Annotated in this window: 62 protein-coding genes (2 of these 62 only partly in view); 30 read left to right on the top strand and 32 right to left on the bottom strand. The window is 68.8% G+C overall.

The window, feature by feature from the left end:
• Positions 1 to 370 carry the 5' portion of a P1 family peptidase gene (locus ACSFBC_RS04490; protein WP_435509096.1) on the bottom strand. 668 nt of this gene lie to the left of the window's left edge, so 370 of the gene's 1,038 nt are visible here — the first part of the coding sequence; the start codon lies at positions 368 to 370; its stop codon lies beyond the left edge, outside the window.
• A 38-nt stretch (positions 371 to 408) separates the two neighbouring features.
• Between ACSFBC_RS04490 and ACSFBC_RS04485 the strand changes: the two genes are divergently transcribed.
• On the top strand, positions 409 to 1,707 hold the full coding sequence (locus tag ACSFBC_RS04485) for an NAD(P)/FAD-dependent oxidoreductase (RefSeq protein WP_435509095.1): 1,299 nt from the start codon (positions 409 to 411) through the stop codon (positions 1,705 to 1,707).
• 12 nt (positions 1,708 to 1,719) lie between these two features.
• Here ACSFBC_RS04485 and ACSFBC_RS04480 read toward each other — a convergent pair whose 3' ends face one another.
• The 7 genes from ACSFBC_RS04480 to ACSFBC_RS04450 all read right to left on the bottom strand — a co-directional run bounded on the left by ACSFBC_RS04480 (position 1,720) and on the right by ACSFBC_RS04450 (position 8,492).
• Positions 1,720 to 2,019, bottom strand: coding sequence for a copper-binding protein (locus tag ACSFBC_RS04480; RefSeq protein ID WP_435509094.1), 300 nt, complete (start codon positions 2,017 to 2,019; stop codon positions 1,720 to 1,722).
• Positions 2,020 to 2,039: 20 nt separating this feature from the next.
• Entirely contained in the window at positions 2,040 to 2,507 is a 468-nt protein-coding gene (locus tag ACSFBC_RS04475; RefSeq protein ID WP_435509093.1) for a DUF411 domain-containing protein, read from the bottom strand.
• Between the two features lie 29 nt (positions 2,508 to 2,536).
• The gene (locus ACSFBC_RS04470; protein ID WP_435509092.1) at positions 2,537 to 3,049 is read right to left on the bottom strand and encodes a cupredoxin domain-containing protein; all 513 of its coding nucleotides are present in this window, start codon (positions 3,047 to 3,049) and stop codon (positions 2,537 to 2,539) included.
• A gap of 25 nt (positions 3,050 to 3,074) precedes the next feature.
• Positions 3,075 to 4,451 (bottom strand): multicopper oxidase family protein, encoded by a 1,377-nt coding sequence (locus ACSFBC_RS04465; protein ID WP_435509091.1) that lies wholly within the window; start codon positions 4,449 to 4,451, stop codon positions 3,075 to 3,077.
• The gene (locus tag ACSFBC_RS04460) at positions 4,451 to 5,944 is read right to left on the bottom strand and encodes a TolC family protein (RefSeq protein ID WP_435509090.1); all 1,494 of its coding nucleotides are present in this window, start codon (positions 5,942 to 5,944) and stop codon (positions 4,451 to 4,453) included. The genes ACSFBC_RS04465 and ACSFBC_RS04460 overlap by 1 nt, the downstream gene beginning before the upstream one ends.
• Positions 5,945 to 6,022: 78 nt before the next feature.
• Positions 6,023 to 6,397 (bottom strand): DUF2946 family protein, encoded by a 375-nt coding sequence (locus ACSFBC_RS04455; RefSeq protein ID WP_435509089.1) that lies wholly within the window; start codon positions 6,395 to 6,397, stop codon positions 6,023 to 6,025.
• Positions 6,398 to 6,407: 10 nt separating this feature from the next.
• A complete protein-coding gene (locus ACSFBC_RS04450) occupies positions 6,408 to 8,492 on the bottom strand; it encodes a heavy metal translocating P-type ATPase (protein WP_435509088.1) in 2,085 nt (694 codons plus the stop codon).
• A 73-nt stretch (positions 8,493 to 8,565) separates the two neighbouring features.
• On the opposite strand from ACSFBC_RS04450, the gene ACSFBC_RS04445 reads away from it, so the two are divergent.
• Complete coding sequence (locus ACSFBC_RS04445) at positions 8,566 to 9,039, top strand: MerR family transcriptional regulator (protein ID WP_435509087.1); 474 nt, start codon at positions 8,566 to 8,568, stop codon at positions 9,037 to 9,039.
• On the opposite strand, the gene ACSFBC_RS04440 is transcribed toward ACSFBC_RS04445, so the two are convergent.
• The 11 genes from ACSFBC_RS04440 to ACSFBC_RS04390 form a co-directional block, all read right to left on the bottom strand.
• The gene (locus ACSFBC_RS04440; protein WP_435509086.1) at positions 9,036 to 10,010 is read right to left on the bottom strand and encodes a glycerophosphodiester phosphodiesterase; all 975 of its coding nucleotides are present in this window, start codon (positions 10,008 to 10,010) and stop codon (positions 9,036 to 9,038) included. The genes ACSFBC_RS04445 and ACSFBC_RS04440 overlap by 4 nt on opposite strands.
• Positions 10,007 to 10,591 carry a DUF1439 domain-containing protein gene (locus tag ACSFBC_RS04435; RefSeq protein ID WP_435509085.1) on the bottom strand — a complete coding sequence of 195 codons (585 nt, stop codon included), beginning with the start codon at positions 10,589 to 10,591 and terminating at the stop codon, positions 10,007 to 10,009. Before ACSFBC_RS04435 ends, ACSFBC_RS04440 begins: the two co-directional genes overlap by 4 nt.
• 55 nt (positions 10,592 to 10,646) lie before the next feature.
• Positions 10,647 to 11,621, bottom strand: coding sequence for a M14 family metallopeptidase (locus tag ACSFBC_RS04430; RefSeq protein ID WP_435509084.1), 975 nt, complete (start codon positions 11,619 to 11,621; stop codon positions 10,647 to 10,649).
• Positions 11,622 to 11,629: 8 nt separating this feature from the next.
• A complete protein-coding gene (locus tag ACSFBC_RS04425) occupies positions 11,630 to 12,610 on the bottom strand; it encodes a Bug family tripartite tricarboxylate transporter substrate binding protein (RefSeq protein WP_435509083.1) in 981 nt (326 codons plus the stop codon).
• A 113-nt stretch (positions 12,611 to 12,723) separates the two neighbouring features.
• On the bottom strand, positions 12,724 to 13,617 hold the full coding sequence (locus ACSFBC_RS04420; protein ID WP_435509082.1) for a LysR family transcriptional regulator: 894 nt from the start codon (positions 13,615 to 13,617) through the stop codon (positions 12,724 to 12,726).
• An 8-nt stretch (positions 13,618 to 13,625) separates the two neighbouring features.
• A complete protein-coding gene (locus tag ACSFBC_RS04415) occupies positions 13,626 to 14,114 on the bottom strand; it encodes a GNAT family N-acetyltransferase (RefSeq protein ID WP_435509081.1) in 489 nt (162 codons plus the stop codon).
• 216 nt (positions 14,115 to 14,330) lie between these two features.
• Complete coding sequence (locus ACSFBC_RS04410; protein ID WP_435509080.1) at positions 14,331 to 15,116, bottom strand: amino acid ABC transporter ATP-binding protein; 786 nt, start codon at positions 15,114 to 15,116, stop codon at positions 14,331 to 14,333.
• A complete protein-coding gene (locus ACSFBC_RS04405) occupies positions 15,100 to 15,753 on the bottom strand; it encodes an amino acid ABC transporter permease (protein ID WP_435509079.1) in 654 nt (217 codons plus the stop codon). Before ACSFBC_RS04405 ends, ACSFBC_RS04410 begins: the two co-directional genes overlap by 17 nt.
• 16 nt (positions 15,754 to 15,769) lie before the next feature.
• A complete protein-coding gene (locus ACSFBC_RS04400) occupies positions 15,770 to 16,426 on the bottom strand; it encodes an amino acid ABC transporter permease (protein WP_435509078.1) in 657 nt (218 codons plus the stop codon).
• A 149-nt stretch (positions 16,427 to 16,575) separates the two neighbouring features.
• Positions 16,576 to 17,388: a transporter substrate-binding domain-containing protein gene (locus ACSFBC_RS04395; RefSeq protein ID WP_435509077.1), complete on the bottom strand. Its 813-nt coding sequence runs from the start codon at positions 17,386 to 17,388 to the stop codon at positions 16,576 to 16,578.
• Positions 17,385 to 18,182 (bottom strand): GntR family transcriptional regulator, encoded by a 798-nt coding sequence (locus ACSFBC_RS04390; RefSeq protein ID WP_435509076.1) that lies wholly within the window; start codon positions 18,180 to 18,182, stop codon positions 17,385 to 17,387. The genes ACSFBC_RS04395 and ACSFBC_RS04390 overlap by 4 nt, the downstream gene beginning before the upstream one ends.
• A gap of 150 nt (positions 18,183 to 18,332) precedes the next feature.
• On the opposite strand from ACSFBC_RS04390, the gene ACSFBC_RS04385 reads away from it, so the two are divergent.
• Positions 18,333 to 20,129 carry a PAS-domain containing protein gene (locus ACSFBC_RS04385; protein WP_435509075.1) on the top strand — a complete coding sequence of 599 codons (1,797 nt, stop codon included), beginning with the start codon at positions 18,333 to 18,335 and terminating at the stop codon, positions 20,127 to 20,129.
• Here ACSFBC_RS04385 and ACSFBC_RS04380 read toward each other — a convergent pair.
• Positions 20,119 to 20,559, bottom strand: coding sequence for an OsmC family peroxiredoxin (locus tag ACSFBC_RS04380; RefSeq protein ID WP_435509074.1), 441 nt, complete (start codon positions 20,557 to 20,559; stop codon positions 20,119 to 20,121). The two genes, ACSFBC_RS04385 and ACSFBC_RS04380, sit on opposite strands and share 11 nt — an antisense overlap.
• A 203-nt stretch (positions 20,560 to 20,762) precedes the next feature.
• Between ACSFBC_RS04380 and ACSFBC_RS04375 the strand changes: the two genes are divergently transcribed.
• Positions 20,763 to 22,469, top strand: a complete 1,707-nt coding sequence (locus ACSFBC_RS04375; protein ID WP_435509073.1) for a long-chain fatty acid--CoA ligase — start codon at positions 20,763 to 20,765, stop codon at positions 22,467 to 22,469.
• A 24-nt stretch (positions 22,470 to 22,493) separates the two neighbouring features.
• Here the strand turns inward: ACSFBC_RS04375 and ACSFBC_RS04370 are convergent, their stop codons facing one another.
• Positions 22,494 to 23,831 (bottom strand): NAD(P)/FAD-dependent oxidoreductase, encoded by a 1,338-nt coding sequence (locus ACSFBC_RS04370; RefSeq protein ID WP_435509072.1) that lies wholly within the window; start codon positions 23,829 to 23,831, stop codon positions 22,494 to 22,496.
• 117 nt (positions 23,832 to 23,948) lie between these two features.
• Here ACSFBC_RS04370 and egtB point away from each other — a divergent pair, with 117 nt between their 5' ends.
• The 5 genes from egtB (at position 23,949) to ACSFBC_RS04345 (ending at position 28,508) form a co-directional block, all read left to right on the top strand.
• The gene (gene egtB / locus ACSFBC_RS04365; protein ID WP_435509071.1) at positions 23,949 to 25,199 is read left to right on the top strand and encodes an ergothioneine biosynthesis protein EgtB; all 1,251 of its coding nucleotides are present in this window, start codon (positions 23,949 to 23,951) and stop codon (positions 25,197 to 25,199) included.
• Positions 25,199 to 26,182, top strand: a complete 984-nt coding sequence (gene egtD / locus ACSFBC_RS04360; protein WP_435509070.1) for an L-histidine N(alpha)-methyltransferase — start codon at positions 25,199 to 25,201, stop codon at positions 26,180 to 26,182. The genes egtB and egtD overlap by 1 nt, the downstream gene beginning before the upstream one ends.
• Positions 26,183 to 26,893: 711 nt before the next feature.
• Positions 26,894 to 27,175, top strand: coding sequence for a DUF427 domain-containing protein (locus tag ACSFBC_RS04355; protein WP_435509069.1), 282 nt, complete (start codon positions 26,894 to 26,896; stop codon positions 27,173 to 27,175).
• 31 nt (positions 27,176 to 27,206) lie between these two features.
• Positions 27,207 to 27,950 (top strand): 2OG-Fe dioxygenase family protein, encoded by a 744-nt coding sequence (locus ACSFBC_RS04350; RefSeq protein WP_435509068.1) that lies wholly within the window; start codon positions 27,207 to 27,209, stop codon positions 27,948 to 27,950.
• A gap of 117 nt (positions 27,951 to 28,067) precedes the next feature.
• Positions 28,068 to 28,508: a universal stress protein gene (locus tag ACSFBC_RS04345; RefSeq protein WP_435509067.1), complete on the top strand. Its 441-nt coding sequence runs from the start codon at positions 28,068 to 28,070 to the stop codon at positions 28,506 to 28,508.
• 17 nt (positions 28,509 to 28,525) lie between these two features.
• Here the strand turns inward: ACSFBC_RS04345 and ACSFBC_RS04340 are convergent, their stop codons facing one another.
• A complete protein-coding gene (locus tag ACSFBC_RS04340) occupies positions 28,526 to 29,188 on the bottom strand; it encodes an RluA family pseudouridine synthase (RefSeq protein ID WP_435509066.1) in 663 nt (220 codons plus the stop codon).
• Positions 29,189 to 29,285: 97 nt separating this feature from the next.
• On the opposite strand from ACSFBC_RS04340, the gene ACSFBC_RS04335 reads away from it, so the two are divergent.
• From ACSFBC_RS04335 to ACSFBC_RS04325, 3 genes are all read left to right on the top strand, one after another.
• Positions 29,286 to 30,470, top strand: a complete 1,185-nt coding sequence (locus tag ACSFBC_RS04335; protein ID WP_435509263.1) for an MFS transporter — start codon at positions 29,286 to 29,288, stop codon at positions 30,468 to 30,470.
• Positions 30,471 to 30,575: 105 nt separating this feature from the next.
• Positions 30,576 to 31,247, top strand: a complete 672-nt coding sequence (locus tag ACSFBC_RS04330) for a hypothetical protein (protein WP_435509065.1) — start codon at positions 30,576 to 30,578, stop codon at positions 31,245 to 31,247.
• Positions 31,244 to 31,891 (top strand): RES family NAD+ phosphorylase, encoded by a 648-nt coding sequence (locus ACSFBC_RS04325; RefSeq protein ID WP_435509064.1) that lies wholly within the window; start codon positions 31,244 to 31,246, stop codon positions 31,889 to 31,891. Before ACSFBC_RS04330 ends, ACSFBC_RS04325 begins: the two co-directional genes overlap by 4 nt.
• Positions 31,892 to 31,904: 13 nt before the next feature.
• Here ACSFBC_RS04325 and ACSFBC_RS04320 read toward each other — a convergent pair whose 3' ends face one another.
• Genes ACSFBC_RS04320 through ACSFBC_RS04310 form a run of 3 tightly spaced genes read right to left on the bottom strand, consistent with a single transcriptional unit; the run spans position 31,905 to position 32,622 of the window.
• Positions 31,905 to 32,195 (bottom strand): 2Fe-2S iron-sulfur cluster-binding protein, encoded by a 291-nt coding sequence (locus ACSFBC_RS04320; RefSeq protein ID WP_435509063.1) that lies wholly within the window; start codon positions 32,193 to 32,195, stop codon positions 31,905 to 31,907.
• A 2-nt stretch (positions 32,196 to 32,197) separates the two neighbouring features.
• A complete protein-coding gene (locus tag ACSFBC_RS04315) occupies positions 32,198 to 32,476 on the bottom strand; it encodes a VF530 family protein (RefSeq protein WP_435509062.1) in 279 nt (92 codons plus the stop codon).
• Positions 32,473 to 32,622 carry a hypothetical protein gene (locus ACSFBC_RS04310; protein WP_219211758.1) on the bottom strand — a complete coding sequence of 50 codons (150 nt, stop codon included), beginning with the start codon at positions 32,620 to 32,622 and terminating at the stop codon, positions 32,473 to 32,475. Before ACSFBC_RS04310 ends, ACSFBC_RS04315 begins: the two co-directional genes overlap by 4 nt.
• 90 nt (positions 32,623 to 32,712) lie before the next feature.
• On the opposite strand from ACSFBC_RS04310, the gene ACSFBC_RS04305 reads away from it, so the two are divergent.
• Positions 32,713 to 33,228, top strand: coding sequence for a GNAT family N-acetyltransferase (locus tag ACSFBC_RS04305; RefSeq protein WP_435509061.1), 516 nt, complete (start codon positions 32,713 to 32,715; stop codon positions 33,226 to 33,228).
• A gap of 110 nt (positions 33,229 to 33,338) precedes the next feature.
• Entirely contained in the window at positions 33,339 to 34,241 is a 903-nt protein-coding gene (locus tag ACSFBC_RS04300; RefSeq protein WP_435509060.1) for a DUF808 domain-containing protein, read from the top strand.
• Here the strand turns inward: ACSFBC_RS04300 and ACSFBC_RS04295 are convergent.
• Positions 34,238 to 34,456 (bottom strand): hypothetical protein, encoded by a 219-nt coding sequence (locus tag ACSFBC_RS04295; RefSeq protein WP_435509059.1) that lies wholly within the window; start codon positions 34,454 to 34,456, stop codon positions 34,238 to 34,240. The two genes, ACSFBC_RS04300 and ACSFBC_RS04295, sit on opposite strands and share 4 nt — an antisense overlap.
• 59 nt (positions 34,457 to 34,515) lie before the next feature.
• On the opposite strand from ACSFBC_RS04295, the gene ACSFBC_RS04290 reads away from it, so the two are divergent.
• Complete coding sequence (locus ACSFBC_RS04290; protein WP_435509058.1) at positions 34,516 to 34,929, top strand: hypothetical protein; 414 nt, start codon at positions 34,516 to 34,518, stop codon at positions 34,927 to 34,929.
• A 3-nt stretch (positions 34,930 to 34,932) separates the two neighbouring features.
• On the opposite strand, the gene ACSFBC_RS04285 is transcribed toward ACSFBC_RS04290, so the two are convergent.
• Both ACSFBC_RS04285 and ACSFBC_RS04280 read right to left on the bottom strand, forming a co-directional pair.
• Positions 34,933 to 36,024, bottom strand: a complete 1,092-nt coding sequence (locus ACSFBC_RS04285) for a M14 family metallopeptidase (RefSeq protein WP_435509057.1) — start codon at positions 36,022 to 36,024, stop codon at positions 34,933 to 34,935.
• Positions 36,025 to 36,053: 29 nt separating this feature from the next.
• Positions 36,054 to 37,367 carry an MFS transporter gene (locus ACSFBC_RS04280; RefSeq protein WP_435509056.1) on the bottom strand — a complete coding sequence of 438 codons (1,314 nt, stop codon included), beginning with the start codon at positions 37,365 to 37,367 and terminating at the stop codon, positions 36,054 to 36,056.
• Positions 37,368 to 37,479: 112 nt separating this feature from the next.
• Between ACSFBC_RS04280 and ACSFBC_RS04275 the strand changes: the two genes are divergently transcribed.
• On the top strand, positions 37,480 to 38,397 hold the full coding sequence (locus tag ACSFBC_RS04275) for a LysR substrate-binding domain-containing protein (RefSeq protein ID WP_435509055.1): 918 nt from the start codon (positions 37,480 to 37,482) through the stop codon (positions 38,395 to 38,397).
• 42 nt (positions 38,398 to 38,439) lie between these two features.
• Here ACSFBC_RS04275 and ACSFBC_RS04270 read toward each other — a convergent pair whose 3' ends face one another.
• Positions 38,440 to 38,784: a hypothetical protein gene (locus ACSFBC_RS04270; RefSeq protein ID WP_435509054.1), complete on the bottom strand. Its 345-nt coding sequence runs from the start codon at positions 38,782 to 38,784 to the stop codon at positions 38,440 to 38,442.
• Positions 38,785 to 38,874: 90 nt separating this feature from the next.
• On the opposite strand from ACSFBC_RS04270, the gene ACSFBC_RS04265 reads away from it, so the two are divergent.
• The 5 genes from ACSFBC_RS04265 (at position 38,875) to ACSFBC_RS04245 (ending at position 43,742) form a co-directional block, all read left to right on the top strand.
• A complete protein-coding gene (locus tag ACSFBC_RS04265) occupies positions 38,875 to 39,537 on the top strand; it encodes an alpha/beta hydrolase (RefSeq protein ID WP_435509053.1) in 663 nt (220 codons plus the stop codon).
• Between the two features lie 119 nt (positions 39,538 to 39,656).
• Complete coding sequence (gene gshA / locus ACSFBC_RS04260; protein WP_435509052.1) at positions 39,657 to 41,213, top strand: glutamate--cysteine ligase; 1,557 nt, start codon at positions 39,657 to 39,659, stop codon at positions 41,211 to 41,213.
• A gap of 153 nt (positions 41,214 to 41,366) precedes the next feature.
• On the top strand, positions 41,367 to 41,735 hold the full coding sequence (locus tag ACSFBC_RS04255) for a response regulator (RefSeq protein WP_435509051.1): 369 nt from the start codon (positions 41,367 to 41,369) through the stop codon (positions 41,733 to 41,735).
• Between the two features lie 99 nt (positions 41,736 to 41,834).
• The gene (locus ACSFBC_RS04250; RefSeq protein ID WP_435509050.1) at positions 41,835 to 42,749 is read left to right on the top strand and encodes an SDR family NAD(P)-dependent oxidoreductase; all 915 of its coding nucleotides are present in this window, start codon (positions 41,835 to 41,837) and stop codon (positions 42,747 to 42,749) included.
• Positions 42,750 to 42,878: 129 nt separating this feature from the next.
• Positions 42,879 to 43,742: a D-amino acid aminotransferase gene (locus ACSFBC_RS04245; protein WP_435509049.1), complete on the top strand. Its 864-nt coding sequence runs from the start codon at positions 42,879 to 42,881 to the stop codon at positions 43,740 to 43,742.
• A 37-nt stretch (positions 43,743 to 43,779) separates the two neighbouring features.
• Here the strand turns inward: ACSFBC_RS04245 and ACSFBC_RS04240 are convergent, their stop codons facing one another.
• Positions 43,780 to 44,028: a hypothetical protein gene (locus tag ACSFBC_RS04240; protein WP_435509048.1), complete on the bottom strand. Its 249-nt coding sequence runs from the start codon at positions 44,026 to 44,028 to the stop codon at positions 43,780 to 43,782.
• A 178-nt stretch (positions 44,029 to 44,206) separates the two neighbouring features.
• Between ACSFBC_RS04240 and ACSFBC_RS04235 the strand changes: the two genes are divergently transcribed.
• Positions 44,207 to 44,392: a DUF3606 domain-containing protein gene (locus ACSFBC_RS04235; protein ID WP_435509047.1), complete on the top strand. Its 186-nt coding sequence runs from the start codon at positions 44,207 to 44,209 to the stop codon at positions 44,390 to 44,392.
• A 1-nt stretch (position 44,393) separates the two neighbouring features.
• Positions 44,394 to 44,663 carry a hypothetical protein gene (locus ACSFBC_RS04230; RefSeq protein WP_435509046.1) on the top strand — a complete coding sequence of 90 codons (270 nt, stop codon included), beginning with the start codon at positions 44,394 to 44,396 and terminating at the stop codon, positions 44,661 to 44,663.
• 30 nt (positions 44,664 to 44,693) lie between these two features.
• Here ACSFBC_RS04230 and ACSFBC_RS04225 read toward each other — a convergent pair whose 3' ends face one another.
• A complete protein-coding gene (locus ACSFBC_RS04225) occupies positions 44,694 to 45,122 on the bottom strand; it encodes a CBS domain-containing protein (RefSeq protein ID WP_435509045.1) in 429 nt (142 codons plus the stop codon).
• Positions 45,123 to 45,335: 213 nt separating this feature from the next.
• On the opposite strand from ACSFBC_RS04225, the gene ACSFBC_RS04220 reads away from it, so the two are divergent.
• From ACSFBC_RS04220 to ACSFBC_RS04195, 6 genes are all read left to right on the top strand, one after another.
• Complete coding sequence (locus ACSFBC_RS04220; RefSeq protein WP_435509044.1) at positions 45,336 to 45,755, top strand: PaaI family thioesterase; 420 nt, start codon at positions 45,336 to 45,338, stop codon at positions 45,753 to 45,755.
• 90 nt (positions 45,756 to 45,845) lie between these two features.
• The gene (ylqF, locus tag ACSFBC_RS04215) at positions 45,846 to 46,805 is read left to right on the top strand and encodes a ribosome biogenesis GTPase YlqF (protein ID WP_435509043.1); all 960 of its coding nucleotides are present in this window, start codon (positions 45,846 to 45,848) and stop codon (positions 46,803 to 46,805) included.
• A 159-nt stretch (positions 46,806 to 46,964) separates the two neighbouring features.
• Positions 46,965 to 48,191: an ABC transporter substrate-binding protein gene (locus tag ACSFBC_RS04210; protein WP_435509042.1), complete on the top strand. Its 1,227-nt coding sequence runs from the start codon at positions 46,965 to 46,967 to the stop codon at positions 48,189 to 48,191.
• A 109-nt stretch (positions 48,192 to 48,300) separates the two neighbouring features.
• Positions 48,301 to 49,176: a branched-chain amino acid ABC transporter permease gene (locus tag ACSFBC_RS04205; protein WP_183023303.1), complete on the top strand. Its 876-nt coding sequence runs from the start codon at positions 48,301 to 48,303 to the stop codon at positions 49,174 to 49,176.
• A 5-nt stretch (positions 49,177 to 49,181) separates the two neighbouring features.
• A complete protein-coding gene (locus ACSFBC_RS04200) occupies positions 49,182 to 51,149 on the top strand; it encodes a branched-chain amino acid ABC transporter ATP-binding protein/permease (protein WP_435509041.1) in 1,968 nt (655 codons plus the stop codon).
• Between the two features lie 11 nt (positions 51,150 to 51,160).
• Complete coding sequence (locus tag ACSFBC_RS04195; protein ID WP_435509040.1) at positions 51,161 to 51,883, top strand: ABC transporter ATP-binding protein; 723 nt, start codon at positions 51,161 to 51,163, stop codon at positions 51,881 to 51,883.
• A gap of 136 nt (positions 51,884 to 52,019) precedes the next feature.
• Here the strand turns inward: ACSFBC_RS04195 and ACSFBC_RS04190 are convergent, their stop codons facing one another.
• Positions 52,020 to 52,241, bottom strand: a complete 222-nt coding sequence (locus tag ACSFBC_RS04190; protein WP_435509039.1) for a hypothetical protein — start codon at positions 52,239 to 52,241, stop codon at positions 52,020 to 52,022.
• A 184-nt stretch (positions 52,242 to 52,425) separates the two neighbouring features.
• Here ACSFBC_RS04190 and ACSFBC_RS04185 point away from each other — a divergent pair, with 184 nt between their 5' ends.
• Positions 52,426 to 52,470, top strand: partial view of a M14 family metallopeptidase gene (locus ACSFBC_RS04185; RefSeq protein WP_435509038.1) — the start only. It continues 891 nt past the right edge of the window; 45 of the gene's 936 nt are visible here — the first part of the coding sequence; its start codon is at positions 52,426 to 52,428; its stop codon lies beyond the right edge, outside the window.

The following is a 52,470-nucleotide window of genomic DNA, read 5'->3' as shown; positions in this document are numbered from 1 at the left end:
CGCCCACAGGCAGGTCGAACAGCACGGCCGAGGGAATGATCGGCAGCGTGCCGAAGCGCACGTCCATGCCGATGTCGCGCTCTTCCATCCAGCGCATGGCACCGTCGGTGGCGGCCAGGCCCCACGCGCTGCCGCCGGCCAGCATCACGCCATGCACCTGCTGCACCAGATTGCCGGGCGAGAGCAGGTCGGTCTCGCGCGTGCCGGGCGCGGCGCCGCGCACGTCGACGCCACCGACCGCGCCCTCGCGCGTGAGGATGATCGTGCAACCGGTGGGCCGGCGCGGGTCGCTGAAATGGCCGACTTCGATGCCGGAGACGTCGGTGATCGAACCGGCCGAGGGAGGAAGAAAGGAGGAGGGTGCGGACATGGCGGCCGATTATGGGACCGTGCCTCTACGATAGGCCCATGACAGTTGAAGCAAATGGTGTCGCCTCGCACGGTGGCTCAAGGCGCCACGTGGTGGTGATCGGCGCGGGCGCGGTCGGCAGCGCCACCGCCATCGAGGCCCTGCGCGCGGGGCTGCGTGTGACCGTCGTTGAGCCCGAGGCGCCCGGCAGCCGGCATGCCGCGAGCTACGGCAATGCGGGCTGGTTGTCGTCCCACTCGGTGGTGCCGCCCGCATTGCCGGGCGCCTGGCGCAAGGTGCCGGGCTGGCTGGCCGATCCGCTGGGGCCGCTCGCGCTGCGCTGGCGCTACCTGCCACAGGCGCTGCCCTGGCTGCTGCGCTACCTGGCCTCGGGCTGGACCGAGGCGCGCGTGCAGCGCACGGCCGAGGCACTGCGAACCCTGCTCGTCGATGCGCCCGCGCTGCATGCGACGCTGGCGGCCGAGGCCGGCGTGCCGCAGCTGGTCGAGCAGCGCGGCCTGCTGCATGCCTACCGCTCGCGCGCGGAGTTCGAGGGCGATGCGCTGGGTTGGCGCGTGCGGTCGCGGGTCGGCGTGCGCTGGGAGGAGTGGTCCGCCGAGGAACTGCATCGCCGCGAACCGGACCTCGATGCGCGCTACACGCTCGGCATCTTCGTGCCCGAAGCCGGCCATTGCCGCGATCCGGGCGCCTACGTGGCCGCGCTGGCGCGGCACGCGGCCGCAAAGGGTGCGCGCCGCGTGGTGTCGCGCGCCACGGGTTTCCGCATCGAGGGCGGCCGCCTGCGCGCGGTGCACACCGAGGGCGGCGACATCGCCTGCGATGCGGCCGTGATCTGCGCGGGTGCGTATTCGCGCCCGCTGGCGGCGGCTGCGGGCTCGCCGGTGCCGCTCGACACCGAGCGCGGCTACCACGTGGTGATCGAAGGCGCGACCGTGGGGCCGCGCACGCCCGTGATGGTGGCCGACGGCAAGCTGATCGCGCACTGGATGGACGGCGGCCTGCGCGCCGCGGGCCAGGTCGAGATCGGCGGGCTGGACGCCGCGCCCGACTGGCGTCGCGCGGAGATCCTTCGGCGCCATCTGCGATCGATGTTCCCGGCGTTGGCCGAGGGCGATGCAGCGACCGTCAAGCAGTGGCTCGGCCGCCGTCCCAGCATGCCCGACGGCCTGCCCTGCATCGGCCCTGCGGCGGCCAGCGCCGACGTGGTGCTGGCCTTTGGCCACGGCCACGTGGGCCTGGGCGGATCGGCACGCACCGGGCGGCTGGTGGCGCAACTGCTTGCGGGCCTGGTGCCCGAGACGCCGCTGGCACCTTTCGATCCCAAGCGCTTCGGTTGAGGTCGTCCGCGCTCAGCGCAGCGGCTCGATCGACAGCACGGTGAGCGCGCCCTCGATCTTGTCGGCGGTGAAGCGCACCTTGTCGCCTTCCTTGACCTGCGCCAGCAGCGCCGGGTCGCGCACGCGGAACACCATGGTCATCGGGCTCATCTCGATGTTCTGGATCTCCTGGTGCCGCAGCGTGATCTTCTGCGCCTGGGGATCGACCTTGCGCACCTCGCCCTCGACCGCGGGCAGTGCGCCCTGCGCGAAGACGCCGACCGTCACGGTGGCCAGCATGGCGGCCAGCGCCGCATTCCATTGCTTCTTCATGTGTTCGTCCTTGGGTTGTTTCAGCGATAGCTCTGGTAGACGCGTGTGCTGCCGTCGGCGAGCACCAGCAGCACATCGTAGGCGTCGCGCTGGTCGCCATAGGCCGGGCCGTCCATGCCCGGCGAGCCGACTGGCATGCCGGGCACCGCGAGGCCGACGGCCTTGGGTTTTTCCTTGAGCAGCCGAAGCACCTCGCGCGCCGGCACATGGCCTTCGATGGCATAGCCGCCGACCCGGCCGGTGTGGCACGAGCCCAGCTTGGCCGGGATGCCCAGCCGGGCGCGGGCGGCGTTGTTGCCTTCGTCGTGCACGCGCGTGGCCAGGCCGTTCTTGTTCAGGTGCAGCACCCAGTCCTGGCAGCAGCCGCAGTTCGGGTCCTTCCAGATCTCGACCATGGGCGCGGCCGCCAGCGCGGCCAGCGGCAGCGTGGCGGTGGCGGCCAGCGTCAGCAGCGGGGCCGCGCGCTTGAGCAGTGTGCGTCGTTGCATCTCTTTTTCCTTGCGTTCGTGTTTGGGTTTCAGGATTTGGCCTTGGCGGCCAGCACGCGGATGCGGCCGGCCATGCCCAATTCATAGTGGTCGTCGACCAGACATGCAAAGTCGAAATCGCCGGCGCGGTTGAAGGTCCAGATCATCGCGCCGGTCCGGCCCGCGGGCACGTGCACCATCCAGGGATCGTCGTGCTCCATGCCCGGGAATTTCCTCATCATGGCGGCGTGCGCCTCGATCTCGGCCTTGGTGCCCAGCACGAGCTCGTGCAGTTCCTTGCCGCGGTTTTTCAACTGGAGCCGGACCGTCTCGCCCTCGCGCACCTCGATCACCGAGGGCGTGAACGTCATGTCGTCGGCCATCGCGATGTCGATGGTGCGGGTCACCGCGCGGGCGTCGCCCGCGATGCCCCAGGGCTTCTGCTCGGGCGCGAGGGTGGCCGCGCCTTGGGTCTTGGCACCGTGGTTCTCGTGGGCCATCGTGGTGCCGGTGGAAGCCGCAAGCACGAGGCCGGCGGCGAGGGATGCGAATGTCTTGTTCATGGTGACGTGAATTTCGTGAAGGGTTTCAGTGGTCGTGCGCGCCATGGCCCGAAGGCTTGCGCACCGTGGCGTCCGGCGTGCCCGCGGCCGGGGTTGCCTGCGTGGGTGGGGGTGCATCGCCGTTCGACACTTCGCGTGCCACGGTGCCGGGCGGGTGCCTGAACCAGCCCGGGTCGCTGTAGTCGCCGGGCTTCTGGTCGCGCCGCACCTTGAGCAGCGTGAACATGCCGCCCATCTCGGCCGCGCCGAAGGGGCCGCTGCCCGTCATCATGGGCACCGTGTTGTCGGGGATGGGCATCTCCATCGCGCCCATGTCGGCCATGCCCTTGTCGCCCATCACCATGTAGTCGGGCACGAGCTTCCTGATCTTCTCGGCCACGCCTTTGTGATCGACGCCGATCATGGTCGGCACCTCGTGGCCCATCGGTCCCATCGTGTGGTGGCTCTTGTGGCAATGCAGCGCCCAGTCGCCTTCTTCGTCGGCGATGAACTCCATCTGCCGCATCTGGCCCACGGCCACGTCGACCGACACCTCGGGCCAGCGCGCGCTCCTGGGCACCGGGCCGCCGTCGGTGCCCGTGACCTCGAACTCGTGGCCGTGGATGTGGACCGGGTGGTTGGTCATCGTGAGGTTGCCCACGCGGATGCGCACGCGGTCGCCCTTGCGCACGTTGAGCGTGTCGATGGCCGGGAACACACGGCTGTTGAAGCTCCAGATGTTGAAGTCGGTCATGGTGTTGACCTTGGGCGTGGCCGCGCCGGGCTCGACGTCGAAGCTGCCCAGCAGGAAGCAGAAGTCGCGCTGCACCGGCGCGATCAGCGGATGCCGCGCCTTCGGGTGCGTGACCCAGAAGCCCATCATCCCCATCGCCATCTGCACCATTTCGTCGGCGTGCGGGTGGTACATGAAGGTGCCGGGCCGGCGCGCGGTGAATTCGTAGACGAAGGTCTTGCCCGGCGGGATGTGCGGCTGCGTGATGCCGCCGACACCGTCCATGCCGTTGGGCAGGCGCTGGCCGTGCCAGTGCACCGTGGTGTGCTCGGGCAGGCGGTTGGTCACGAAGATGCGCACGCGGTCGCCCTCGACCACCTCGATGGTCGGGCCCGGCGACTGGCCGTTGTAGCCCCACATGTTGACCTTGAAGCCCGGTGCCATCTCGCGCACCACGGGCTCGGCCACCAGATGGAATTCCTTGATGCCGGCGTTCATGCGCCAGGGCAGCGTCCAGCCGTTGAGTGTGACGACCGGGTCGTAGGGGCGGCCGTCGGGCGGCAGCAGCGGCGCGGCGGTGGCGGTCGAGGCTTGCGTGTGCGCTTCGGGCAGCGCGGCCAGCGCGGCGCGGCTCACGCCGGCCGCGGCGATGGCCGTGGCGGCGCCGGTGAAGAAGTGTCGGCGGTCCATCAGTGGGCTCCTGCGGTGGAAGGGGCGGCGGCGCTGTCGCCTGGTGTTTGCAGCGCGTTCACGCCGGCCGGCGAACTGCCGGTGAGCGCGAACTGCAGGTCGGTGTCGGCCAGCCAGAAGTCGCGCTGGGCGTCCATCGCGGCATTGACGGCCAGCATGCTGGCGCGGGTCTCGGCCAGCAGCTCCCACACGCTGGAGAGCATGCCGTTGTAGCGCAGCACCATCTGCGCGTTGACCTGCTGGCGCAGCGGCAGCACCTCGGTCCGGTAGCGCTGCGCGATGTCCCAGGCGCTGCGCCAGCCGCCGTAGGCTTCGCGCGCCTCGCTCGCGGCCTGCAGGCCGGTGGCGCGCACGCGGGCCGCCGATTGCCGATAGAGCGCCTCGGCGCGCGCGCTGCGCGCCTGGCCCCAGTCGAACAGCGGGATCGGCAGCGAGAGTTCGACACCGCGCTGCGTGCGACGGCTGCCGTCGGCGTCGTTTTCGAAGGTGGTGTTGCGCACACCGCCGATCTCCAGTGCATCGACGAAGCGGGTCGCATGGGTCAGGCCCAGCGAATCGGCGGTGGCTGCGGTCTGGGCCTGGGCGGCGCGCACGTCGAGCCGGTCGCGCAGCGCGCTGGCCTGCACGTCGGCGAGCGCGGGCATCGACACGGGCAGGGGCGGCAGGCGATCGGGCAGGCGGTAGCCGGCCTGCGCCGCGCTCAATCCCAGCAGGCGCGTGAGCTGCTCGCGCGTCGACAGCGCGGCCTGCTCGGCGCGCGCCAATTGGGCCGCCGCATCGGCATGCAGCAGCTGTTCGCGCGTGCGCTGCAGCGCGCTCCAGTTGCCGACCTTCGCCATGCGCTCGGCCAGTTCGGCACCGGCCTCGGCGGCCGCCTTCACGTCGCGCAGGTAGACCACGGCCTGCTGCGCGGCCACCGCGCGCACCCAGGCGCGGCGCGTGTCGGCCGCCAGTTGCAGCACGCTCTGCGCGGCCTGCAGCTTGGCGACCTCGTGGCGCTGGCCGGCCCAGCGTGCCTGCCAGGGCAGGGTGAGCAGGCCCAGCACGTTGAAGCCGATCGCGCGTTCGAGTTCGAGCTCGCGGCCTTCGCGCAGCCGGCCGAAGGCGAAGACGGGGTTGGGCAGCGAGGCGGCCTGCACGCGGTCGGCGTCGCTGAGCTGCAGGGTGGCGAAGGCCTCCTGCATGCGCGGTCCGTTGGCCAGCGCGATGCGCACGGCGGCCTGCGCATCGAGCGGTTCGGCGAGCAGCGCGTCGATGGCCCGGTGGCTGGCCGCGTCGGGCGCGGCGCGCGGCGTGGCGCCGCCGAGGATGGCGTTGCCGCCGACCAGCGCCTGCACGTCGCGCTCGCCGCCGTCGGGCGCGAGGCTGGCACAGCCGGCCAGGCCGAGCGCGGCGGCGAGGGTCAGGGCACGGGGAACAAAAAAGGAAGCGGGCGTCGAGCCGCGCTCAGGAACGCGCGGCGCAGCCCGCAAGGGGCGATGACAAAGGAACACGGTGGATCTCCACAAGCGAGGAAACGGCCGCATGCGCCCCTGAAAAGGGACACGGCGGACGGACTGCGGGCAGGGAGATCAGGAAATGGGCGGCTTGAAGCCCTGGCCGGCATCCGCGCTGGCGAACAGCACGGGCTCGGCGGCCGGCGCGTGGCGCGGCGCCTCCGCCGGCATCGGTACCTCGGGCCAGGCCGTCACGGCGACGGAATGGCAGAACTGGCAGGTGTCGCAGGTGGCATGGCCTGCGTGCTGGGTTGGCGCATCGCCGTGGTCCATCGCATGGTCCGCGTCGGCGGAGGCATGCGCCATGTGCATCGCATGCCCCTCATTCGCCATCCCGTGCGTCGCCTGTGCCCCGGCGACCTGCTGCGCAGGCGCCATCATCATGGCGTCGCCCATCCAGCCGCGCAGGGGCAGCAGGACGATGGCGAGGAGGAGCACGAGGATGCGCATGAAGCCGATTCTAAAGTCGCGTGCGCAGCAACCTCAACCCATTCCCCACCACCAGCAGGCTTGCCCCCATGTCGGCGAACACGGCCATCCACATGGTGGCGCTGCCGAACACCGCCAGCGCGAAGAACACGAGCTTGATGCCCAGCGCCAGCGCGATGTTCTGCCACAGCACCGCGTGCGTGCGGCGCGACAGCCGGATGGTCTCGGCGATGCGGCCCAGGTCGTCATTCATGATGACCACGTCGGCGGTCTCCATCGCGATGTCGGTGCCGGCGGCGCCCATCGCGAAGCCGATGTCGGCCTGGGCCAGGGCGGGCGCGTCGTTGATGCCGTCGCCGGTCATGCCGGTCGCGCCGTAGCGCTGCTGCATCTCGCGCACCGCGCCGAGCTTGTCTTCGGGCAGCAGGCTGCCGCGCGCGTCGGCGATGCCGGCCTCGCGGGCCACGGCCTGTGCGGTGGCCTCGTTGTCGCCGGTGAGCATCACCGGCGTGACGCCCAGCGCCAGCAGCGCGGCCACGGCGTCGCGCGAGCCGGGCTTGACCGTGTCGGCCACCGCGAACACGCCCAGCACGGCGCGCTCGTCGGCCAGCAGTGTGACGGTGCGGCCCTGCTGTTCGTGCACCGCGAGCGCGGCTTCGAGTTCGGGGCTGCAGAGCCCGCGTTCCTCGATGAGCCGGTGGTTGCCCAGCACCAGCGCGCGGCCGCCGATGCGGCCTTCGGTGCCACGGCCGACCAGCGCGCGGAAGTCCTCGACCGAGGCGTGCGTGCCTTCGAGGCCGGCCGCGAGCGCCTTGGACACCGGATGGTCGGAGCGACCGGCCAGGCTGGCCGCGGCCTCGCGCACCTGTGCCTTGTCGGCCGTGCCCCAGGCCTGCCAGTCGACCAGCTTCGGCTTGCCTTCGGTCAGCGTGCCGGTCTTGTCGAGCGCGACGGCGCGCAGCTTGCGCGCGGCCTCGAGGTGCGTGCCGCCCTTGATCAGGATGCCGCGGCGCGCGGCCGCCGTGAGGCCGCTCACCACCGTGACCGGCGTCGAGATCACCAGCGCGCAGGGGCAGGCGATGACCAGCAGCACCAGGGCCTTGTAGATCGCGTCAAGCCACAGCCAGTCGAGCAGCAGCGGCGGCAGCACGGCCACCGCGATGGCGAGCACGAACACGGTGGGCGTGTAGACCGCGGCGAAGCGTTCGACGAAGCGCTGGGTCGGCGCGCGCGAGGCCTGCGCCTGCTCGACCGATTCGATGATGCGGTCGAGCGTGGTCTGACCCGCGATGGCGGTCACGCGCACCTGCAGTTCGCCGCTCTGGTTGACGGTGGCGGCGAAGACCGTGTCGCCCACGGCCTTGTCGACCGGGATGCTCTCACCCGTGACGCTGGCCTGGTCGATGGCGCTGGCGCCGGCCGTGACCACGCCGTCGAGCGGCACGCGCTCGCCCGGGCGGATGCGCACCACCGCATCGAGCGCGACCTCGCGCGCGGCCACGCGGCGCCAGCTGCCGTCGGCCTCGCGCACCTCGGCCTCGTCGGGGGCCAGCGCCATCAGGCCGCCGATGGCGTTGCGCGCCCGGTCGGCCGCCTTGTGTTCGATGAGCTCGGCCAGCGCATAGAGCGCCATCACCATCGCAGCCTCGGGCCATTGGCCGATCAGGAAGGCGCCGGTCACGGCGACCGCCATCAGGGCGTCGATGCCCAGCTTGCCGCGCAGCAGCGACTTCATGCCGCTGCGGTAGATGCCGGTGCCGGCCAGCGCGATCGCCATGGCCGCCAGCGCCATGCCGGCGATGCGCCAGGCCGTGGTCTCGGGCAGCAGCAGGTGGCTGAGCTCGGCCGCCAGGGCCACGACCAGCGCCGCGGCGATGCGCTGCCAGCCCGGCAGCGGGCCGTGGTCGTGGCCGTCGCCTTCCTCTGCGTGGGCATGGTCGTGATCGTGCGCGTGGCCATGGCCCGCGTGCGCGCCGGTCGCCGCATGGACGTGGGGCTTGTCGCGCGGGCGCAGGCGCACCGGCGCGCCGCAGCAGGCGTCGTCGGCGCAGCCGGAGGTCGGGGCGATCGCCGGGGTCACGGGCGTCGTGGCGGAAGAGGGTGGATTCAAGGCCATCGAAGGGTCGCTTCCTGTGTTTTTCGAAGATGTGCCACGATTGGAAAGGTTGAAGTCACTTGAAGGTCAAGCCATGTCCGATCCAAAGCCGCACGCCACCCAGGGTTACCGCATCGGCGAGGCCGCCGCGGCCAGCGGCGTGAGCGCCGCCAACATCCGTTATTACGAGAAGCAGGGCCTGATCGCGCCGCCCGGCCGGGGCGACAACAGCTACCGCTTCTACAGCGATGCCGACGTGCATGCCTTGCGCTTCGTCAGGCTGTGCCGCGCGATGGACATGTCACTCGACGAGGTGCGCACCTTGCTGGGCCTCGACCTGCGCAGCAAGGCCGATTGCGACGCGGCCTGTGTCGCGCTCGACGCCCACCTGGGCCATGTGCGAGAGCGCCTGAACGAACTGCGTGCGCTGGAGAAAGACCTGCTCGCGCTGCGCAACAGCTGCGACGGCAGCGATGCGCAGTGCCACATCATCGAGTCGCTGCACGAGCGTGCCGATGCGCAGCCGCAGCAGGGCGAGCGTGGCACGTCGGCCACGCGACATGTCTAGTTGATCGGCCCTGTCGGCAAAGGCATCGGCAAGCCCTGCGCCCGCACCGCCGTGCGCAGCAGATCCGGGTAGTCGCTGATCAGGCCATCGACGCCCATGTCGAGCAGGGCCTTGATGTCCGCGGGCTTGTTGACGGTCCAGGGCACGACCTTCAGGCCCAGGGCCTGCGCTTCCTTGACGGCCGCAGGTGTCACGTCGTTGCCGGCCGGCGACCACAGCACCGGCGCCGCGCCGTCGCCGGCCGCGGCCTTGACCAGCTTCGGCGTGGAGCCGAAATCGGCGGCGTTGAGGCCGGCAGTCCAGCGCGGGTCCTTCAAGGTGCGCGCGGTCGTGAGGTAGGCCCGCGGCATCGACGGCGCGAGTTTCCCCACCAAGGCCAGCGTGCGCCAGTCGAAGCTCTGGAGGGTCACGCGATCGGCCATGCCGGCCTTGTCGATCTCGGCCAGCAGCGCGCGCACCATCGCCTCGGGCGAGGCGCTGCTGTCGGGTTGCGTGGGGTCGATCTTGGTCTCGATGTTGAAGCGCACCGCATGTGCGCGGCGCGCCTGCACCAGCGCGAACACCGCGGCCAGCGTCGGGATGCGTTCGCCGTCGTGGGCCGTCTGGCTGGCGAACTGCTCGGCGTACTTGCTGCCGGGCTGGAGCCGGCCCACGTCATAGGCCTGCAATTGCGCCAGCGTGAGCGAATGGACCAGCGGCCCGGCCGCGGGCAGCCAGGCACCGTTCGCATCGCGCGTGTGCGCCGGATTGAGCGCCATGTCGTGCGACACCACGACCACGCCGTCGGCCGTGAGTCCGATGTCGAGCTCGAGCGTGCTCACGCCCAGCGTCACGGCCTGGTCGAAGGCATGCAGCGTGTTCTCGGGCCAGAGCCCGCGGCCGCCGCGGTGCGCCTGGATGTCGAAGGCCTGGGCGGCGAATGTCGCGAGGGCCAGCAGCATGGCGCCAATCCGTCGGTATGTGTTCTTCATAGCAGGGCCACCTTGATATCGTCTCGTTGCACCGTGATGTCACCGATCTGGTAGGTCTTGCGGCCCACGGTCAGTTCCTCGGGCTTGAAGGTGCGCAGCGGGTAGTCGCGCAGCAGCTCCTGCGCCACCAGCCCGCCGATCTTCTGCAGCCGCTCGCCGTCGCGGCCGTCCAGGCCCTGCAGCACGATGCGCTCGGCACGCGGTTCGTGCAGGCGCAGCGCGAGCGCGGCCACGTCGTACTTCAATGCGCTGCTGACCGACACCATGCCCTCGACGCTCGAGGGCTGCAGCAGCGGGCTGCCGATGGTCATGTTCGCGCTGATGCTGGCGCGGTTGGTGGCGGGGTCGAGCGTGAGTTGCGGATCGCGCAGGCTGACCGAGAACAGCTCGGCATAGCGCTGGCGCACCGGGAATCGCTTGGCGATCTGCGCCTGCAGTTCGTCGCGACCGATGGTGTATTCGCTGGTGAAGAAGTTGAAGCCGGCCAATGCGGCGAGCGGCGCCTGAAGAGCCGTGGCGCCCAGCAGCGCTCGCAGCAACCGACGGCGGGAGGTGGTGGGGGATGGGGTGCGAAGGCTCATACCATGCCGAGCTTGCCACAGCCGCAAAGGTTCCCGCCAGCCTCCCCCGGTTGCTTCAGAGTTGCCGGCGGTGGGCGTAGCGCACCACAGTCACGCCCAGTTTGGCCTGGCGCGTCGAGGGCATCACGAGCACGCAGTCGTCGTACGGCGTGACGACCGGTTCGCCGTCGTTCCAGCCGATCACGGTGCCCGCGTGGGCAATCACTTCCAGGCCGGTGAAGGGCTGGGCAAAGCGGAAATCTTCGCTGCGCGCCACCACAGGTCCGGTCACGTCCAGCGCCCATTGGCGCGGCGCGTCGGGCTGCAGCCAGCCCGGCAGCTGCCGGGCAATGGCCGCATCGTTCAGTGTGCCGGCGGCCCGCAGGAAGCGCGCGCACTGGTCCTGCGCCACGGTGCGGCTGGCCGGGTCGCCGTGAAAGCCGCATTCGACCAGCAGCGCCAGGGCATCGCTCTGTTCGTTGGCGTCGGGCGCGCTGAAGCGGCCGAAGTCGCGCATGCGCACGCCGTCCTTGTGGCCCGCGTCGATGACCACGTGTTCCGGGCTGCGCATCGCCTGCGCCAGCAAGAGGTTGCGCGGCTGGATGCCGGTGAGCGTGAGCGGCGCCGAGGGCTCGTGCATCGAATGCAGGTCGAGCAGCCAGTCGGCCTGCGCCACATACGGCTGCAGCGTGGCAGCGCGGCGCCGCTCCCGCGTGGTGCCGGCGGCCAGCCGCTCGGGCGCCCATTGGCGGTTGAGGTCTTCGTCGACGAAGCGCGAGGCATCGTGGTCGGCCGCATCGAAGCGGTCGAAGGCCTCGAGGTTGCAGAACGCCAGCGTGAGCCGGCCGCGCTGCGGGCGCACGCCGGCTTCGAGCAGGCCCTTGAGCGCCCAGGCGCCGCACACCTCGTTGCCGTGCACCAGCGCACTGATCATCACGTGCCGGCCGGGCGCCTCGGCTTCGAAGTGCCAGACGCCTTCGACGCCGGTGTTGCCGGCGCGCCAGGCGGAAAGGTCGGGAGCGGAGAGTTGAAACAAGGCAGATGCAGACACGGACACGCTCATTCCTTGATGTTGGCGAACTGGACGATGGTCTTGTACTTGGCGGTTTCGGTGAGGATGAACTTGTCGATGTCCACGTTCGTCGTCGGTACGACCGAGCTGGTGGCCTCCATCTTCTTGCGGAAATCGGGCGAGCGAAGCGTGTCGTGCAGCGCCGTCTTCAGCTTGGTCAGCACCGGCTCGGGCAGCTTGGCCGGCCCCATCAGCGCGAACCACACACCGATGTCCAGGCTCTTCAGGTTCGGGTTTTCGCTGAGCGCGGGCAGGTCCGGCGTGATGGCCGAGCGCTTGGCTTCGGTGGTGCCCAGCGCCACCATCTTGCCGCTGCGGATGTAGGGCAGCGCACTCGAAAGCACGAACACGCCGAAGTCGATGTTGCCGCCCAGCAGGTCGTTGGTGAGCGGGGCCACGCCGCGGTAGGGCACGTGCGTCATGAAGATACCGCCTTGCTGCTTGAGCATCTCGCCCGCCAGGTGCAGCGAGGTGCCGACGCCGGAACTGCCGTAGCTGTACTTGCCGGGGTTCTTCTTCAACAGTGCGAGAAATTCGCCGGTGTTCTTCACACCGGTGCCCGGGGCCGCCACCAGCACCAGCGGCTGGGAGGCGATCAGGCCAATGGGGGTGAAGTCTTTCGCCTCGTACTTCACGTTGGCGTTGACCAGCTTGCTGATGGCCAGCTCGTTGCTGGCGCCGGCGAGCAGGGTGTAGCCGTCGGGCGCCGCATTGGCGACCTTCTGTGCGCCGATGGCGCCACCGGCGCCGCCCACGTTCTCGATGATCACCGGCACGCCGAGGCGATGGGACAGCTCGACGCCGAGCGCGCGCCCGGTGAGGTCGGTCGAGCCGCCCGGCGGGTAGGCCACCACCAGCGTGATCGGCTTCGAGGGGTAGGCCTGGGCGCTGGCCGGGCCGGACGCGGCCCAGGCAAGGCCGCACAGAGCCACGGCGAGACAGGAAGAAAAAGGACGGGGAAGCCGCATCGTTGCCTCGGAGTTGTAGTAATCCGGGCGATTTTGCGGAGCCTGCCGTTCTTGCGCGGTGCTGTACTGGCACGAAGCCGTGCTGATTGGGTTCCAGAAAGGCCGATTTTGCGTCAGCGCGGCGTCATTGCCCGCCACACGTCCTCGGCCAGCGGACTCAGCCGACGCTTCGGCCGGTACAGCCGGACTTCGAAGCGCACTTCCATGCGCCGTCCGCCCACCGGCACCAGCCGGCCGGTCTTGCAATCGCCCTGCACCATCGACCAGGGCAGCCACGCCACGCCCAGTCCCCGGAGCACGTATTCATAAAGCGCATCGGCCGAATCGCACTCAATGCGGCGCTTCAGGCGCGGGGCCTGCGGGTTGTTGGCCAGCAGGTCTTCGACCAAGCGCCCCATGGCGAGCGTGCGAACGTAAGAAAGAAAAGGCACTTCGCCGGTGCCGTCGAAGCTGTGCACCGCGCGGCCCTGCGCGTCGGCGCGCGACACCGGCACCAGCTTGTCGGACGCCACCGTCACATGGGCGAACTGCCGCCCGTCGAGACGGAAGGTGAGGGCGGCATGGTGAAAGATCAGCGAGAAATCGACCTCGTTGTGCTCCAGCATCCGCACCGTTTCGGCCAGCGCGCCCGTCAGCACGCGCACCTCGCCCTGCTGCAGCACGGGCTGCAGCCGCACCAGCCAGTCGGCCATGACCGTGCGCGCCAGCGTGCGGCCCGTGACCACCGTCACCGTGCGGGCCTGCCGGCCTGCCACGTTGTGTACCTCTTCGCGCGAGCCCTCGACGTTGAGCACCATCTGGCCGGCGTTGTCCAGGAAGCTTTCGCCCGCGGCTGTCAGCACCACGGGCGAGCTGCCACGTTCGATCAACGCCGTGCCGGCCCACGATTCGAGCGCGCGGATGCGCCGCCCGAAAGCCGGATGCGTGACGTGCCGAAGCTCCGCGGCGCGCGTGAAGCTGCGCGTCTGCGCCAGCGCGATGAAGTCCTCCATCCATTTGAATTGCATGGTGCGGGCTAGCGGCCGAGGGAGAGTTCGTAGCGGGCAAAGACGGTGGCCCCTTTTCGGATCTCGCTGTGCAGCGAGAAGCCGAAGCGCTCGTAGAGCGTGCGCAGCGCTGCCCTGTCGGCCACGCAGTCGAGCCGCAGATGCGCCAGGCCCAGGCCCTGGACGTGTTCGCGCGCAAAGCCCAGCAGCGCGGTCGACACCCCGTGCCCGGCCCAATGCCGGCGAACCGCCAGCTTGTGGACGAACGCCGAGCTGCCGTTTTCGATTTCGGGCCAGAAGTACGGGTCTTCCAGATCGATGCGTACCACGCCGGCCACCTCGGCGTTCTTGCGGGCGATGAAGTAGCGTCCCGCGTCGGTGTCGCGCTGCACGCGTTCCAGAGCGGTGTCGGTGGCCGACCACAGCGGCCTGCCGTCGGCGGCAAGCCACTGGGCGGCTTCGGTCAGGACGGCGGCGACGGTTGGCGCGTCGGCGGGTTGGGCTTGTTCGATCTGCATGGAGGCCAAGCATAAGCATCGTCGGCGCAGAGGGCTCCGGCTATGCGTGGCAAACCACCTGAAAGCCTTCTTCCGCCGTCGGCGCAACGAAGTGGCTGGTGATCAGGTCGAACTGCGCATCGCTCGAATCGCGCGCTCACCTACCCGCTTCGGAATGGTGCGAATAATCGACGCGATCTGGAGGCAAGGCATGGGTCGAGGCGCGGGTCGACGCCCTCAGTCATGCAGCGAAGACAGGAACTGCTTGAGTTCCGGCGTCTGCGGATTCGCGAACAGCTCGGCCGGCGGCCCCATCTCGTGCACGCGGCCCTGATGCATGAAGATCACGCGGTCGCCGACCTTGCGCGCGAAGCTCATCTCGTGCGTGACCATCAAGAGCGTCATGCCTTCGTCGGCCAGCGACTCGACCACGCGCAGCACTTCGCCCACGAGTTCGGGGTCGAGCGCCGAGGTGATCTCGTCGCACAGCAGCACGGCCGGCTCCATCGCCAGCGCACGCGCGATGGCCACGCGCTGCTGCTGGCCGCCCGAGAGCTGGTCGGGCATGGCGTCGAACTTCTCGGCCAGGCCCACGCGCGTCAGCAGCTTGCGCGCCTGCGACGCCGTCTCGAGCTGGCTGCGCTTCTTCACCAACGTGGGCGCGAGCATCACGTTCTTGCCTACCGTGAGGTGCGGAAACAGGTTGAAGCCCTGGAAGATCATGCCCACGCGCTGGCGCAACTCGCGCATCGCCATCGCGCTCTCGTGCAGAAGCGGCTTGCCGTCGACGCTGAGCGAGCCCTGCTGGAACACCTCGAGCCCGTTGATGCAACGCAGCAGCGTGCTCTTGCCCGAGCCGCTCTTGCCGATGATGGCGATCACCTCGCCGCGCTTGACCGTGAGGTCGATGCCCTTGAGCACTTCGTTGGTGCCGTAGGACTTGCGCAGCGCCGTGATCTGCACGATGGGCGCGCCCGCCGCCACATGGGCAGCGTGCACGGGGGCTTCAGCGGCGATGGACATGGATCTTCCTTTCGAGGTGCCGGGCATAGAGGCTGATCGGGAAACAGAGGGCGAAGTACATCAGCGCCACGCAGCTGAACACCACGAAGGGCTGGAAGGTGGCGTTGGAGATCATGCTGCCGGCCTTGGTGAGTTCGACGAAGCCGATGACCGAGGCCAGCGCCGTGCCCTTGACCACCTGGACCAGGAAGCCGACCGTCGGGGCGGTCGCGATCTTCACGGCCTGCGGCAGGATCACGTGGCGCATCTGCTCGCCGAAACTGAGCGCGAGACTGCCCGAGGCTTCCCACTGGCCCTTGGGGATCGAGGCCACGCAGCCGCGCCAGATCTCGGTGAGGTAGGCGCTGGTGTAGAGCGTGAGCGCCACCGTGGCCGCGGTCCAGGCCGAGACCTCGATGCCCATCAACGCGATGCCGAAGTAGGCGAGGAACAGCTGCATCAGCAATGGCGTGCCCTGGAACAGTTGCACGTAGGTGCCGATCGCGCGGTCGAGCGCCTTGCCGGCGCGCAGCCGCAGGAAGAGCAGCAGGGCCCCGACCACGCCGCCGCCGACGAAGGCGATCACCGACAGCGCGACGGTCCAGCGCAGCGCCATCAGCAGGTTGCGCAGGATGTCCCAGAGGGAGAAGTCGTTCATGGCTTTTCTCCCGCGTTCAGCGTCCAAAGAACCAGCGCGGGCCGGCCCAGTTGAGCAGGCGGCGTAAGCCGACCGACAGCGCCAGGTACAGCACCGTCGCGACGATGAAGGCCTCGAAGGCGCGGAAGTTGCGGCTCTGGATCAGGTTGGCGGCGTAGCTCAGGTCCTCGACCGAGATCTGGCTGCACACGGCCGACCCCAGCATCACGATGATGATCTGGCTCACCATCGCGGGCCACACCTTCTTGAGTGCCGGCGGCAGCACCACGCGCGTGAACACCTGCACCTTGTCGAGCGCCAGGCTCACGGCCGCCTCGATCTGGCCGCGCGGCGTGGCCTCGATGCCGGCGCGGATGATCTCGGTGGCGTAAGCGCCGAGGTTGGCCACCATCGCGATGACCGCCGCGGTCTCGGGCGTGAGCTTCACCCCGGCAGCCGGCAGGCCGAAGAAGATGAAGAACAGCTGCACGATGAAGGGCGTGTTGCGGATCAGCTCCACGTACGTGCCCACCACCCAGCGCAGCCAGGCCGGCCCGCTGGAACGCGCCCAGGCGCAGGCCACGCCCACCACCATGCCGATCAGCGTGGCGATGGCCGTCAGGCCCACGGTCCAGCCGATGCCCTTGGCCAGCAGCCGCCAGTCGACGAGGACGGCGCCGAAGTCGAATTCCATATCAAAGGCTCCTTGGTGCCAGGCACATCAACAGCAATCGCACTTGTTCTTCAGTCGTGGGACACCGCGGAACCGGCTTCGCCGGGCCGCTGGTGTCGCCCCCTCGAGGGGGAGGCGGCTACACGAAGTGAGCCGCGTCGGGGGTGGGCCTATACAGGCAGGTCGCCGGCGGCCTTGCCGAGCCACTTTTTCGACATGGCATCCAAGGTGCCGTCTTTCTTCGCCGCCGCAATGATCTCGTTGACCTTCGCCTTGAGCGCGGTCTCGTTCTTGGCGATGCCCACGAAGCACGGGCTGTCCTTGAGCAGCAGCTTGAATTCGGCGCTGACCTTGGGGTTCTTGGCCAGCATGTCGCCTGCGACCGCGGCGCTGGTGGCGATGGTCTGCGTCTGGCCGGCCACGAAGGCGGCGATGGTCGCGTTGTTGTCCTCGAAGCGGCGGTAGTCGACGTTGGCCGGCGCGACCTTGTTCAGTTCCTGGTCCTCCATCGCGCCGCGCGTTACGGCCACGGTCTTGCCGGCCATGTCGGCGAAGCTCGTGAGCTTCATGCTCTTGCCTGCGTAGACGGCCTGGAAGAAAGGCGCATAGGCGGCCGAGAAATCGATCACCTTCTCGCGCTCGGCGTTCTTGCCCAGGGTGGAGATCACCAGGTCGGCCTTCCGGGTCTGCAGGTAGGGGATGCGGTTGGCGCTGGTGACGGGCACCAGCTCGACCTTCACGCCCAGTTTCGACGCGATGAGATGGGCCATCTCGACGTCGAGGCCGATCGGCGTCATGGTCCGGTCGACCGAGCCGTAGGGCGGGTAGTCGGTGGGCACGGCGACCTTGAGCGTCTTCGACTTGAGGATGTTGTCCAGCGCGGCCTGGGCCTGCACGGCGCCGGCGGCGAGCAGCGTGGCGGAAGCCAGCGCGAGCACGGCGACGCGTCGCGTCGAGAACGTGGTGGAAAGGAAGGACTTCATAGCAGGGCTCCTAGGTAGGTCGATGAATCGTCGGAAGAGGCGGTGGACGAGGGTGGTGCTGCCTTCTTCTTGCGAGGGCTTGTATGCAAGACGTGTGCCTTGCTCTTGTCGTTCAGTTCGCCGCCCTGAACGGGTGCGAGTGCATCGCGCAGGTGCGCAAGCGGGTCGCTGCGGGCCTGCAGGCGCAGGGCCGACTGCACCGTTCCGATGTGCTCGGCCATCAATGCCTCCGCCTGGGTCGCATCGCCCCGTGCCAGTGCATCGACGATGCGCACATGGTCCGCGCACGATTGCGCGGCATCGTGCGTGGATTGGTAGAGCATCGCGATCAGCGTGGTGCGCGCGGTGAAGTCGCGCAGCGTGTCGGCCAGCAGGCTGTTGCCCAGGCACTCGGCCAGGCAGACGTGGAAGTCGCCCAACAGGAAGCTGCGCGTGCCCACGTCGGTGCCCTGCACGGCCGCCTGCTCGCGCTGCAGGTGCAGCTTGAGCCGGCGCAGCGCGGGCTTCTCGATGCGCCCGGCGCTGCGGATCAGGCCGACCTCGATCACGCGGCGGGCCTCGAATGCCTCGCGCGCTTCGTCCTCGGAGGGCTCGATGACGAACCAGCCGCGGCGCGAGGACACGGTCACGATGCCTCGGGCCGCCAGGCGCGTGAGCGCCTCGCGCACGATGGTGCGGCTGCAGTCGAAGAGCATGGCGAGCTGCTGCTCGCCCAGGCGTGAGCCGGGCGCGAGCTTGCCTGCCATCACCGCTTCGACGATGCGGGCACTGATTTCGGATGCGGAGATGGACATGACCGGGTGCGAGCAGTTTCCGTGCCTGCTGGTATGCAAGCGCTGTGCGCACGCCGTCGGTGCAGTCTCACGCGCGGCGGCCGGCTTCGCAGGCAGAATCCACCGCGCAGCGACGCTGCACCAGCCCGATCACCGCGTGGAGACCTTTCGATGAGCGCTCATGAGTTGCCGGTTCGCGGTAGCCCGGAGGCCGCCGCCACTTTGCTGAGGCCGGTGGCTGCCGCGCTCGACGGGCTGGGCGTCGCGGTCTGCCTGTTCGACGAGAACGACGCCGTCCTGCTCTGGAACCGCAGTTTCCTGCGCTTCTTCCCCGAGCACGTGGGCCATATGCAGGCCGGCGAGCCGTACGCCGTCAATCTGCGCCGTTTCTACGAGGGGCGGCTGGACGCACGCGAGATGCCGTCGATCGAGCGCTACATCGCCGAAGGCCTGGCGCGGCACCACGCGCAGCAACGCCCCTTCGTCTTCGAGCACGAGGGCCGCTCGCTGTGCGTCGCGTCGCTGCCCTTGCCGGGCGTGGGGCGGATCCGGCTCTGGAAGGAAGAGGAGGCGGCCGAGCGCGGCAGTGAGGTGATCTCGGCGTTCGGCAGCCTGTCGGGCGCACCCGAGGTCGATGGCACGGCGCTGTTCGACCATGTGGCCGACGGCGTCATGGTGACCGGCAGCGACGACCGCATCCTGTGGGTCAACGAGCCCTTCGTCGCGATGTACGGGCTGCCGCACCGGCGTGCGGCGCACGGGCTGCGCTTTGCCGACGCCTATCACCAGGCCTGGGCCGAGAACCGCGGCGACGAGCGGGCGCTGTTCGAAGAGGGAATGGCCATCCTCGATGAAAACATGCGCTTTGCCGGGGCACCCTTCGAGCTGCCGCTGCCCGGCGCGCGCTGGAGCCGCGTGATCGCGCAGCGCAGCCCCGACGGCAAGGGCTTCTTCGCGCACGTCGACATCACGATGCTCAAGCGTCAGCAGCAGCAGTTGCTGGCGGCCGAGCGCCGCGCACGCGAGAGCGAGGCGCTGCTGCGGCAGAAGTCCGCGGTGCTCGAGGCCACGCTCGAGCGCATGGAGCAGGGCATCATGATGGTCAATGCCGAGCGGGTGGTCGAGGTGTGCAACCGACGCGCGATGGAACTGCTCGATCTGCCCGAGGCACTGATGGCCTCACGCCCCAGCTTCCAGCAGGTGCTGGACCACCAGATGGCCCAAGGCGAGTTCTCCGGCACGCCGGCGGACTTGCTGGACTTCATCCGTGCCGGCGGCATCCGCGACATCGTCGAGCGCTACGAGCGGCGTCGCCCCGACGGCAGCGTGATCGAGATCTTCAGCGTGCCCATCGAGGGCGGCGGCGTGGTGCGCACCTACACCGACATCACCGAGCGGCGCCGCAGCGAAGAGCGCATCCGCCACCTGGCGCGCCATGACGGCCTGACCGCGCTGGTCAACCGCGAGGCGTTTCTCGAGCACCTGAGCACGGCGACCGCCGCGGCCGCGCAGGGCGGCGAGGCCTTCGCGGTGCACTACATCGACATCGACCATTTCAAGCCGATCAACGACCGCTTCGGCCATGCCGTGGGCGACCAGGTGCTGATCGCGGTGGCCGAACGGATGCGACGGGTCACCGGCACGGACGAGGTGCTGGCCCGGCTCGGCGGCGACGAGTTCGCCGTGCTGCAGCACCGGGTCGGCGAGCCGGCCCCTGCACGGCAGTTGGCCGAGCGCATCCTGGCAGCGCTGGCCGAGCCGATGCAGATCGAGGGCCACGGCCTGTCGGTGGCGGCCTCGATCGGCATCGCCCTCTACCCGCACGCCGGGCGCGACCCCGACCTGCTGCTGCGCCACGCCGACAGCGCCATGTATGCCGCCAAGGCGCAGGGCGTGGCGGGCATCCGGGTCTTCGGCGAGTGCGTGACCGACGCTGATCCGGACCCCTCCGCCTGGATCAGCCCTTGAGCACGGCCTTGAGCGTGACTTCGGGCACGCCGGTCAGGGCTTTCGACAGCGGGCAGCCGGCCTTGGCGGCCGCGGCGATGGCCTGGAATTTCGCATCGTCGAGGCCGGGGACCGTCGCGTCGAGCTCCAGCGCGATGCGGTCGATCTTGAAGCCCGCGCCGTCCTTCGTCAGGCGGACCGCTGCACGCGTGTCGATGGCCGTCGCGGCCAGGCCCTCGGCTTCCAGCGCAAAGGCGAAAGCCATGGTGAAGCAGGCGGCGTGCGCCGCGCCCACGATTTCTTCCGGATTGGTGCCCTTGCGGTCGTCGCCGAAGCGGCTCGCGAAACCATAGGGGTAGTCTTTCAGCGCGCCGGTCTCGGTGCTGATCTGGCCCTGGCCGGTCTTGCCGGCACCTTCCCAGTGAACGCTTGCCTTCTTTTCTGCTGCCATGGGTACTCCTCGGGTGGTGGATGAAGACCCTCCTTTTAGAACCAAAGCGCGCGGCCGTCTGTCGGTGCGCAGGCCATCGACCGGCTTTCTTTTCGGGAACGAAGTCACCGTCGATGCGTCGCACAGGTGACCCGCGTCGGGGCTTCCCCGATGCAAGCGCGACGCGCCGCGTCGTAGGCTCTTGCCCTCAAATGGGAGACTTCATGGACCGTCCGCATCACAAGTTCTGGCCGCAGCGCCTGCCCCACGCCATCACCGTGCCCGCCACGTCGTTGTGGCACAACCTCGCGGTCTCGGCCGCACGTTACCCGGACAAGGCGGCGCTGGTGTTCTTCGGCCGGGAGCTGAGCTACCGCGAACTCGTGGCGCAGGCCGAGCGCCTGGCTGGCACCCTGCATGCGCTGGGCGTGCGGCGCGGCGACCGCGTGGTACTCGACATGCAGAACTGCCCGCAACTGGTCATCGCGCATTTCGCGATCCTTCGTGCCAATGCGGTGGTGGTGCCGGTCAACCCGATGAACCGGGCCGAGGAGCTCAAGCACTACATCGTCGACCCCGATGCCAAGGTGGCGATCACCACCGGCGACCTGGCGCCCGAACTGGCCAAGGCCAGCGATGCGCTCGAGCCCGCACAGCGCCTGGCGCACCTGATCGTCACCCAGTTCACCGACGCCTTCGATGCGGACGTGAGCGGCGACGAAGCCCCGGCACCGGCCTGGCGCGACTGGCTGCTCGCGCGCCACCCGTTGCCCGCACTGGCCAGCGGCAGCACGATGCACTGGCAGGACGCGCTGGAGGCGGGCCATCCGGTTCCCGAGCACGTGGTCGGCGCCAACGACATGGCGCTGCTGCCCTACACCAGCGGCACCACCGGCCTGCCCAAGGGCTGCGTGCACCACCATTCGAGCCTGATGCACAACGCGGTTGCCAGCCAGCTCTGGGGCTCGGTGTCGGGAGAGGCGACGGTGCTGGCCGTGATCCCGATGTTCCACATCACCGGCGTGGTGAGCATGATGCACACCGCCATCTTCTCGGGCGGCACGCTGGTCATCATGCCGCGCTGGGACCGCGAGGTGGCGGGCCGGCTGATCTCGCTGCGCAAGATCACCAGCTGGACCAACATCCCGACCATGGTGATCGACCTCATGAGCAGCCCCAACTTCGCGAGCTTCGACCTGCGCAGCCTGAACTACATCGGCGGCGGCGGCGCGGCCATGCCGCAGGCCGTGGCCCAGCGGCTGTTCGAGCAGTACGGCCTCAGGTACCAGGAAGGCTATGGCCTGACCGAGACCGCGGCCCCCTCGCATGCGCAGCCGGCCGACAACCCCAAGCAGCAGTGCCTGGGCATCCCGTTCATGAGCAGCGACTCGCGCGTGGTCGACCCCGACACCTTCAAGGAGCTGCCGGTCGGCGAGTCCGGCGAGATCATCACCTGCGGCCCCGAGGTGTTCCAGGGCTACTGGAAACGGCCCGACGCCACGGCCGCGGCGTTCATCGAGTTCGAGGGCAAGCGCTACTTCCGCACCGGCGACATGGGCCGGGTCGACGAGGACGGCTACTTCTTCATGACCGACCGGCTCAAGCGGATGATCAACGCCAGCGGCTTCAAGGTTTGGCCGGCCGAGGTCGAACTGCTGATGTTCAAGCACCCGGCGATCCAGGAAGCCTGCGTGATCGCCATGAAGGACGCCTACCGCGGCGAGTCGGTCAAGGCGGTGGTGGTGCTGCGCCCCAGCCACAAGGACACCACCGAGCAGGAAATCATCGACTGGTGCCGGGAAAACATGGCGGTCTACAAGACGCCGCGCCGGGTGCAGTTCGTCGATGCGCTGCCCAAGAGCGGCGCCGGCAAGGTGATGTGGCGGCTGCTGCAGGAGAAGGAGCCGGTCGAGCCGGCCGCGGCGGCCTGACAAAGGCGCACCGGGGGCAGGGCGCTACGACTCGCCCTTGCCCGCCACGTCCACATCGGCCACCACGCGCGCGTAGCGGCGGAAGCTCCAGTAGGCGCTGGCCCAGTCCATCAGCACGACCAGGCGGTTGCGGAAGCCGATCAGGAAATAGACGTGGGCGAACAGCCAGAACAACCACGCGAGCTTGCCGCTGAAGCGCAGCGGGCCGAAGGGCGTCTCCAGGTCGACCACGGCCGAATTGCGGCCGATGGTCGCGAGGTTGCCGTAGTCGCGGTAGCGGAAGGCCTCGGTCGGCTCGCCGGCCAGGCGGTGCAGCACATTGTCCGCGGCGGTCCGGCCCATCTGCTTGGCGCCGGGTGAGACGCCGGGCACGGGCTTTGGGTCCTTGCCGGGGGCGTGGCTCAGCGCGGCGGCCAGGTCGCCCACCACGCTGATCTCCGGGTGGCCGGCCAGGCTCAGGTCGGGCTCGACGCGGATGCGGCCGGCACGGTCGACCTCGGCGCCGATCGCGGTCGCCAGCAGCCGGCCCAGCGGCGAGGCCGCCACGCCCGCGGCCCAGACCACGCAGTGGGTGTCGATGCGCGCGGTGGCACCGTCGGCCCCCACGGCGATGTCGAGGCCGGTGGCGTCGATCGAGGTGACCCGTGCGTTCAGGCGCACCTTCACGCCCAGCCGCTCGAGCTGCTCCCGGGCCTTCTGGCTCAGGCCGTCGGGCATGGCCTGCAGCACCCGCGGCCCGCCTTCGATCAGCAGCACCTCGGCGCTGGCCGGGTCGATGCGGCGGAACTCGCCCGCCAGCGTGTGGCGCGCGATCTCGGCCAGCGTGCCGGCCATCTCGACCCCGGTCGGGCCGGCACCGATCACGGCGAAGGTCAGCAGCGCCCGCTGGCGCACCGGGTCGCTTTCCTTCTCCGCGGCCTCGAAGGACATCAGCACATGGCGCCGGATCTCGAAGGCATCGGCCAGCGTCTTGAGGCCGGGGGCGAAGCGGGCCCAGTGGTCGTTGCCGAAGTAGCTGTGCGTGGCGCCGGCCGCGACGATCAGGTGGTCGTAGGCGATGCACTGGCCGTCGCGCAGTTGCACCGTGCGCTCGGCCGGCCGTATGTCGGTCACTTCGCCCAGCAGCGTGGTGATGGAAGCCTGCCCGCGGAACAGCAGCCGCGTCGGCGCAGCGATCGATGGCGCGGCCAGGCCGGCGGTCGCCACCTGGTAGAGCAGGGGCTGGAACAGATGGTGGTTGGTCTTCTCGATCACCGTCACGTCGACCGCTTCGCGCTGCAGCCGTCGCGCGGCCTCGAGTCCGCCGAAACCACAGCCGACGATGAGGACATGGGGGCGGCGGGCAGAGGCAGTGGAATTCATGCAGGCATTATGGGCAACGCAAAATCCGCGGTGACGCGAGGCGGCGCGTACTTGTCCTACGGACGCATCGCAGCTGCATCGACTACAACGCCCGATGCGATCCCTGGAGTCCTCCCCATGAAGCTTTCCCGGCCGAGCACGCAGGCCCCCGACGTCTTGCGTGAGACCTTCCGTGCGGTGCGTGCCGCCAGCCTCGAGCTGGCAGCGCCCTTGTCGGCGGAGGACCAGTGCATCCAGTCGATGCCCGATGCCAGCCCGACCAAGTGGCACCTGGCCCACACCACCTGGTTCTTCGAGACGGTGCTGCTGCAGCCGCATGCGAGCGGTTATCGGCCTTTCGACCCGCGCTTCCAGTACCTGTTCAACTCCTACTACGAAGCGCTGGGCCCACGCCACCCGCGCCCGCAGCGCGGCCTGCTTACACGGCCCTCGGTCGACGAGGTGCACGCCTATCGCGCGCACGTCGATGCCGGTGTCGAGCGCTTGCTCGACACGGTGGATGCCGCGGCCTGGGACACGGTGGCGGCGGTGCTCACGCTGGGCCTGCACCACGAGCAGCAGCACCAGGAACTGCTGCTCACCGACATCCTGCATGCCTTGTCCTGCAACCCTTTGCTGCCGGCCTACCGTGCAGCGGGCGGTCCGGCCTTGCGCCTGGCCACCGTGGCGCCGGAGATGCGCTGGCGTGCCCAGCCCGGCGGCTCTGTCGAGATCGGGCACGAGGGCCAGGGCTTCGCCTTCGACAACGAGACGCCGCGCCACCGCGCGCTGCTGCGGCCCTACGCCATCGCCGACCGGCTGGTGAATTGCGGCGACTACGCCCAGTTCATTGCCGACGGCGGCTACCAGAGGCCCGAGCTGTGGCTGTCCGACGGCTGGGCGGCCGTGCAGTCCCAGGGCTGGCGCGCGCCGGCCTACTGGCTCGCGCCCGACGATCCGCGCCTGGGCCTTTCCGGCGGCGCGGCCGTGGGTTGGCAGATTTTCGGTTTGCATGGCGTGCGGCCGCTGGCGCACGAGGTGCCGGTGTCGCAACTGAGTTTCTACGAGGCGGCCGCGTATGCCGAATGGGCCGGCGCGCGGCTGCCCACCGAATTCGAGTGGGAGGCGTCCTGTGCCGACGCCGGCATGAACGAGATGACTGGCCATGTCTGGCAGTGGACGCGATCCTCCTACGACCCGTATCCCGGCTTCCGGCCCTTGCCGGGCGTGGCGGCCGAATACAACGGCAAGTTCATGGTCGGCCAGCTGGTGCTGCGTGGCGGCAGCGTGGCCACGCCCGCGGGCCACACCCGGCCCAGCTACCGCAACTTCTTCCCGCCGGCCGCACGCTGGCAGTTCTCGGGCCTGCGGCTCGCAAAGGATCTCTGATGCGCAATCCCGCGTCCTTTTCCGTCGATATGCCGCGCGGCGCCCCGTCTTCCGACCCGGCGCCCTTGTCCGAGTTCGGCCGCGAGATGCAGGCCGGCCTGTCGCGTCGACCACGCAGCGTGTCGCCCAAGTTTTTCTACGACGTCGAGGGCTCGGCGCTGTTCGACCGCATCTGTGACCTGCCCGAGTACTACCCGACGCGCACCGAACTGGGCATCCTGACCGACTGCGCGGCGGAGATCGCCGAACAGATCGGCCCGAACGCCGAGATCATCGAATTCGGGGCCGGTTCGCTGACCAAGGTGCGGCTGCTGCTGGACGCGCTCGAGACGCCGCGGCGTTATTTGCCCATCGACATCTCGGGCGAGCACCTCGAGGCGGCGGCCGAACGCCTGCGCGCCGACTACCCGCAACTCGTGGTGCAGCCCGTGGCGGCCGACTACACGATGCCGCTGGTGCTGCCGGCGCCTGGAGAAGGGGCAGGGCGGCGCGTGGGTTTCTTCCCGGGGTCGACCCTTGGGAACTTCACGCCGGACGAGGCCTTGAGCTTCCTGCAATTGGCTTCTCGGCTGTTGCGTGGCGGAGGCTTGCTGCTGGGCGTCGACCTGGTCAAGGATCCGGCGCTTTTGCACGCGGCTTACAACGATGCGCAAGGCGTGACGGCGGCCTTCAACCTGAACCTGCTGCGGCGCGCGAATGCCGAGCTGGGGGCCGATTTCGATCTCGAGGCCTTCCGTCACGCGGCCTTCTACAACGCGCCGTTGCAGCGGATCGAGATGCATCTCGTGAGTCGGTGTGCGCAGAGCGTTGTGTTGAATGGCGAAACCTTCGAGTTCGCGGAAGGGGAGACGCTGCATACCGAGCATTCGCACAAGTTCACGGTGGAGGGGTTGCGTTCTCTGGCTGTGCGGGCGGGGTTTCGTCCGGTGGCTGTTTGGACGGATCCGGAGAGGTTGTTCAGCGTGCATTGGCTTGCGGCCTAGCTAGGGTCTGGGGCCGGGTCTCGCCCCGGCGGGCGACTCACTTTCTTTTGCTTCGCCAAAAGAAAGTAAGCAAAGAAAAGGCGACCCTGCTGTCTGCGTCCCTCCGCTTCGCTGCGGGCAACCTGCGGTGCTCGCGGTTCGCGGGGTCTCGCTCGAACTCGCTTCGCTCAGACAATCGCGAGCCCTGATCCGCGAACCGCTGCGCTCCTCGGCGCAGACAGAAGGGATTTGGGAGCGGGAACCGAACGGGCCATCGCTTCGCTCGGCCACCAACGCATTGCAGGCGCGAGGCGCCTGCAATGCTGGTTTGGCTTTGGTTTTGCCGGGCCGAGCGAAGCGAAGGCCCGGGTGCTCTTCAAGCCCCTCTGGATGCGCTGAGGAGCGGAGCGTTTCGCGGATCAGGGCTCGCTCATGTTTGAGCGAAGCGAGTTCGAGCGAGACCCCGCGAAACGTGAGCACCGCAGGGTGCCCCGGAGCGAAGCGCAGGGGTCGCAGCCAGTGGGGTCGCCTTTCTTTTGCTTACTTTTCTTTGGCGAAGCAAAGAAAAGTGAGTCGCCCGCCGGGGCGAGACCCGGCCCCTCAACCCTCCATCGCCAACAAAGGCAGATTAAGCCCAGGAAAAGTATCAGGTCGCCACAGCGTCACAATATCAACCGCCCCGTAAGCAGCGCAACGGCCAGCGCCCGCAACCCTCCCTTAGAGACCAAGACCATGAAAGCAACCTGGAACGGCGTCACCATCGCCGAGAGCGACGACACCGTGCTCGTCGAAGGCAACCACTATTTCCCGATGAGTTCGCTCAACCGCGACTACGTGACCTTCAGCAACCACAAGACCACCTGCCCCTGGAAGGGCTCGGCGAGCTACTTCTCGCTGCTGGTCAACGGCGAACTGCATGCCGACGCCGCCTGGTACTACGTCGACCCCAAGCCCGAAGCCGAAGAGATCAAGGACCGTGTCGCCTTCTGGAAGGGCGTGAAGGTCGAGGCATGAGCACGGTGCGCAGTCGCACGAAAGCCGGCCGATGAGCGCCACCAGCTTCCAACCGCCCGCCACCTCGCCCTCCGAAGTCGCCGCCGCCCTGCGCACGCAAGGCTATGCCGTGCTGAGCCCGGAAGGCGTGGCCGAATGGCTGGGCCTGCCGCTGGCGGCACTCGATGCACTGCAGGCCGACTGGAACGATCTGCCGCCCGACGAATACCTCAAGGACGGTGGCCGCTACCGCCAGCGGCGCCACGCCTGCTTCGCGGTCGACGGCCCGTCGCTGGCGCCGGTGCCGCACCGTGCGCACTGGCAGCCGGTCGAATACAACGCGCTGCACGGCGGCATGCAGCGCTGGTTTGCGCAGATGCTTCCCGCGACCGTCGAGAGCCCGACCTGGCAGCGGCTGATGCTGCGCATCGCCGACGCGGCGAGCGATCTGCGCGGCGCGCAGCGCTGGTTCGTGGAAGCGCACCAGTTTCGCATCGACACCGCCGACGGCATCGGCCGGCCCACGCCGGAAGGCGCGCACCGCGACGGCGTCGACCTGGTCGCCGTGATGCTGGTGGGCCGCCAAGGTGTCAAGGGCGGCGAGACCCGCGTGTTCGAGGCCGATGGTCGGCGCGGCGAACGCTTCACCATGACCGAACCCTGGACGCTGCTGCTGCTCGACGATGCGCGTGTCATCCACGAATCGACGCCGATCCAGCCCCTGGCCGAAGGCGAGGCCGGCCACCGCGATACGCTGGTCGTGACCTGCCGCGCGGGCGCCTTCCAGGGCGACTGAGCACGACGCGGAAGGGCGCGGCCGGTCGCCGCGCCCGTCCTACAAGCCCGACCTCCGCACTCGGGTTAAATTGCAACCCCGGCTCCGCGCGAGCCAAGAACGCAGCGAGGGCATGCCATGTTCAATCACATCCTGGTTCCGATCGACGGTTCCGAAACATCGATGTACGCGGTCAGCAAGGCCAGCGGACTGGCGCTGGCCTTCGGCAGTCGCATCACGTTGATCCACGTGATCGACAACTACCCCTTCATCGGCGTCGGCGCCGACTATGCGCTGGGCCAGAACGAATACCTGGCCGCGGCCACCTCCAGCGCCAATGCGGCGCTGGCCCGTGGCGTGGCCGCCCTCGCGGCCGAAGGCCTGCACAGCGATCAGCGCGTGATCGACGGCCATGTGGTGCACGAAGGCATCGTCGACACCGCCAATGCGCTGGGCGTCGACCTCATCGTCATGGGATCGCACGGCCGGACCGGCATCGAGAAACTGCTCCTGGGCAGCGTGACGCAGCGCGTGCTGCAGGATTCGCGCGTGCCGGTGCTGGTGGTCAAGGGGAACTGAGCACAGGGCCCTTGCCGTCAAAAAGGCGCGGTACTTTCGAAACGCAGCGCCTGCCCATCGACCGGGTGACGGAGCTGCAGCACGCTGGCGTGCAGCATCAGCCGTGAGGCGCGTGCCTGCACCGCCGCATCGGCATACAGCGCATCGCCCAGGATCGGATGGCCGATCGACGCCAGGTGCACTCGCAACTGGTGCGTGCGGCCGGTGCGGGGCTCGAGCAGCAGCCGGCTCGCGCCCAGCGAGGGCAGGGGTTCCAGCACCCGCCAGCGCGTGACGCTGGGCTTGCCTTCGAGGTCGATCTTCTGCAGCGGGCGCCGCGGCCAGTCGGCCATCAGCGGTGCGTCGATCACCGACCAGTGCGGGTCCTCTGCCAGCACGCCATCGACGATGGCTTCGTAGCGTTTCCAGACCGCCTGTTCGGCAAAGGCATCGCCCAGTGCACGCTGCACGGCCGGGCTGCGCGCCATCAGCACCAGGCCGCTGGTCGCCATGTCGAGCCGATGCACCACCAGCGCCTCGGGCCAGCGCGCCTGGGCGCGCACGCTCAGGCAATCCTGCTTGTCCTCGCCCCGACCGGGCACGCACAGCAGGCCCGAGGGCTTGTCGAGCACCAGCAGGTGCGGGTCTTCGTGGACGAGCGTGAGGTCGGGTGGCAGGTCGAGCGGCAGCGAGGGTTTCATGGGCTGGGCTATTCTCGATCGAATGTCCGCCGCCGCTCCCGCCTCCGATGCCCCGTTTGCCCCGACCTTTTCCGACCTGACGCGCGAGCGGCCCTTCATGCGGCTGTGGGTGGCGCGGCTGTTCGGCACCGCCGCCAGCCAGATGCTGCTGGTCGCGATCGGCTGGCACATGTACGACCTGACCGGCAGCGCCTGGGACCTGGGCCTGGTCGGCCTCTACCAGTTCGTGCCCGCGCTGCTGCTCGCGCTCTATGCGGGCCATGTGGTCGACCGCCACCATCGGGGCCGCATCGTCGCGGCCTGCCTCGCATTGCAGGGCACCGTCGGCGCGGCGCTGCTGTGCGCGCACGTGCTGCACCACGATTCGCGTGCGCTGCTGCTGGGGTTGTCGGTGGTGCTGGGCGCGGTGCGCGCCTTCCAGATGCCGGCCCAGCAGGCGCTCACGCCGATGCTGGTGCCACCGCTGATGCTGCCGCGCGCCATGGCCTTCAGCTCGGCCGGCATGCAGGGCGCGGTCATCGGCGGCCCGGCGCTGGGCGGCCTGCTGTTCGCGGCCGGCACCGGCGTGGTCTACGGCGTCAGCGTGCTGCTGTTCGCGGTCGGCTGCGTGCTGGTGGCGCGTTTGCGCTATGTGCAGCCGGTGCGGGTGCGCGAACCGGTCACGCTGGCCACGGTGTTCGCCGGCGTCGACTTCATCTGGCGGCGCAAGCCGGTGCTGGGCGCGATCTCGCTCGACCTGTTCGCGGTGCTGCTGGGCGGCGCGGTGGCGCTGCTGCCGATCTTTGCCAAGGACATCCTGCACACCGGGCCCTGGGGCATGGGCCTGCTGCGCAGCGCGCCCGCGGTCGGTGCGCTGCTCACCTCGATCGTGCTCACGCGCCGTCCGATCGAGCGCCACATCGGCCGCACGCTGCTGGTCGCGGTGGGCGCCTTCGGTCTCTGCATGGTGGTGTTCGGCCTTTCGCGCAGCTTCACCGTCTCGCTGATCGTGCTGGCGATCTCGGGCGGCGCCGACATGGTCAACGTGGTGATCCGCCAGACGCTGGTGCAGCTCGAAACCCCCGACGACATGCGCGGGCGGGTCGGCGCGGTGAGTTCGATCTTCATCGGCGCGAGCAACCAGCTGGGGGAGTTCGAATCGGGCGCCACGGCCGCGCTGCTCGGGCCGGTGGGCTCGGTGGTGCTGGGCGGGGCCGGCACGATGGTGGTGGCGCTGGCCTGGTTCCGGCTGTTTCCGTCGCTGGCGAAGCGCGACCGGATGGTCTCCGCGCCACTGCGCTGACCTGCAGCGGATGCCTTCACCGGCCAGTGCGGTGATGCGGGTGAATTTGATCTGATTGATCTGAAGGCGTAAAATCTCATCAATCAGATCAAAGGAGCCGAAGCCATGGCCAAAGCCGCATCCGCCACGCTGCAGGGCGACCTGCTCTCCGTAGAGCCCTACCGCGACGCCTCGGGCCGACGCACGCCGGGCCGGACCTTCCTGCTCGAAGTCAAGGACGCCGCCAGCTCCAGCATGTTGCTGGCCTCCTTGTCGATGCTCGATCGGCTGCTGGTCGAGAAGATGACGACGGTGCGCGAGCGTCGGATGGCGGAGGTCGTCGATTTCATGGCCGAGCGGATGCTGGTGTCCAGCGCGGTCGAACTGGACATGGCCCGGCGGCTCGCCACCCGCCACGCGCGCGTGCTCAACGAGTTCGGCCACTTCACCGCAGAGCAGCTGGCGGATGCCAATGGCTCCCAGGCCGGCAATCGTTCCGCGCTGGCCGACAACTGGCGCAAGCGCCGGCAGGTGTTCACGGTGCCGCATCCGGACAAGACGGCGCGCGAGCGCGATGTCTATCCGGCCTTCCAGTTCGAGGCGCACAAGCCCATCAAGGCGGTGCACGAGGTGCTCGAGGCCTTCGGCGCGCACAAGGCGGCCTGGAAGCTGGCGCTGTGGTTCACGTCGAACAACGGCGGCCTGCCCGACAGCGCGCGGCCGGTCGATCTGCTGAGCACGAACCCGCAGGCCGTGGTCGCCGCCGCGCGACGCGACGCCGAGGGGAGCGCGGCTTGACCTGCCGCGCGCCAGTTGCTCCGCTGGATCCCCTGTTCGAGCACTGGCCCGCGGGCGACGTGATCCACGTCGTTCACGACACGGCCTTCGCGCCCGAGAGCTTCAACCCGGGTGCCGATGCCGCCGGCGTGCTGCGCAAGCCGACGCGCTTCGCGCCGATCCGCGACGCCAAGGGCAAGCTCGTGCCTTACCTGTACGGCGGTTCGACGCTGGACTGCGCCATCTTCGAGACGGTGTTCCACGATGTGCCTGTCGATGCGCCCGACAAGTTCGTGGACCTCGACTTCTTCGCCGCGAGGGGGCACGGCGAGCTGGTGCCGAACCGGGTGCTCCGGCTCGTGGACCTCACGAGTGAAGGGCTGCACCGCATGAAGGTGCCGAAGGAAGAATTGATCGCCAGTCCGTCGCGCGACTACCTGGCCACGGCAGCCTGGGCCGAGGCGCTGCACCATCGGTTCGCGGATATCGACGGGTTGATGTGGATGTCGCGCCAGCGCGACCGCGACCGCTCGGTCGTGTTGTTCGGCGACCGCGTCAAGGGCGTGCTCGCGGGCACGCGCCGCGGCGGGCCGCTCGCGCGCAACGACGGCTTGCGTCAGGCGATCCTTGCTGCAGGTTTGCGTGCGGGCATCGACGCGTCCTGAACCGAGGCGGCGATCATGAATCGCCGAACACCGAAAACGCCTGCGGCACCTCGAGCGTCACGTCCGACAGCGGCTGCGCCACGCAAGGCAGGATCCAGCCTTCGGTCTTTTCTTCGGCGCTCAGGCCGGGCCAGTCGATGGTGTGGCGCACCTGGCCGTCACGCAGCAGGCAGATGCAGGTGCGGCAGGTGCCGTTGCGGCACGAACTGGGCAGCGTGATGCCGGCTGCGTCGGCGGCGCGCAGCAGGGTCTGCTCGGGCTCGGCGTCGAATTCGAAACCGCCCGGCGCGATGCGCACTCGCATGCTCAGCGGGGCGCCGCGCCTTGCTGCTGCCGGCGCTGGTCGCGCAGCATGAACAGGTACAGGCTTTCGACCTTCTCGCGCGCCCACGGCGTCTTGCGCAGGAACTTGAGACTGGACGACACGCTCGGATCGCTCTCGAAGCAACGCAGCGGAATGCGCTCGTTCAAGCCGGGCCAACCGTACTCCGCCTGCAGCGCCACCACGATGGCCTCGAGCGTGAGGCCGTGCAGCGGATTGCGCGGCTGGGCCGCCGCGGTCGGCGGGACGGCGTCGTCGCTCACTTGTTCTTGAGCTTGCCGCGCGGGATGACCGCGGTGGTCACGGTACGGATCGGCTCGCTCGTGGCCGAGGAGATCGGCTTCGGTGGCGAGGTGTCTTTCTTGGGTTTCTTGGCCTCTTTGTTGGCGCGTTGCTGACCTTTGGCCATGGTGGACTCTCCGCAGAAAAATGGTTGATACGGCGGTGAGTTTAGCGGCGCGGCGACAATAGGCGGTTCCATCGAAGAACTCTGCATTCCATGTCCCACTACGAAGTCCGCCCCGCCACGATGCGCGATGCCAAAGCCATCGCCGAAGTCCACGCCGCCGCCGCCAAGGTCGCCTACACGGACATCCTGCCCGAAGAAGAATTGCGTGCGCTCGCGCCGGCCACCCGCGAAGCCAAGTGGCGCGAAGCCATCGAGTTCAGCGAGCCGCAGGTGCAGGTCGCGGTGCTGGGCGACGAAGTCGTCGGATTCGTCGGCTACGACCGTTCGCGCGACCCCAAGACGCCCTCGACCACCGGCGAGATCTGGGCCATCTACGTGCTGCCCGCGCACTGGGACAAGGGCGTCGGCGTCGCACTGTGGGACGCCGCCCGCGACGGCCTGGAAGAAGAGGGCTGTACCGTCGTCACCATCTGGGTGCCGCTGCGCAACGAACGCGCCATGCGCTTCCACGAGCTGGCCGGCTTCAAGCGCGAGATGAAAACCGCCAAGACCACGGCGCTCGGCACGGTCAAGATCGAAGAGATCCGCCTCAAGCGCGCGGTCTGACGACAGGGTCGCCAGGCCGGCGCGACACCGCGTAGGCCGGCGACCTTTTTTCGCGACGCTGTCGCATCCACAGGCTAAGCTCCAGGGCTTCACCCGCTTCCACCTCCCTCATGGCCGCCAGTCTCTTCCTCCTGCTCGACGACATCGCCACGGTGCTCGACGACGTGTCCATCCTCACCAAGGTGGCGGCCAAGAAGACGGCCGGCGTGCTGGGCGACGATCTGGCCCTCAATGCCCAGCAGGTTTCCGGCGTCAAGGCCGACCGCGAGCTGCCCGTGGTGTGGGCGGTGTGCAAGGGTTCCTTCGTCAACAAGGCGATCCTGGTACCGGCAGCGTTGCTCATCGGCAGCTTCCTGCCCTGGGCCATCACGCCGCTGCTGATGATCGGCGGGGCCTTCCTGTGCTTCGAAGGCGTCGAGAAGCTGGCCCACAAGTTCCTGCACAAGGACGAGCACGCCGCCGACGTCGCCCGCCACGTGCAAGCGGTGGCCGATCCTGCGGTCGACGTGGCAGCGGTCGAGAAGTCCAAGATCAAGGGCGCGATCCGCACCGACTTCATCCTGTCGGCCGAGATCATCGTGATCACGCTGGGCACGGTGGCGGGCCAGCCCTTCGGCACGCAGCTCAGCGTGCTGGTCGGCATCGCGCTGCTGATGACCATCGGCGTCTACGGCCTGGTCGCGGGCATCGTGAAGCTGGACGACGCCGGCCTCTATCTGAGCCAGCGCGCGGGCGCGGTCTCGCGGGCGCTGGGCCGCGGCATCCTGGCCTTCGCGCCCTGGCTCATGCGGGCGCTGTCGGTGGCCGGCACGGCCGCCATGTTCCTGGTCGGCGGCGGCATCCTGGTGCACGGCGTGCCGGCGCTCGGCCATGCGGTCGAGGCCTGGGCTGCCGCGAACGGCATGCTGGGCACGGTCGGCAGCATGCTCGTCAACGCGGGCATCGGCATCGTGGCCGGCGCGGTGGTGCTGGCGGTGGTCGAGGTGGCGAAGAAGGTCTTGAAGCGAGGCTAGTCGCCCCGGCCCTTGGCGCGCTGCACGAGCGCCACCGCGGTGAGCGCCGCGCCCAGCACGACGGCGAACCAGCCGACCACGACGGCCCCGGCGATCATGTCGCGCGTGCCGGAGGCCGGAAGAAAATAGGGAGCGACGATCACGGCCACGCCGATCAGCAGGCAGAGGATGCCGCGTTCGACCATGCGGGGTTGACGGGAGGGTTTGGAAGCCATGCGCCGAGTGTAGGGGGGGCGGTGGCCGGCCGGCCTCCTGCGCAGGCGAGAATCGACCCATGACACCTGCCGATCCGACCTCGAACCGACGCCCGCAGCGGCTGATCCTGGCCCTCGCGACCGTGCTGGCTTGCGCCGGCGCCGCGGCCCAGCCGGACCCGACGCAGTACCCGGCGGCGGCCGTGCGCTTTCTCGATGGCGAGCTGCCGAAGATGGAGGGCGCCGTGGCCGAGCGCGACCGCGACTACTTCGAGGCGGCCATGGGCCGCATCGTCTCGTTTTCCGAGGACTGGGGCTTCAAGTCGCACGCCAATCCGGCGCTGGCGAGCTACCGGATGTGCACCGACGCGGTGTCCGACTTCGTGATCGTCGGGCTTTGCAAGCTGATGCCCAACGGCAGCGAATGCGAGCCCGGGCTGGGGCCGCGCTTCGACGCGAACCTGCGGCAGTGCCGGCAGGCCGCGCGCCGCTGATCCTCAGGCCTTCTGCAGGCCTTGCAGGCTCTGCAGCATGACCGCGCGGGCCTGGCCCAGCACCATGCCCTTCCACTCGTCGTTGTCGCAGTAGAAGGCGTCGCGTACGTCGCGGCGGATCGCGCGCTGCAGCGCTTCGGGCGCCTCGGGATGGCGGCGCAGCCAGGTGTCGGCGCGCAGGCGGTCGAGCACTTCCAGATCGGGCAGGGTGCCGAACTCCAGGCCCATCAGCGCGGCGTCGGCCTGCGGGCATTCGTCGTAGACGATCGAGACCACCGGGCCGGTCACGTCGGCCGAGGCCGAGGTGCCGTCGAAGGGCGCGAACACGTCCGCACCCCACCAGGCCAGCGCTCGCTGCAGGCCGGCCGGACGGCCCGGGTAGATCTTCTCGCCGTGGCCGTAGGGGCCCAGGCCGGTGTGCACGTCGATCCACGCGATGTGCCGGGCCGCGGCGCCGTGCTTGCGCAGGATCGTGCGCATCGTGCGGTTGCTCCACGAGGGGCCGGTGCCGCCGTAGAACACGCCGTCGGGCGCGCTGTACTGGCCGGTGGTCACGGCGGCGCGGTAGGCGCGCATGCCGTGCTTCCCGATGTAGGCGGCAACGGCGGCCTGGGCTTCGGCGGTCGGCGGCCATTGCGCCGGCAGGATCAGCGGCTCGACCTCGGCGTAGGCGGCATTCACCGGCAGCGGCTGCGTGAAGTCGATGTGGTTGCGGTTGAGGTCGATGTTGTCTTCGTTGGTGCGGTGCAGGTGCGAGAAGCCGTGCGGGTTCACCGCATGCACCAGCAGCAGCGCCACGCCGGCGCGCTCGAGGCGGCCCAGCAGGTCGGCGTCGTGCAGCATCGCGACCTGGCAGCCCGAGCCGCAGAAGCCCTCGGGGCCGTGCGTGCCGGAGCTCACGAGCAGCAGCTTGTCGACGCTGGGTGCGCCGAGGTAGGCGGTGTCGGTGGACAGCGTCTCGCCCAGGGCGCCGGTGTGACCTTCGAGCAGGAAGGATTCGACGGTCGCCTGGCGTTCGGCCGCGGCCTCGAGGAACTTGCGGCGCGCCTCGACATAGGTGCCGGAGAAATGACGGGTGGCTTGGGTGCTGTGCATGAGCGTGTGTCCTTGTGCGGAAGAGGCAATCAGGCGGCCGCGGGGCGCGCGACCTTGTCGATGTCCTGGCCGGTGTGGTCCTTGAGGCTGTACAGGCCGATCAGCGAGACCAGCGTCATGGCCAGCAAGTACCAGGCCGGTGCCAGCTTGTTGCCGGTGGCGTTGAGCAGCCAGGTGCTGATGAAGGGCGAGAAGCCGCCGAACAGCGCCACGCCCACGCTGTAGACCAGCGACATGCCGCTGGCGCGCACGTGCTTGGGGAACATCTCGGGCAGCATCGTGATGCCGGGCACGCTCTGGATCACCAGCGTGATGCTCAGCAGCCCGACCACGGTGAACAGCACGGCGGGCGTCGGCGAGGCGTTGAGCCAATAGAAGCCCGGGTAGATCATCACCGCCAGGGCCAGCCGGCTCCAGAGGATCAGCGGCTTGCGGCCGACCTTGTCGGCCCACAGGCCCACCAGCGGCGCCAGCGTGAAGGACAGCAGCCCGGTCAGCGCCGCGCCGAACAGCGCGACCGGCGGCGCCATGCCGAGTTCGCGGATCGCGTAGGTCGGCATGTAGAAGCTCACGACGTAGGCGGCGGCGGTGCCGCCGACCATGGTCAGGACGGCGTTGAGCACCGTGCGGCCATGCAGGCGGCAGACTTCGCTGATGCTGCTTTCGCGCTTGGTGCCGGCCGGCGGCGGCGCTGCGATCTCCAGCGATTCCTCGAGGTGGCGGCGGATGTACATGCCGACCGGCGCGATGGCCAGGCCCAGCACGAAGGGCACGCGCCAGCCCCAGCTCTCCATCGCCTGCGGCGCGAGCGTGAAGGACAGCACGCCCACCACCACGGCGCCCAGCAGGATGCCCAGGCCCTGGCTCGCGAACTGCCAGCTCGCCATGTAGCCGCGGTTCTGCGGCGTGGCGTGTTCGACCAGCAGCGTGGTGGAGGCACCGACTTCACCGCCGGCCGAGAAGCCCTGGATCAGCCGGGCCAGCACGATCAGCAGCGGCGCGGCCACCCCGATCTGGGCGTAGGTGGGCGCGGCAGCGATCAGCAGGCAGCCCAGCGCCATCAGGAAGATGGTCAGCGTCATGGCCTTCTTGCGCCCGGCGCGGTCGGCATAGGCGCCGATCACGATGCCGCCCAGCGGCCGCATGATGAAGCCGACGCCGAAGCTCGCCACCGTCAGCAGCAGTTGGCCGTAGGCGTTGAAGGTCGGGAAGAAGAGCTTGCCGATGGTCAGGGCCAGGAAGCCGTAGACCGTGAAGTCGAAGAATTCGAGGGCGTTGCCGATGGTGGTGGCAACGATCGTCTTGCGACGGCCGGGCCGGGTGTGCGCAGGCGAGGAAGGCATTGGACTCCGAGTGTTGTTGGGCGCGGATGCTAGAGAGCACGAGCGCCCATGAAAAGACAATAATCGGGGCGAGACGATAACTTTTTGTTGTCATTGCCGGACACTTCCCCCCTTGAAACCCAACCAGCTTCATGCCTTCGTGGCCGTGGTCGAGCAGATGAGCATCCGCGGCGCGGCGCGCGTGCTGGGCCTGTCGCAGCCCGCCGTGACCAAGATCGTGCGCGAACTCGAGCGCGAGGTCGGCGCGCCGCTGGTCGAGCGCAGCGTGAAGGGCGTGCGGCTCACGCAGTTCGGCGAAGCCTTCGCGCCGCGGGCCCGGCTGCTGCTCGCGGACATGCGGCGCGCGCGTGACGAGATCGCGCAGATCCGCGACGGTGCGACCGGCACGGTGTCGGTCGCGGTCAGCACCTCCTTCGCGCTGACCGTGCTGCCCTCAGCCTTCAAGACCTTCCATGAACAGCTGCCGGCCGTCGAGGTGCGTTTCAGCGAGGCGGTGCTGCCCTCGATGCTCGACGGCCTGCGCGACGGCCGGCTCGATTTCGCGGTGGCGCATGTGGTGCCCGGCACGCTCGACCCGCAGTTCGAGAGCTTCGAGCTGTTCGCGGTACGGCTTTTCGTCGGCGTGCGCAAGCGCCATCCCCTGCGCCATGTGCGCACGCTCAAGGAATTGCACGACGCCGAATGGGTGCTGCCGGGCGACGGCGACCTGGGCCGCAACGCGGTGCTGCCGCTGTTCACGCCGCACGGCCTGGAGGCGCCGAGGCGGGTGATCCAGGGTCAGTCGGTGACCGTCGCGCTGGCGCTGGTCGGGCACATGGACCTGGTGGGCCTGTTCGTCGAACCGCTGGCGGAACTGGCTTTCTCGCAGCACGGCATCCGCCGGATCGAGATCGAGGACGTGCTGCCTACGCTGCGCGTGTGCGTGCTGCAGCGCCGTGGCAGGGCGCAGACGCCGGCAGCGCAGATTTTCGCCGAATGCATCGCGCAGGCCTCGGCGGCGCTCGACCTGCGGCCCGCCGAGGTCGTCTGAGCCCGCTGCCGTCGTTCGGGGCGCCGCGAGCGGGTCGCGGTTTCAACGTGCCGCAGCGTCGTCGCGCAGCCGCTGCGCCACGGCATCGACATCGCGCCGCTTGCGCACGGCCGCCAGCAGCACCGGGGCGCCGGAGGCCGCAGCGGCCACGGCGGTCGCCTTCCTGGGGCACAGGCCCAGGCAACTGCACGCGACCACGCGCCAGCGCACCGGCGTGTGGCCCACGGCTTTCTTCAGTTCGCCGCGCAATTCCTTGGCCTTGTGGCGGGTCGGGCCGCTGCTGCGCTCCTGGCAATCGCCGCAGACCATCAGCAGGCCACCGAACCTGGCCTTGACGAAGGGTTCGGCGTCGGCGAGGGGGACCAGGGGAGAGGGTGCATCGGACATGGCGGCTTTCGGGATTCGTGGGGTGTGCGCACAGGGTAGGGCGGTTGCGTGCGCTATCGTGTCGGCCTGTCACTCATTCCGCACCCCGCCATGTCGCTCGCGCCCATCGAAATCGAAACCGCCCCCGAACCCACCGCCACCGTCATCGTGATGCACGGGCTGGGCGCCGACGGCAACGACTTCGTGCCGATCGCGCGCGAGCTCGACCTGTCGGCCGTGGGCCCGGTGCGCTTCGTGTTCCCCAATGCGCCGGTGATGCCGGTGACGGTCAACGGCGGCTATCCGATGCCCGCCTGGTACGACATCTTCCAGGCCGACCTGGTGCGCCGCGAGGACGAGCCCGGCCTGCGTCGCTCGCGCGACAGCATCGAGGCGCTGATCGCCCACGAGAAGGCGCGCGGCATTCCCGCCAGCCGCATCGTGCTGGCCGGTTTCTCCCAGGGCTGCGCGATGGCGCTCATGGTCGGCTTGCGCCACGGCGAGCGCCTGGCCGGCATCGTCGGGCTCTCCGGTTACCTCCCGCTGGCCTCGACGCTGGCCGCCGAGCGCGCACCGGCCAACCAGGACACGCCGGTGTTCCTGGCGCACGGCAGGCAGGACGGCGTGGTGGTGCTGCCGCGTGCCGCCGAGACGCGCGAAGCGCTCAAGGATCTGGGCTATGCGGTGGAATGGCACGACTATCCGATGGCCCATTCGGTCTGCATGGAGGAGATCGCCGACCTCAACACTTTCCTGCTGCGCGTGCTGGCCTAGCAAAAAATCCGGGTTCGCGGGCGGCGCAGGACGAATGCCCGGCGGATTCCCCGTGCGAGCAGCCTGTACCGAGAAGTGCTACCTTCCAGCCCCACCAAAGACGGATGAGTGATAAGAACATGAGCAAATTGCAGGAGCGACTGGACGCGCTCTCGCCCGCGCGGCTCAAGGGCATGCGGCGCGGCATCGAGAAGGAGAGCCTGCGTGCGCGGGCGGATGGCCAGCTGGCGCTCACGCCGCATCCGTCGGCGCTGGGCTCGGCGCTGACGCATCCGCACATCACCACCGACTTCAGCGAATCGCAGCTGGAGCTGATCACCGGCGTGCACGCCGGCGTCGAGGCCGCGCTGGAGGAGCTCACGCAGGTGCATCAGTTCACCTACCGCGTGCTCGACGAACTGGGCGACGAGCGCATGTGGGTGTCGAGCATGCCCTGCGGCCTGCCCACCGACGAGACCATTCCCATCGGGCGCTACGGCAGCTCGAACGTCGGGCGCGCCAAGAGCGTCTACCGCATGGGCCTGAGCCACCGCTACGGCCGGCGCATGCAGACCATCTCGGGCATCCACTACAACTGGTCGCTGCCCGAGGTGTCGAGCGAGCAGTACTTCGGGCTGATCCGCAACTTCCGCCGCCACGCCTTTCTGCTGCTGTACCTGTTCGGCGCCTCGCCCGCGCTGTGTTCGACCTTCGTGGCCAACCGGCCGCACGAGCTCAAGCCCCTGGGCGACGGCAGCATGCACATGCCCTTCGGCACCTCGCTGCGCATGGGCCGTCTCGGCTACCAGAGCGAGGCGCAGGCGTCGCTGCAGGTGAGCTACAACAGCCTCGAGGGCTACGGCGCCTCGTTGCAGGATGCGCTCACGCGCCCCTGGCCCGCCTACGAAGCCATCGGCATCCAGAACCCCGGCGGCGACTACAACCAGCTGGGTACCACGCTGCTGCAGATCGAGAACGAGTTCTACGGCACCATTCGACCCAAGCGCGTGATCTACCCGGGCGAGCGCCCGCTGCATGCGCTGCGCGAGCGTGGCGTCGAGTACGTCGAGGTGCGTCTGATGGACCTCGACCCCTTCGTGCCGGTCGGCATCACGGCCCAGACCATCCGCTTCCTCGATGTGTTCCTGCTGCACTGTCTGCTGTCCGACAGCCCCGACGACACGCCGCAGGAGATCGCCGAACTCGCGCACAACCAGCACCTCACGGCCGCCCGCGGCCGCGAGCCCGGACTGCAGCTGCTGCGCGGCGGGCAGGAAGTCGCGCTGACCGAATGGGGCGCCGAGCTGGTGGCGCAGTGCGCACCCATCGCCGCGGCGCTCGATGCAGCGCACGGCGGCTCGGCCTATGCCGACGCGGTGCACGCGGCGGTCAACGGCCTGCGCGATCCGCACAGCCTGCCGTCGGCCCGCGTGCTCGCGGCCATGGCGGCCGAGCACGGCAATTCCTTCACCTCCTTCGTGCGTGCGCAGTCGGAGGCCACACGCCAGGCCTTGCTCACACAGCCGTTTGCCAGGGAAGACCAGGCACGTTTCGCGCAGGAAAGCGCGGACTCGATCGGTGCGCAGAAGGACATCGAGGCGGCGGACACGATGCCCTTCGAGGTCTATCGGCAGCAGTACGTCTCGCCGGCCCGGCTCGGGCTGGGCGAACGTGCGCGACGCGCCCTCACGGCCTGAACACCGACCGGGCCCGGGCCGTTGGCGCACGGTTCCCGTAGGCATCGGACTACCCGCATTGGCCGGACTGGCTCACCGTCCGACGGCAGCGTGGCGCGATGATGGATCGCAGGCATCCTCCTGATTCGCATCCATCCATTGACCTACTTTCACATGCCGTTCAAGACCTATCTGGTCGAAGACAACCCGGTGATCCGCGAAAATCTCGTGGGTTTTCTCGAGGACATCGCCGACACCACGGTGGTGGCCCATGCCAGCACCGAGAAGGAGGCCGTGACCTGGCTGCGCAGCCACCGCGACGACTGGGACGTCGCCATCGTCGATCTCTTCCTGGAGGAGGGCAACGGCTTCGGCGTCGTCGATGCCTGCCGCGGCCGGGCGACGCATCAGAAGGTGGTGGTGCTGAGCAACTACGCCACGGCCGACATGCGCGAACGCTCGCACCGCCTGGGCGCCGACGCCTTCTTCGACAAGTCTGCCGAGATCGATCAGTTGGTGGCGTACTGCGCCGCCATGCGCTGACGCGCCGGCCCGCGTTCGCCGCGCTGTCCCGTTCGTGCTGCCCATGGGCGCAGCCTTGAGGTACAACCTCGGCTCCGAATTCATGGAACACGCAAAGAGATGAACAGTTCGATCGACTTCAAGGGCCGCGTCGCCATCGTGACCGGTGCAGGTGGCGGCCTGGGGCGTCAGCATGCGTTGGCACTCGCGGCGCGGGGCGCAAAGGTGCTGGTCAATGACCTGGGCGGCGCGCGCGACGGCTCGGGCGGCTCGGTGAGTGCCGCGCAGGCCGTGGTCGACGAGATCGTGGCCGCGGGCGGCGAGGCCATCGCCAACGGCGCCTCGGTCACCGACTACGAAGCGGTGCAAGCCATGGTGCAGCAGGCGATCGATGCCTGGGGCCGTGTCGACGTGCTGGTCAACAACGCCGGCATCCTGCGCGACAAGAGCTTCGGCAAGATGGAACTGGCCGATTTCAGGCTGGTGGTCGACGTGCACCTGATGGGCGCGGTCCACTGCACCAAGGCGGTCTGGCCGCACATGACGGCGCAGAAGTACGGTCGCATCGTGATGACCACCTCGTCCTCCGGCCTCTACGGCAACTTCGGCCAGAGCAACTACGGCGCGGCCAAGATGGCGCTGGTCGGCCTGATGCAGACCCTGAGCATCGAGGGCGCGAAGAGCGACATCCGCGTCAACTGCCTGGCCCCCACCGCGGCCACGCGCATGACCGAAGACCTGATGCCGCAGGCCGTGCTCGAGGCGCTGCAGCCCGAGGCCGTGGTGCCCGCGATGCTGGTGCTGGCCGCGCAGGACGCGCCCAATCGCACCGTGCTGTGCGCCGGTGCCGGCGGCTTCGAGGCCGCCCATATCACGCTCACGCAGGGCGTGTTCGTCGCGCCGGGTGCCGATGCGCCCGAGCAGCTCGCGGCGCGGCTGGCCGAGGTCACGGCGCGCGAGGGCGAACAGGTGCCGCAGAGCGGTGCCGCGCAGGGCACGCTGGAGATCGAGAAGGCGACGCGGGCCGCCCGCTGATCCTGCTGCCCATTCCGCGGTCGGGCGCGCAGGCGGGACCGCCTCGGAGTGCGTGGTGCCCCAGCCGCACGTCGGCGCAGCGGCGACAATGGATGCGGCCCCCTTCCTTACCTTTTCCGTTCGCTCCGCATGTCCGCTCTACCCGACACCCTGTGCTATCTCAACGGCGAATACGCGCCTGTTTCCGAAGCGAAGATTTCCGTGCTCGACCGCGGCTTCATCTTCGGCGACGGCATCTACGAGGTGGTGCCTGTCTACGGGCGCAAGCTGTTCCGGTTCGCGCAGCACATGGCCCGACTCGAACGCAGCCTGGCGAGCGTGCGCATTCCCCTGCCGCTCGCAGCCGACGAATGGCTGGCACGCTGCCGCCACCTGATCGCGGCGCATGCGTCCGACGACCAGATGGTCTACATCCAGGTCACGCGCGGCGTGGCGCCGCGCGACCATGCGATGCCGCCCGACCTCGTGCCCACGGTCTTCATGATGTCCAGCGCCATGAAGGCACCGAGCGCCGCCGTGCTCAAGGCCGGCGTGGCCTGCGTCACGGCGCGTGACTTCCGGTGGGAACGGGCCGACATCAAGAGCACCTCGCTGTTGGGCAATGTGCTGGCGCGGCAGATCTCGGTCGATGCGGAGGCGATCGAGACCGTGCTGCTGCGCGACGGTCTGCTGACCGAGGCTTCGTCGTCGAACGTGTGGGTGGTCAAGGGCGGCGTGGTGCACGGCGCGCCCAAGAGCGTGCACGTGCTCGAGGGCATCCGTTATGAACTGATCCGCGAACTCTGCGAGGCCGAAGGCATCGTGTTCGACCTGCGGCCGATTTCAGAAGCCGAGGTGCGCGAGGCCGACGAGTTGCTGTTGAGTTCGGCCAGCAAGGAGGTGCTGCCGGTCACGTCCCTGGACGATCGACCGATCGGCAATGGCGCACCGGGCCCGGTCTTCGCGCGGCTGCATTCGGCTTATCAGCAGGCGAAGGCGGCGCAGTCGATCTAGGGAACGGTCTGAACCTGCCACTGGCGCGCAGCGGTGGCTATCGCGCGGCGTCGCCTTCGTTGCGCCGCCAGAATCGCCACTGCAACGGCCGCTTCTGCCGGCTCTCGAGCGAGCGCATGTCGAGGGTGTCGAAGGCCGGGAATCGCGCGCCGTTGCGCCGGCGCAATTCGCTCTCGAGTTCGTGGGCGATGCCGCGCGCCCCGAGATCGCCGTGCAGCGCTCGGCTGCGCCACTCCATCGCGAGTCGGCTCAGTTCCGGGTCGGGCAGTTGGGTGGGCTCGATCATGGGCCGATTTTGCAATCGCCCGCACAGGTCGTGGCACACAGTCGCCGCCGTCCTACGATGGATTGGGGAAAGCTGCCAGGGCCTGCCGCCGGGCTTTGTCCGACGTGCCTTGCCACGTTCCTCTGGCCTGCCACGTGCACGGCCCGCCGCAATGTAGGCACTATCAATGGAGAACACCATGGCAGATGACAAGACCCTTCGCGGCCCGGCGGATGCCGCCCGGATCAACCTCAACGAGGAACACGAGCTTCGTTACTGGACCCGGAGCCTCGGCGTGTCGGAAGCGAAGCTGCGGTCGGCGGTCGCCGCGGCTGGCGTGATGAGCAAGGACGTGCGCGCCTACCTCGGGTTGCCGGAGCGTTGAGTTGCCTGGGGCGCTGCGTGCCATCGCGGTGACGGTCGAGGAGCCGGAGCCGGGCGCCTTCGTCTGGGTGCTGCTGGAGGAGGGCGTCGACTGGGCGCCGCTGCGCGCCGGGCGCCCATCGAAAAGCTATGCCACGGCCATGGCGAACGGCCTGCTGGCCTTACAGGGGCTGATCGACGACCTGGAGACCGGGCCGCGCGAGCCGGAAACCGAGCGCGCGCCCGCGAAGAAACACGCGACCTTCGGATTCGGGTTCGGCGTTCTGAAGTAGGACGCCGCGCAGCATGACCGCGCCCGCGCCTCAGCTCTGGATATAGCTCGTGAGCTGCTCGATGGTCTGCTCGTGGTCCGCGATGATGTCGTCCAGCAGGTCGCGGATCGACAGCATGCCGACGACCTTGTCGCCGTCCACCACGGGCAGATGGCGGATGCGCTTCTGGCTCATCAAGGCCATGCAGTCGTGGGTGGGCGTCTGCGGCGTCACGGTGAACACATTGGCCGTCATGATCTCGGCCACCCGCACCTCCTTGGAACTCTTGCCGAGCAGCGCGACCTTGCGGGTGTAGTCGCGTTCGGAGAACACGCCGACCAGCTTGTCGCCCTGCAGCACGACCAGCGCGCCGACCTCGTGCCGGGCCAGCACGTGGAGGGCGTCGAAGACGGTGGCATCGGGCGCGGTGTGGTAGAGGCCGTCGGTGCGGCGCTGGAGCAAGGAAGAAACAGGTTTCATGGTCACTCCGAAAGACAAGAGGAGACGAAAAGCGTCGTGGACGCGTGCTGCATTCCATCATAGGGGCGCAGCGAGGCAGTTGACCAGCGGGCGCGAGCCGTCCCCGCGACTGTCGCGCAGGCAACTGTGCTGCCCCGCCAGGTCGCCGGAGCGACGCGCGCCGATCGCGAGCCTTCGTACAGTGGGTTCGCCATCTATCCAACGAAAGACACCATGCGCAACACCCTCCAGGCGCTGAGCGCCACCGCCACCTTCAACCACTGGGCCGGCTTCGAAGTGGTTCGCGCCGAGGCCGGCGAGGCCGAACTGCAAATGGCCTGGCGCGCCGAGGACATGGGGCAGTACGCGGGCTTCCTGCATGCGGGCCTGATCGGCGCGCTGCTCGACACCGCCTGCGGCTTCGCGGCCACCACGGTCGCGGGCCAGGTCACGGCCTCGCATTTCTCGGTCAACTGCATCGCGCCCGGCGTGGGCCACCGCTTCGTGGTGCGCGCGCGGGTGGTGAAGGCCGGCCGGCGCCAGGTCTTCACCACGGCCGAGCTGTTCGGCCAGGGGGAGGACGAGGGCGGCGAACTCAAGCTGATCGCGACCGGCAACACGATCCTGGTGCCGCTGGAAGCCCCGGCGCGCTGAGGGCGGAAGGCGCGTCCTGGAGGAGGCTCGCGTCTTCGCGGACAATGCGGGCCCCTCCCGCACATCAGCAGACACAAGGAAAAGCGCGCCATGGCCATTCAGTGGTTTCCCGGCCACATGCACCTGACCCGCAAGGCCATCGGCGAACGCATCAAGGACATCGACGTGGTGATCGAGCTGCTCGACGCCCGCCTGCCGGCCTCGAGTGCCAACCCGATGCTCGCCGAGCTCACCGGCCACAAGCCGGGGCTCAAGGTGCTCAACAAGCAGGATCTGGCCGACCCGGAGCGCACCGCGCTCTGGCTCGCGCACTACAACGCGTTGCCGGACACGCGCGCCATCGGCCTGGACGCGAGCCAGACCACGCCGGCGCGTGCGCTGGTCGACGCCTGCCACGCGCTGTCGCCCAACCGCGGCGGCATGGCCAAGCCGATGCGCGTGCTGATCTGCGGCATTCCGAACGTCGGCAAGTCCACGCTGATCAACACGCTGGCCGGCGGCCGCAAGGCCAAGACCGGCGACGAAGCCGGCATCACCAAGCTCGAGCAGCGCATCACGCTGGCCGACGACTTCTACCTCTGGGACACGCCCGGCATGCTGTGGCCGCGCATCATCGTGGCCAAGAGCGGTTACAACCTCGCGGCCAGCGGCGCGGTCGGGCGCAATGCCTTCGACGAGGAGGAGGTGGCGCTGGAGCTGCTCGACTACGTCAAGCGTCGCTATGCGGGCACGGTGGGGGCGCGCTTCAAGCTCGATCTCCCCGCGGAAACGCTCGCGGCCATGGCCGATGAAGACCTGCTCGAGGCCATCGGCCGCAAGCGGGGCGCGCTGCTGGGCAAGGGCCGCGTCAACCTGCAGAAGGCGGCCGAGATCGTGATGCACGCCTTCCGCGACGGCAGCCTGGGCCGCATCACGCTCGAGACGCCCGAGGAGTTCGCGCTCTGGCTGGCCGAGGGACAGCAGCTCGATGCCGACCGCCAGGCGAAGAAGGCTGCGCGTGGCGCCGGCAAGGGCGGGCGGCCGCCTGCGCCGTCCGGCACCCCCGACTGAGCCCCGGCGAGTCGCACCAGCGCGGTGCGGCTCGCCGCTAGGGTTGTCACTCTCTGCAACAGGTGACGTTCTGGCTATGTTCGTTGAAGTCCTGCTCGGTCTGCGAGCGCGACGCGAGACCTGAGTCCCGTAGTCCTTCGAACAACACTGGAGACACACATGCAGTTCCGCTTCAAGCGTCTGGCCCTGGCCGGCGTCATGGCCCTTTCGACCGGTGCCTTCGCCGCCGACCCGATCAAGATCGGCGTCGACGGGCCCTTCACCGGCGGCTCCTCGTCGATGGGCGTCAGCATGCGCGACGGCGTGCGTCTGGCGACCGAGGAAATCAACAAGGCCGGCGGCGTGCTGGGCCGGCAGCTGCTGTTGGTCGAGCGCGACGACGAGGCCAAGAACGAACGCGGCGTGCAGATCGCCCAGGAGTTCATCAACAAGGAAAAGGTGGTGGCCGCGGTCGGCTACATCAACACCGGCGTGGCGCTCGCTTCGCAGCGCTTCTTCCAGGAAGCCAAGATCCCGGTGCTCAACAACGTGGCGACCGGTTCGATCATCACCAAGCAGTTCGAGAAGGAGCCCGAGAACTACGTGTTCCGGAACGCCGCGCACGACAGCATCCAGGCGCCGATGATCGTGGAGGAGGCGGTCACGCGCCGCGGCTACAAGAAGGTCGCGATCCTGGCCGACTCCACCAACTACGGCCAGCTGGGCCGCGAGGATCTGGAGAAGGCGCTCAAGAGCAAGGGCATCACCGCCGTGGCGGTCGAGAAGTTCAACATCAAGGACGTCGACATGACGGCCCAGCTGCTCAAGGCCAAGGAAGCCGGCGCCGAGGCCGTGCTGACCTACGGCATCGGCCCCGAGCTCGCGCAGATCGCCAACGGCATGACCAAGCTGGGCTGGAAGGTGCCGATCGTCGGCAGCTGGACGCTGGCCATGGCCAACTTCATCGACAACGCCGGCCCGGGCGGCGACGGCGCGCGCATGCCGCAGACCTTCATCCAGGAGCCGACCACGCCCAAGCGCAAGGCCTTCATCGACAACTTCGTGAAGACCTTCAAGCCCAAGAACAACCGCATGGACTCGCCGGTGTCGGCGGCGCAGGGCTACGACTCGATCTACCTGCTGGCCGCGGCCATCAAGCAGGCCGGCAGCACCGAGGGCCCGAAGATCAAGGCCGCGCTCGAGGACCTGAAGACGCCGGTCGAGGGCGTGGTCACGACCTACGACAAGCCCTTCTCCAAGACCGACCATGACGCGATCACCGCGAACATTCCGGTCTTCGGCGAGGTCAAGGGCGGCCGCGTGATCTACGCGAATGCGGAAGACCAGAAGAACGCCTCGAAGGTGCGCTTGAAGGATGCCGCGGCCAACGCTGCGCTGATCAAGTAATTCCCTGGCGCCATCGCGGCGCCGTCCGGCGCCGCCCCGGGGTCTTCCCGCGGCGGCGTCTTTCTTGATCGACCGTCGGCGCCACGCCACGTCTAGCGAGAGCTTCTTCATGCAAATCCTGACCCAACTGATCTTCAGCGGCATTGCGCTGGGCATGATCTACGCCGTCATCGCGTTCGGCTACCAGCTGACCTTCGCCACCTCCGACACGCTCAACTTCGGCCAGGGCGATGCCCTGATGCTGGGCGCGCTGGTCGGCCTCACGCTGGTGGGGCTGGGCGTGAACTACTGGTTGATGATCCCGATCGTCTGCCTGTTCGGCGCCTTCCAGGGCATCGTGGTCGAACGCATCGGCGTGCGGCCGGCGATCAAGATCAAGTCGGAATTCGGCTGGATCATGTCGACCATCGCGCTGGGCATCATCTTCAAGAACGTGGCCGAAAACGTCTGGGGCCGCGACGACCTCAAGTTCCCGTCGCCGCTGCCCGAATCGCCGCTCAAGTTCCTCAACGCCAACGTGCTGCCGATGGAGATCCTGGTGGTGGTCGGCGCGCTGCTGATGATGCTGGCGGTCGAGTTCTTCAACCGCAAGACCATCTACGGCAAGGCCGTGGTCGCGACCTTCAACGACCGCGACGCCGCCAAGCTGATGGGCATCAACACCGGCCTCGTCATCACCTTCTCCTATGCGCTGTCGTCGATGACGGCCGCGTTCGCCGGCGTGCTGATCGCGCCGCTCACGCTGACCGGCGCCACCATGGGTGCGGTGCTGGGCCTGAAGGCCTTCGCGGTCGCGATCATCGGCGGGCTGACCAGCGGCATGGGCATCGTGGTGGGCGGCATCATCCTCGGCGTGGCCGAGACGACCACCGGCTTCTACCTGAGCACCGGCTACAAGGACGTGCCCGGGCTGGTGCTGCTGCTGATCGTGCTGGCGGTGCGCCCGCAGGGCCTGTTCGGCAAAACGGCCATCAAGAAAGTCTGAACGAGATGGCTGTCCACACCGAGAAGCTCCAGCCCCGCCACCTGCTGCTGGCCGTCGCCGGCGTCGTCGCGCTGCTGCTGTTCCCCATCGCCTTCGACAACCCGTACTACATCCACCTGCTCGAGACCATCATGATCTATGCGATCGTGCTGTTCGGGCTCGACATCGTGGTCGGCTACACCGGCCAGGTGTCGCTGGGCCATGCGGGCCTGTTCGGGCTGGGTGCCTACACCGCCGGCGTGCTGGTGTTCAAGCTGGCGGCGCCTTTCTGGGTCACGGTGCCGGCCGCCATCCTGCTCACGGCCGGCTTCGGCGCACTGCTGGCCCTGCCGGCGCTGCGCGTGTCGGGTCCCTACCTTGCGATGGTCACGCTGGCCTTCGGCACCATCATCCAGATCCTGATCAACGAGATGAGTTTCCTGACCGAAGGGCCGATGGGCATCAAGCTCGAGAAGCCCTCGCTGTTCGGCCACAAGCTCGACGAGCGCGAGTTCTACTGGGTGGTGGTGGTGCTGATGGTGCTGGCGCTGATCGTCGTCCACCGCATCCTGCGCTCGCACCTGGGCCGGGCCTTCGAGGCGCTGCGCGGCAGCCCGGTGGCGTCGGACTGCATGGGCGTGTCGGTCTACCGCTACAAGGTCTACGCCTTCGTGATCAGCGCGGGTTTCGCGGGTCTCGCGGGTTGCCTCTATGCGTACTCCGAGCAGTACATCTCGCCCAACTCGTACAACTTCGAGCTCACGGTGCTGTTCCTGCTGGCGGTGATCATGGGCGGGCGCAAGAGCCGCATCGGCTCGATGCTGGGCGCGGCCATCATCGTGCTGCTGCCCAAGCTGCTGGACGACGTGGTGCTGTTCCGCTATGTATCGGTGGCGCTGGCGGCGGTGGTGCTGGTCACGGCCGTGGTCGCGGTGCAGCGCCAGCGCGCCACGCCGCTGCAGATGGCGATCCCGGTGGTGGGCAGCATCGCGCTGGCGGGCCTGGCCTTCTGGCTCCAGACCATGACCGACTGGCGGCTCTCGATCTTCGGCGTGATCATGCTGTTCGTCGTCTACTACCTGCAGGACGGCATCGTCGGCTTCGTGCGCAAGGCTTTCAACCTGCGCCGGCCCGCGCCGGTGGTCGAGGTCACGGCCGACGGCGCCGCCACGGCCGATGCGGTGTCGGTCTCGGCCACGGGCAAGACCGGCGACGAGGTGCTCAACGCCACCGGCGTGCTGATGCAGTTCGGCGGCCTCAAGGCGCTGAACAACGTCGACCTGAGCATCCGCCGCGGCAGCATCCACGGCCTGATCGGGCCCAACGGCTCGGGCAAGAGCACGATGATGAACGTGCTCACCGGCATCTACGTGCCGACCGCGGGCGCATTGACCTTCGCGGGCCGCTCGCTGGTCGGGCGCACCTCGGCCGACATCGCGCTGTCGGGCATCGCGCGCACCTTCCAGAACGTGCAGCTGTTCGGCGAGATGACCGCGCTGCAGAACGTGCAGGTGGGCCTGCACCACACCTTCGCCAGCCACCTGGCCGACGTGGCGCTGCACACGCCGCGCTACCGGCGCGAGCGCGACGCCGCGGCCAGCCGGGCGCTGTCGCTGCTGAGCTTCGTCGGCCTGGCCGAGTTCGCAGTGGAGGAGGCGCGCAACCTGCCCTACGGCAAGCAGCGCCTGCTCGAGATCGCGCGCGCGCTGGCGCTCGACCCGCAGCTGCTGCTGCTCGACGAACCCGCGGCCGGCCTCACCGCACCCGACATCAAGGAGCTGATCGCCATCATCCGCAAGATCCGCGACCACGGCATCACCGTGATCCTGATCGAGCACCACATGGACGTGGTGATGAGCATGTGCGACACGGTCTCGGTGCTCGACTTCGGCCAGAAGATCGCCGAGGGCGTGCCGGCCGAGGTGCAGGCCGACGAGAAGGTCATCGAGGCCTATCTCGGAGGCCAGGCCGACGCCGCTCCGAACCCCGCCTGAGGAACCCGCACATGCTGACCATCCACAATCTTTCGGCAGGCTACGGCAAGGTGCAGGTGCTGCACGGCATCTCGATCGAGGTGCCCAAGGGCAAGGTCGTGACCTTGATCGGCTCCAATGGCGCCGGCAAGACCACCACCATGCGCGCGGTCTCGGGAATGATCGCGCCGACCGCGGGCGAGATCACGCTCAACGGCAAGCGCATCGACGGCCTCGAGAGCTACCACATCGCCAAGCTGGGCCTGGCCCATTCGCCCGAGGGCCGGCGCGTGTTCGCGACCATGACGGTGACCGACAACCTCACGCTGGGTGCGTTTCCGCGGCTCACCGGCAGCCGGCCGCGCGGCGATGTCGCGGGCGACCTGGAACGCGCGCTGGAACTCTTCCCGCGGCTCAAGGAGCGCCGCATGCAGCTGGCCGGCACGCTCTCGGGTGGCGAGCAGCAGATGCTGGCCATGGCGCGCGCCGTGATGCTCAACCCCGAAGTGGTGCTGCTCGACGAGCCCTCGATGGGCCTGGCGCCGATCCTTGTGGCCGAGGTGTTCCGCATCATCGAGCGGCTCAAGAGCGAGGGTGTGACGATGCTGCTGGTCGAGCAGTTCGCGGCCGCCGCGCTGGGCGTGGCCGACTACGGCTACGTGCTGGAGAACGGCCGCATCTCGCTGCACGGCCCGGCCGAGAAGCTGCGCAGCGATCCGGCAGTGAAGGCCGCCTATCTGGGCGGTGGGCACTGAGGGAACGCGGACATCCGGACGCAGAGGACGCAAAGATCACGCAGGAGGCGCAGGAACGAAAACCCAGAAATCTGGTTTGACTTTTGCGTCCTTTGCGAAACCTCCGCGCCTTCTGCGTCCGGTACCCGATCCCGTGTCAAGCGTCCTTCAACACGATCTTCCCGGCCTCGACGTACTCCTCGTACTGGATCAGCGGAATGGCCGTGAGGCCGACCACGTCCTTCTCGGCTTCCCAGCTCAGGGTCGCGCTGTCGGGCGCCAGCACGACTTCGACCACCGTGCCTTCGGGAATCACGAGCGGCACCCCGTCGCCGGGCGAGTAGGTGACGTGGCCGCGGATGGTTGCGAATTGGCTCATGGGGTTCCTCCGAAAAAGTTGCGCCCGCGGAGCGCAGGCCATACCCGATTGGAATCGGAGCCGGGCGCGGCGCGTGTCGGAGAAGGGGCCGCGTTGCGCTGCGGCAAGAGGCGCGGCGCCGACGCCTTGTTGCGATGTGTAGCAAACTGGCGGCCCGCACGAATCCCTTCTTTCTTTCACTGTCATGACATCCCCTGAACCCGCACTCGAAGTCCTGCCCCGCGACCTG

The sequence above is a fragment of the Variovorax frigidus genome (assembly GCF_051216515.1).
Classification (GTDB): Bacteria; Pseudomonadota; Gammaproteobacteria; order Burkholderiales; family Burkholderiaceae_C; genus Variovorax.
This window is presented reverse-complemented; position numbering and strand designations above follow the sequence as displayed.

Bases quoted from the DNA above. Each gene is read 5' to 3' on its own strand.
- ACSFBC_RS04485 (WP_435509095.1), top strand. From the start codon at position 409: ATGACAGTTGAAGCAAATGGTGTCGCCTCGCACGGTGGCTCAAGGCGC.
- ACSFBC_RS04480 (WP_435509094.1), bottom strand. From the start codon at position 2,019: ATGAAGAAGCAATGGAATGCGGCGCTGGCCGCCATGCTGGCCACCGTG.
- ACSFBC_RS04475 (WP_435509093.1), bottom strand. From the start codon at position 2,507: ATGCAACGACGCACACTGCTCAAGCGCGCGGCCCCGCTGCTGACGCTG.
- ACSFBC_RS04470 (WP_435509092.1), bottom strand. From the start codon at position 3,049: ATGAACAAGACATTCGCATCCCTCGCCGCCGGCCTCGTGCTTGCGGCT.
- ACSFBC_RS04465 (WP_435509091.1), bottom strand. From the start codon at position 4,451: ATGGACCGCCGACACTTCTTCACCGGCGCCGCCACGGCCATCGCCGCG.
- ACSFBC_RS04455 (WP_435509089.1), bottom strand. From the start codon at position 6,397: ATGCGCATCCTCGTGCTCCTCCTCGCCATCGTCCTGCTGCCCCTGCGC.
- ACSFBC_RS04450 (WP_435509088.1), bottom strand. From the start codon at position 8,492: ATGGCCTTGAATCCACCCTCTTCCGCCACGACGCCCGTGACCCCGGCG.
- ACSFBC_RS04445 (WP_435509087.1), top strand. From the start codon at position 8,566: ATGTCCGATCCAAAGCCGCACGCCACCCAGGGTTACCGCATCGGCGAG.
- ACSFBC_RS04440 (WP_435509086.1), bottom strand. From the start codon at position 10,010: ATGAAGAACACATACCGACGGATTGGCGCCATGCTGCTGGCCCTCGCG.
- ACSFBC_RS04435 (WP_435509085.1), bottom strand. From the start codon at position 10,591: ATGAGCCTTCGCACCCCATCCCCCACCACCTCCCGCCGTCGGTTGCTG.
- ACSFBC_RS04425 (WP_435509083.1), bottom strand. From the start codon at position 12,610: ATGCGGCTTCCCCGTCCTTTTTCTTCCTGTCTCGCCGTGGCTCTGTGC.
- ACSFBC_RS04420 (WP_435509082.1), bottom strand. From the start codon at position 13,617: ATGCAATTCAAATGGATGGAGGACTTCATCGCGCTGGCGCAGACGCGC.
- ACSFBC_RS04415 (WP_435509081.1), bottom strand. From the start codon at position 14,114: ATGCAGATCGAACAAGCCCAACCCGCCGACGCGCCAACCGTCGCCGCC.
- ACSFBC_RS04410 (WP_435509080.1), bottom strand. From the start codon at position 15,116: ATGTCCATCGCCGCTGAAGCCCCCGTGCACGCTGCCCATGTGGCGGCG.
- ACSFBC_RS04405 (WP_435509079.1), bottom strand. From the start codon at position 15,753: ATGAACGACTTCTCCCTCTGGGACATCCTGCGCAACCTGCTGATGGCG.
- ACSFBC_RS04400 (WP_435509078.1), bottom strand. From the start codon at position 16,426: ATGGAATTCGACTTCGGCGCCGTCCTCGTCGACTGGCGGCTGCTGGCC.
- ACSFBC_RS04395 (WP_435509077.1), bottom strand. From the start codon at position 17,388: ATGAAGTCCTTCCTTTCCACCACGTTCTCGACGCGACGCGTCGCCGTG.
- ACSFBC_RS04390 (WP_435509076.1), bottom strand. From the start codon at position 18,182: ATGTCCATCTCCGCATCCGAAATCAGTGCCCGCATCGTCGAAGCGGTG.
- ACSFBC_RS04385 (WP_435509075.1), top strand. From the start codon at position 18,333: ATGAGCGCTCATGAGTTGCCGGTTCGCGGTAGCCCGGAGGCCGCCGCC.
- ACSFBC_RS04380 (WP_435509074.1), bottom strand. From the start codon at position 20,559: ATGGCAGCAGAAAAGAAGGCAAGCGTTCACTGGGAAGGTGCCGGCAAG.
- ACSFBC_RS04375 (WP_435509073.1), top strand. From the start codon at position 20,763: ATGGACCGTCCGCATCACAAGTTCTGGCCGCAGCGCCTGCCCCACGCC.
- ACSFBC_RS04370 (WP_435509072.1), bottom strand. From the start codon at position 23,831: ATGAATTCCACTGCCTCTGCCCGCCGCCCCCATGTCCTCATCGTCGGC.
- egtB (WP_435509071.1), top strand. From the start codon at position 23,949: ATGAAGCTTTCCCGGCCGAGCACGCAGGCCCCCGACGTCTTGCGTGAG.
- egtD (WP_435509070.1), top strand. From the start codon at position 25,199: ATGCGCAATCCCGCGTCCTTTTCCGTCGATATGCCGCGCGGCGCCCCG.
- ACSFBC_RS04355 (WP_435509069.1), top strand. From the start codon at position 26,894: ATGAAAGCAACCTGGAACGGCGTCACCATCGCCGAGAGCGACGACACC.
- ACSFBC_RS04350 (WP_435509068.1), top strand. From the start codon at position 27,207: ATGAGCGCCACCAGCTTCCAACCGCCCGCCACCTCGCCCTCCGAAGTC.
- ACSFBC_RS04345 (WP_435509067.1), top strand. From the start codon at position 28,068: ATGTTCAATCACATCCTGGTTCCGATCGACGGTTCCGAAACATCGATG.
- ACSFBC_RS04340 (WP_435509066.1), bottom strand. From the start codon at position 29,188: ATGAAACCCTCGCTGCCGCTCGACCTGCCACCCGACCTCACGCTCGTC.
- ACSFBC_RS04335 (WP_435509263.1), top strand. From the start codon at position 29,286: ATGCGGCTGTGGGTGGCGCGGCTGTTCGGCACCGCCGCCAGCCAGATG.
- ACSFBC_RS04330 (WP_435509065.1), top strand. From the start codon at position 30,576: ATGGCCAAAGCCGCATCCGCCACGCTGCAGGGCGACCTGCTCTCCGTA.
- ACSFBC_RS04320 (WP_435509063.1), bottom strand. From the start codon at position 32,195: ATGCGAGTGCGCATCGCGCCGGGCGGTTTCGAATTCGACGCCGAGCCC.
- ACSFBC_RS04310 (WP_219211758.1), bottom strand. From the start codon at position 32,622: ATGGCCAAAGGTCAGCAACGCGCCAACAAAGAGGCCAAGAAACCCAAG.
- ACSFBC_RS04305 (WP_435509061.1), top strand. From the start codon at position 32,713: ATGTCCCACTACGAAGTCCGCCCCGCCACGATGCGCGATGCCAAAGCC.
- ACSFBC_RS04300 (WP_435509060.1), top strand. From the start codon at position 33,339: ATGGCCGCCAGTCTCTTCCTCCTGCTCGACGACATCGCCACGGTGCTC.
- ACSFBC_RS04295 (WP_435509059.1), bottom strand. From the start codon at position 34,456: ATGGCTTCCAAACCCTCCCGTCAACCCCGCATGGTCGAACGCGGCATC.
- ACSFBC_RS04290 (WP_435509058.1), top strand. From the start codon at position 34,516: ATGACACCTGCCGATCCGACCTCGAACCGACGCCCGCAGCGGCTGATC.
- ACSFBC_RS04285 (WP_435509057.1), bottom strand. From the start codon at position 36,024: ATGCACAGCACCCAAGCCACCCGTCATTTCTCCGGCACCTATGTCGAG.
- ACSFBC_RS04280 (WP_435509056.1), bottom strand. From the start codon at position 37,367: ATGCCTTCCTCGCCTGCGCACACCCGGCCCGGCCGTCGCAAGACGATC.
- ACSFBC_RS04270 (WP_435509054.1), bottom strand. From the start codon at position 38,784: ATGTCCGATGCACCCTCTCCCCTGGTCCCCCTCGCCGACGCCGAACCC.
- ACSFBC_RS04265 (WP_435509053.1), top strand. From the start codon at position 38,875: ATGTCGCTCGCGCCCATCGAAATCGAAACCGCCCCCGAACCCACCGCC.
- gshA (WP_435509052.1), top strand. From the start codon at position 39,657: ATGAGCAAATTGCAGGAGCGACTGGACGCGCTCTCGCCCGCGCGGCTC.
- ACSFBC_RS04255 (WP_435509051.1), top strand. From the start codon at position 41,367: ATGCCGTTCAAGACCTATCTGGTCGAAGACAACCCGGTGATCCGCGAA.
- ACSFBC_RS04250 (WP_435509050.1), top strand. From the start codon at position 41,835: ATGAACAGTTCGATCGACTTCAAGGGCCGCGTCGCCATCGTGACCGGT.
- ACSFBC_RS04245 (WP_435509049.1), top strand. From the start codon at position 42,879: ATGTCCGCTCTACCCGACACCCTGTGCTATCTCAACGGCGAATACGCG.
- ACSFBC_RS04240 (WP_435509048.1), bottom strand. From the start codon at position 44,028: ATGATCGAGCCCACCCAACTGCCCGACCCGGAACTGAGCCGACTCGCG.
- ACSFBC_RS04235 (WP_435509047.1), top strand. From the start codon at position 44,207: ATGGCAGATGACAAGACCCTTCGCGGCCCGGCGGATGCCGCCCGGATC.
- ACSFBC_RS04225 (WP_435509045.1), bottom strand. From the start codon at position 45,122: ATGAAACCTGTTTCTTCCTTGCTCCAGCGCCGCACCGACGGCCTCTAC.
- ACSFBC_RS04220 (WP_435509044.1), top strand. From the start codon at position 45,336: ATGCGCAACACCCTCCAGGCGCTGAGCGCCACCGCCACCTTCAACCAC.
- ylqF (WP_435509043.1), top strand. From the start codon at position 45,846: ATGGCCATTCAGTGGTTTCCCGGCCACATGCACCTGACCCGCAAGGCC.
- ACSFBC_RS04210 (WP_435509042.1), top strand. From the start codon at position 46,965: ATGCAGTTCCGCTTCAAGCGTCTGGCCCTGGCCGGCGTCATGGCCCTT.
- ACSFBC_RS04205 (WP_183023303.1), top strand. From the start codon at position 48,301: ATGCAAATCCTGACCCAACTGATCTTCAGCGGCATTGCGCTGGGCATG.
- ACSFBC_RS04200 (WP_435509041.1), top strand. From the start codon at position 49,182: ATGGCTGTCCACACCGAGAAGCTCCAGCCCCGCCACCTGCTGCTGGCC.
- ACSFBC_RS04195 (WP_435509040.1), top strand. From the start codon at position 51,161: ATGCTGACCATCCACAATCTTTCGGCAGGCTACGGCAAGGTGCAGGTG.
- ACSFBC_RS04190 (WP_435509039.1), bottom strand. From the start codon at position 52,241: ATGAGCCAATTCGCAACCATCCGCGGCCACGTCACCTACTCGCCCGGC.